This window comes from Mesorhizobium sp. M0800, from assembly GCF_040320095.1.
Lineage (GTDB): Bacteria > Pseudomonadota > Alphaproteobacteria > Rhizobiales > Rhizobiaceae > Mesorhizobium.
Window position 1 is genome coordinate 1 of the sequence record NZ_JAMYOZ010000026.1, and the last position, 56,098, is coordinate 56,098.

54 protein-coding genes, 1 other RNA gene and 1 pseudogene (1 of these 56 cut by a window edge) are annotated in these 56,098 nt (G+C 62.7%); 35 read left to right on the forward strand and 21 right to left on the reverse strand.

Annotation, left to right across the window (positions count from 1 at the left end; genetic code table 11):
- The first annotated feature begins 175 nt into the window (after positions 1 to 175).
- Together NKI18_RS24665 and NKI18_RS24670 are read left to right on the forward strand one after the other, a co-directional pair.
- Entirely contained in the window at positions 176 to 973 is a 798-nt protein-coding gene (locus tag NKI18_RS24665; protein WP_352619529.1) for an ATP-binding cassette domain-containing protein, read from the forward strand.
- On the forward strand, positions 970 to 2,019 hold the full coding sequence (locus NKI18_RS24670) for an ABC transporter permease (RefSeq protein ID WP_352589528.1): 1,050 nt from the start codon (positions 970 to 972) through the stop codon (positions 2,017 to 2,019). The genes NKI18_RS24665 and NKI18_RS24670 overlap by 4 nt, the downstream gene beginning before the upstream one ends.
- Before the next feature lie 41 nt (positions 2,020 to 2,060).
- Here the strand turns inward: NKI18_RS24670 and NKI18_RS24675 are convergent, their stop codons facing one another.
- From NKI18_RS24675 to NKI18_RS24685, 3 genes are all read right to left on the reverse strand, one after another.
- Positions 2,061 to 2,711 (reverse strand): hypothetical protein, encoded by a 651-nt coding sequence (locus NKI18_RS24675; protein WP_352619530.1) that lies wholly within the window; start codon positions 2,709 to 2,711, stop codon positions 2,061 to 2,063.
- Between the two features lie 111 nt (positions 2,712 to 2,822).
- Positions 2,823 to 3,311, reverse strand: coding sequence for a Panacea domain-containing protein (locus tag NKI18_RS24680; RefSeq protein ID WP_352619531.1), 489 nt, complete (start codon positions 3,309 to 3,311; stop codon positions 2,823 to 2,825).
- Between the two features lie 53 nt (positions 3,312 to 3,364).
- Entirely contained in the window at positions 3,365 to 6,076 is a 2,712-nt protein-coding gene (locus NKI18_RS24685) for an ATP-dependent helicase (RefSeq protein WP_352724772.1), read from the reverse strand.
- A gap of 252 nt (positions 6,077 to 6,328) precedes the next feature.
- Here NKI18_RS24685 and NKI18_RS24690 point away from each other — a divergent pair, with 252 nt between their 5' ends.
- Positions 6,329 to 8,641, forward strand: a complete 2,313-nt coding sequence (locus NKI18_RS24690; protein ID WP_352619533.1) for a glucose/quinate/shikimate family membrane-bound PQQ-dependent dehydrogenase — start codon at positions 6,329 to 6,331, stop codon at positions 8,639 to 8,641.
- Between the two features lie 10 nt (positions 8,642 to 8,651).
- Here NKI18_RS24690 and NKI18_RS24695 read toward each other — a convergent pair whose 3' ends face one another.
- Positions 8,652 to 9,083: a hypothetical protein gene (locus NKI18_RS24695; protein WP_352575128.1), complete on the reverse strand. Its 432-nt coding sequence runs from the start codon at positions 9,081 to 9,083 to the stop codon at positions 8,652 to 8,654.
- Positions 9,084 to 9,092: 9 nt separating this feature from the next.
- Positions 9,093 to 9,326 (reverse strand): hypothetical protein, encoded by a 234-nt coding sequence (locus NKI18_RS24700; RefSeq protein WP_353020800.1) that lies wholly within the window; start codon positions 9,324 to 9,326, stop codon positions 9,093 to 9,095.
- Positions 9,327 to 9,511: 185 nt separating this feature from the next.
- Here NKI18_RS24700 and NKI18_RS24705 point away from each other — a divergent pair, with 185 nt between their 5' ends.
- A complete protein-coding gene (locus NKI18_RS24705) occupies positions 9,512 to 10,411 on the forward strand; it encodes a dienelactone hydrolase family protein (protein WP_352456530.1) in 900 nt (299 codons plus the stop codon).
- On the opposite strand, the gene NKI18_RS24710 is transcribed toward NKI18_RS24705, so the two are convergent.
- Complete coding sequence (locus NKI18_RS24710; RefSeq protein WP_352619534.1) at positions 10,412 to 11,320, reverse strand: EamA family transporter; 909 nt, start codon at positions 11,318 to 11,320, stop codon at positions 10,412 to 10,414.
- A gap of 90 nt (positions 11,321 to 11,410) precedes the next feature.
- Here NKI18_RS24710 and NKI18_RS24715 point away from each other — a divergent pair, with 90 nt between their 5' ends.
- Complete coding sequence (locus NKI18_RS24715; RefSeq protein WP_352619543.1) at positions 11,411 to 11,890, forward strand: Lrp/AsnC family transcriptional regulator; 480 nt, start codon at positions 11,411 to 11,413, stop codon at positions 11,888 to 11,890.
- Between the two features lie 109 nt (positions 11,891 to 11,999).
- Here the strand turns inward: NKI18_RS24715 and NKI18_RS24720 are convergent, their stop codons facing one another.
- From NKI18_RS24720 to NKI18_RS24730, 3 genes are all read right to left on the reverse strand, one after another.
- Positions 12,000 to 12,530 carry a hypothetical protein gene (locus NKI18_RS24720; RefSeq protein WP_352619535.1) on the reverse strand — a complete coding sequence of 177 codons (531 nt, stop codon included), beginning with the start codon at positions 12,528 to 12,530 and terminating at the stop codon, positions 12,000 to 12,002.
- A 178-nt stretch (positions 12,531 to 12,708) separates the two neighbouring features.
- Complete coding sequence (locus tag NKI18_RS24725; protein ID WP_023676715.1) at positions 12,709 to 12,906, reverse strand: hypothetical protein; 198 nt, start codon at positions 12,904 to 12,906, stop codon at positions 12,709 to 12,711.
- Positions 12,907 to 13,053: 147 nt separating this feature from the next.
- Entirely contained in the window at positions 13,054 to 13,539 is a 486-nt protein-coding gene (locus NKI18_RS24730; protein WP_352619536.1) for a thioesterase family protein, read from the reverse strand.
- 119 nt (positions 13,540 to 13,658) lie between these two features.
- Here NKI18_RS24730 and NKI18_RS24735 point away from each other — a divergent pair, with 119 nt between their 5' ends.
- The gene (locus NKI18_RS24735) at positions 13,659 to 15,074 is read left to right on the forward strand and encodes an FAD-binding oxidoreductase (protein WP_352619537.1); all 1,416 of its coding nucleotides are present in this window, start codon (positions 13,659 to 13,661) and stop codon (positions 15,072 to 15,074) included.
- Positions 15,075 to 15,168: 94 nt separating this feature from the next.
- Positions 15,169 to 19,254 (forward strand): AsmA family protein, encoded by a 4,086-nt coding sequence (locus NKI18_RS24740; RefSeq protein ID WP_352619538.1) that lies wholly within the window; start codon positions 15,169 to 15,171, stop codon positions 19,252 to 19,254.
- Positions 19,255 to 19,265: 11 nt separating this feature from the next.
- Here NKI18_RS24740 and NKI18_RS24745 read toward each other — a convergent pair whose 3' ends face one another.
- Entirely contained in the window at positions 19,266 to 19,703 is a 438-nt protein-coding gene (locus NKI18_RS24745; RefSeq protein ID WP_023676711.1) for a MarR family winged helix-turn-helix transcriptional regulator, read from the reverse strand.
- A gap of 154 nt (positions 19,704 to 19,857) precedes the next feature.
- Here NKI18_RS24745 and NKI18_RS24750 point away from each other — a divergent pair, with 154 nt between their 5' ends.
- Positions 19,858 to 21,651, forward strand: coding sequence for a chloride channel protein (locus NKI18_RS24750; RefSeq protein WP_352619539.1), 1,794 nt, complete (start codon positions 19,858 to 19,860; stop codon positions 21,649 to 21,651).
- 3 nt (positions 21,652 to 21,654) lie between these two features.
- On the opposite strand, the gene NKI18_RS24755 is transcribed toward NKI18_RS24750, so the two are convergent.
- From NKI18_RS24755 to NKI18_RS24770, 4 genes are all read right to left on the reverse strand, one after another.
- Complete coding sequence (locus NKI18_RS24755; RefSeq protein WP_023676709.1) at positions 21,655 to 21,876, reverse strand: ribbon-helix-helix domain-containing protein; 222 nt, start codon at positions 21,874 to 21,876, stop codon at positions 21,655 to 21,657.
- A gap of 20 nt (positions 21,877 to 21,896) precedes the next feature.
- Positions 21,897 to 22,100, reverse strand: coding sequence for a DUF4169 family protein (locus NKI18_RS24760; protein WP_023676708.1), 204 nt, complete (start codon positions 22,098 to 22,100; stop codon positions 21,897 to 21,899).
- Between the two features lie 18 nt (positions 22,101 to 22,118).
- The gene (locus NKI18_RS24765; RefSeq protein WP_023676707.1) at positions 22,119 to 22,655 is read right to left on the reverse strand and encodes an SspB family protein; all 537 of its coding nucleotides are present in this window, start codon (positions 22,653 to 22,655) and stop codon (positions 22,119 to 22,121) included.
- 134 nt (positions 22,656 to 22,789) lie between these two features.
- Complete coding sequence (locus NKI18_RS24770; protein ID WP_352456524.1) at positions 22,790 to 23,479, reverse strand: TetR/AcrR family transcriptional regulator; 690 nt, start codon at positions 23,477 to 23,479, stop codon at positions 22,790 to 22,792.
- A 167-nt stretch (positions 23,480 to 23,646) separates the two neighbouring features.
- Between NKI18_RS24770 and NKI18_RS24775 the strand changes: the two genes are divergently transcribed.
- The gene (locus NKI18_RS24775) at positions 23,647 to 24,852 is read left to right on the forward strand and encodes a multidrug effflux MFS transporter (RefSeq protein ID WP_352619540.1); all 1,206 of its coding nucleotides are present in this window, start codon (positions 23,647 to 23,649) and stop codon (positions 24,850 to 24,852) included.
- Positions 24,853 to 24,953: 101 nt separating this feature from the next.
- Positions 24,954 to 25,883, forward strand: a complete 930-nt coding sequence (locus tag NKI18_RS24780; RefSeq protein ID WP_352619541.1) for a LysR family transcriptional regulator — start codon at positions 24,954 to 24,956, stop codon at positions 25,881 to 25,883.
- On the opposite strand, the gene NKI18_RS24785 is transcribed toward NKI18_RS24780, so the two are convergent.
- The 3 genes and pseudogenes from NKI18_RS24785 to ssrA all read right to left on the reverse strand — a co-directional run bounded on the left by NKI18_RS24785 (position 25,837) and on the right by ssrA (position 27,747).
- Entirely contained in the window at positions 25,837 to 26,577 is a 741-nt protein-coding gene (locus tag NKI18_RS24785) for an SDR family oxidoreductase (protein ID WP_353020808.1), read from the reverse strand. The two genes, NKI18_RS24780 and NKI18_RS24785, sit on opposite strands and share 47 nt — an antisense overlap.
- Positions 26,578 to 26,742: 165 nt before the next feature.
- A pseudogene (locus tag NKI18_RS24790) lies at positions 26,743 to 27,278 on the reverse strand (AAA family ATPase).
- Between the two features lie 113 nt (positions 27,279 to 27,391).
- Positions 27,392 to 27,747: a transfer-messenger RNA gene (gene ssrA / locus NKI18_RS24795) on the reverse strand.
- Positions 27,748 to 27,932: 185 nt separating this feature from the next.
- Between ssrA and NKI18_RS24800 the strand changes: the two genes are divergently transcribed.
- From NKI18_RS24800 to NKI18_RS24835, 8 genes are all read left to right on the forward strand, one after another.
- A complete protein-coding gene (locus NKI18_RS24800; protein ID WP_352620237.1) occupies positions 27,933 to 28,244 on the forward strand; it encodes a DUF2853 family protein in 312 nt (103 codons plus the stop codon).
- 113 nt (positions 28,245 to 28,357) lie between these two features.
- Complete coding sequence (locus NKI18_RS24805; protein ID WP_352620235.1) at positions 28,358 to 29,152, forward strand: thymidylate synthase; 795 nt, start codon at positions 28,358 to 28,360, stop codon at positions 29,150 to 29,152.
- Positions 29,149 to 29,568, forward strand: a complete 420-nt coding sequence (locus NKI18_RS24810) for a hypothetical protein (RefSeq protein WP_352620233.1) — start codon at positions 29,149 to 29,151, stop codon at positions 29,566 to 29,568. Before NKI18_RS24805 ends, NKI18_RS24810 begins: the two co-directional genes overlap by 4 nt.
- Complete coding sequence (locus NKI18_RS24815; RefSeq protein ID WP_352620231.1) at positions 29,547 to 29,942, forward strand: hypothetical protein; 396 nt, start codon at positions 29,547 to 29,549, stop codon at positions 29,940 to 29,942. Before NKI18_RS24810 ends, NKI18_RS24815 begins: the two co-directional genes overlap by 22 nt.
- A gap of 368 nt (positions 29,943 to 30,310) precedes the next feature.
- Positions 30,311 to 31,102, forward strand: a complete 792-nt coding sequence (gene modA, locus NKI18_RS24820) for a molybdate ABC transporter substrate-binding protein (protein ID WP_352620229.1) — start codon at positions 30,311 to 30,313, stop codon at positions 31,100 to 31,102.
- Between the two features lie 15 nt (positions 31,103 to 31,117).
- Positions 31,118 to 31,822: a molybdate ABC transporter permease subunit gene (gene modB, locus NKI18_RS24825; RefSeq protein ID WP_352620227.1), complete on the forward strand. Its 705-nt coding sequence runs from the start codon at positions 31,118 to 31,120 to the stop codon at positions 31,820 to 31,822.
- On the forward strand, positions 31,819 to 32,931 hold the full coding sequence (modC, locus tag NKI18_RS24830; RefSeq protein ID WP_352620225.1) for a molybdenum ABC transporter ATP-binding protein: 1,113 nt from the start codon (positions 31,819 to 31,821) through the stop codon (positions 32,929 to 32,931). Before modB ends, modC begins: the two co-directional genes overlap by 4 nt.
- Positions 32,932 to 33,012: 81 nt before the next feature.
- Positions 33,013 to 33,354: a winged helix-turn-helix domain-containing protein gene (locus NKI18_RS24835; protein ID WP_023676697.1), complete on the forward strand. Its 342-nt coding sequence runs from the start codon at positions 33,013 to 33,015 to the stop codon at positions 33,352 to 33,354.
- 33 nt (positions 33,355 to 33,387) lie between these two features.
- Here NKI18_RS24835 and cobF read toward each other — a convergent pair whose 3' ends face one another.
- Entirely contained in the window at positions 33,388 to 34,161 is a 774-nt protein-coding gene (gene cobF / locus NKI18_RS24840) for a precorrin-6A synthase (deacetylating) (protein WP_352620223.1), read from the reverse strand.
- Positions 34,162 to 34,302: 141 nt separating this feature from the next.
- Here cobF and NKI18_RS24845 point away from each other — a divergent pair, with 141 nt between their 5' ends.
- The 5 genes from NKI18_RS24845 (at position 34,303) to NKI18_RS24865 (ending at position 39,715) form a co-directional block, all read left to right on the forward strand.
- On the forward strand, positions 34,303 to 35,313 hold the full coding sequence (locus tag NKI18_RS24845) for a DUF4424 domain-containing protein (protein ID WP_352620221.1): 1,011 nt from the start codon (positions 34,303 to 34,305) through the stop codon (positions 35,311 to 35,313).
- On the forward strand, positions 35,313 to 35,831 hold the full coding sequence (locus tag NKI18_RS24850) for a dihydrofolate reductase (protein WP_352620219.1): 519 nt from the start codon (positions 35,313 to 35,315) through the stop codon (positions 35,829 to 35,831). The genes NKI18_RS24845 and NKI18_RS24850 overlap by 1 nt, the downstream gene beginning before the upstream one ends.
- 162 nt (positions 35,832 to 35,993) lie before the next feature.
- On the forward strand, positions 35,994 to 37,088 hold the full coding sequence (gene hflK / locus NKI18_RS24855) for an FtsH protease activity modulator HflK (protein WP_023676693.1): 1,095 nt from the start codon (positions 35,994 to 35,996) through the stop codon (positions 37,086 to 37,088).
- Complete coding sequence (hflC, locus tag NKI18_RS24860; protein ID WP_023676692.1) at positions 37,088 to 38,050, forward strand: protease modulator HflC; 963 nt, start codon at positions 37,088 to 37,090, stop codon at positions 38,048 to 38,050. Before hflK ends, hflC begins: the two co-directional genes overlap by 1 nt.
- Before the next feature lie 147 nt (positions 38,051 to 38,197).
- Entirely contained in the window at positions 38,198 to 39,715 is a 1,518-nt protein-coding gene (locus NKI18_RS24865) for a DegQ family serine endoprotease (protein WP_023676691.1), read from the forward strand.
- A 47-nt stretch (positions 39,716 to 39,762) separates the two neighbouring features.
- On the opposite strand, the gene NKI18_RS24870 is transcribed toward NKI18_RS24865, so the two are convergent.
- Together NKI18_RS24870 and serB are read right to left on the reverse strand one after the other, a co-directional pair.
- The gene (locus NKI18_RS24870; protein WP_352620217.1) at positions 39,763 to 40,335 is read right to left on the reverse strand and encodes a GNAT family N-acetyltransferase; all 573 of its coding nucleotides are present in this window, start codon (positions 40,333 to 40,335) and stop codon (positions 39,763 to 39,765) included.
- Positions 40,332 to 41,219: a phosphoserine phosphatase SerB gene (serB, locus tag NKI18_RS24875; protein ID WP_023676799.1), complete on the reverse strand. Its 888-nt coding sequence runs from the start codon at positions 41,217 to 41,219 to the stop codon at positions 40,332 to 40,334. Before serB ends, NKI18_RS24870 begins: the two co-directional genes overlap by 4 nt.
- Here serB and miaA point away from each other — a divergent pair.
- From miaA to NKI18_RS24890, 3 genes are all read left to right on the forward strand, one after another.
- Positions 41,209 to 42,177 carry a tRNA (adenosine(37)-N6)-dimethylallyltransferase MiaA gene (gene miaA, locus NKI18_RS24880; RefSeq protein ID WP_352471648.1) on the forward strand — a complete coding sequence of 323 codons (969 nt, stop codon included), beginning with the start codon at positions 41,209 to 41,211 and terminating at the stop codon, positions 42,175 to 42,177. The genes serB and miaA overlap by 11 nt on opposite strands.
- A 104-nt stretch (positions 42,178 to 42,281) precedes the next feature.
- The gene (locus tag NKI18_RS24885) at positions 42,282 to 43,076 is read left to right on the forward strand and encodes a GGDEF domain-containing protein (RefSeq protein ID WP_023676688.1); all 795 of its coding nucleotides are present in this window, start codon (positions 42,282 to 42,284) and stop codon (positions 43,074 to 43,076) included.
- A 132-nt stretch (positions 43,077 to 43,208) separates the two neighbouring features.
- Positions 43,209 to 43,595, forward strand: a complete 387-nt coding sequence (locus NKI18_RS24890; RefSeq protein WP_023676687.1) for an ester cyclase — start codon at positions 43,209 to 43,211, stop codon at positions 43,593 to 43,595.
- Positions 43,596 to 43,631: 36 nt separating this feature from the next.
- Here the strand turns inward: NKI18_RS24890 and NKI18_RS24895 are convergent, their stop codons facing one another.
- Entirely contained in the window at positions 43,632 to 45,458 is a 1,827-nt protein-coding gene (locus NKI18_RS24895; RefSeq protein WP_352620215.1) for an ATP-binding protein, read from the reverse strand.
- 150 nt (positions 45,459 to 45,608) lie between these two features.
- Here NKI18_RS24895 and NKI18_RS24900 point away from each other — a divergent pair, with 150 nt between their 5' ends.
- The 9 genes from NKI18_RS24900 to NKI18_RS24940 all read left to right on the forward strand — a co-directional run.
- Positions 45,609 to 46,175 (forward strand): helix-turn-helix domain-containing protein, encoded by a 567-nt coding sequence (locus NKI18_RS24900; RefSeq protein ID WP_023676685.1) that lies wholly within the window; start codon positions 45,609 to 45,611, stop codon positions 46,173 to 46,175.
- Between the two features lies 1 nt (position 46,176).
- A complete protein-coding gene (locus tag NKI18_RS24905; protein ID WP_352620213.1) occupies positions 46,177 to 46,488 on the forward strand; it encodes a hypothetical protein in 312 nt (103 codons plus the stop codon).
- A gap of 21 nt (positions 46,489 to 46,509) precedes the next feature.
- Complete coding sequence (locus tag NKI18_RS24910; RefSeq protein ID WP_352620211.1) at positions 46,510 to 47,037, forward strand: GNAT family N-acetyltransferase; 528 nt, start codon at positions 46,510 to 46,512, stop codon at positions 47,035 to 47,037.
- Positions 47,038 to 47,256: 219 nt separating this feature from the next.
- Complete coding sequence (locus NKI18_RS24915; RefSeq protein ID WP_352620209.1) at positions 47,257 to 48,417, forward strand: PcfJ domain-containing protein; 1,161 nt, start codon at positions 47,257 to 47,259, stop codon at positions 48,415 to 48,417.
- Positions 48,418 to 48,769: 352 nt separating this feature from the next.
- Entirely contained in the window at positions 48,770 to 50,521 is a 1,752-nt protein-coding gene (locus NKI18_RS24920; protein ID WP_353020818.1) for an acetolactate synthase 3 large subunit, read from the forward strand.
- Between the two features lie 66 nt (positions 50,522 to 50,587).
- Positions 50,588 to 51,160, forward strand: a complete 573-nt coding sequence (gene ilvN, locus NKI18_RS24925) for an acetolactate synthase small subunit (protein WP_023676680.1) — start codon at positions 50,588 to 50,590, stop codon at positions 51,158 to 51,160.
- A gap of 60 nt (positions 51,161 to 51,220) precedes the next feature.
- Complete coding sequence (locus tag NKI18_RS24930; protein ID WP_352620205.1) at positions 51,221 to 51,817, forward strand: LysE family translocator; 597 nt, start codon at positions 51,221 to 51,223, stop codon at positions 51,815 to 51,817.
- A gap of 168 nt (positions 51,818 to 51,985) precedes the next feature.
- A complete protein-coding gene (locus tag NKI18_RS24935) occupies positions 51,986 to 53,233 on the forward strand; it encodes an efflux RND transporter periplasmic adaptor subunit (protein ID WP_352620203.1) in 1,248 nt (415 codons plus the stop codon).
- Positions 53,230 to 56,098 carry the 5' portion of an efflux RND transporter permease subunit gene (locus NKI18_RS24940; protein WP_352620201.1) on the forward strand. 290 nt of this gene lie beyond the right edge of the window, so 2,869 of the gene's 3,159 nt are visible here — the first part of the coding sequence; the start codon lies at positions 53,230 to 53,232; its stop codon lies off the right edge, out of view. Before NKI18_RS24935 ends, NKI18_RS24940 begins: the two co-directional genes overlap by 4 nt.

Sequence of the window (56,098 nt, forward strand, 5' to 3'; positions counted from 1 at the left end):
GCCGCCCCCCCCCTACCCCGCCCCCCCCCCCCCCCCCGCCCCCCCCCCCCCCCCCCCCCCCCCCCCCCCCCCCCCCCCCCCCCCCCCCGCCCCCGGGGGGGGGGGCGGCCCCCCCCCCCCCCCCCCGGGACCGCCGGCGAAAAGGCCGGCACCCGACAATCAAGGCAGGATCGCCATGGCCGAACGCATCATCGAACTGCGCGACATCAGCAAGTCCTATGGCCAGGTCTATGCGCTGGGCGGGGTCAATCTCAGCGTCGATCGCGGCGAGGTGGTCGGCCTGATCGGCGACAATGGCGCCGGCAAGTCGACGCTGATCAAGATCCTGTCCGGCGTGGTCAAACCGACCAGCGGCGAGATTCTCGTCCGCGGCAAGCCGGTGACCGGATGGAGCCCTGCGCGCTCGCGCGAAGCCGGCATCGAAACGGTGTTCCAGGACCGGGCGCTCGCCGTTCAGCAGACGATCGTGCGCAACATCTTCATGGGCCGCGAGCTCACCGGCTGGCTTGGCTGGCTGAAGGTCAACAAGGAGATCGCGGAGGCGAGCCGGCTGATGCGCGAGATCGGCTTCACCTCGAAAGTGTTCACGCCACAGTCGATCGTCGGCCAGCTCTCGGGCGGCGAACGCCAGGGCGTGGCGATCGCGCGGGCCATCTACAAGAAGGCGGAGCTGATAGTCCTCGACGAACCGACGACCGCGCTATCGCTGACCGAGACCGCCAAGGTCTTCCACTTCGTGCGCCAGGTGCGGGCGAGCGGGCGCTCGATCCTGTTCATCGGCCACAACATCCACCACGTCTTCGATATCGCCGATCGCTTCGTGGTGCTGGATCGCGGCAAGGTCGCGCTCACCGCCGACCGCAGCGAGGTCAAATCGGCCGAAGACCTGATCAATTTCATGGAAGACGTCGCCCACCCCAGCGGATTGCCGGGGTTGCACGACGCGGGCGATGCGGGGAGGGCGGCACGATGAGCAAGACCATGGAACCCGATCTGCAGAGCCCCCTCGGCGGCACGCATGGCGAAACCGCCGGGAAAGAGTGGAGACACCCGTCCGACAATTGGCTGCGCGGGTTCATCCTCGACAACCGCGCCGCGCTCGGCACGCTTGCCGTGTTCATCGTCATGATGGCGGTGTTCATGATCGCCAACCCGATCGTGTTCACCACCTGGTATCTCTACAGCTCCGTGCTGACCACGCTGCCGGTGGCGCTGTTCGTGGTGGTGCCGCTGGTCTTCGTCGTCACTTGCGGCGAGATCGACCTGTCGTTTCCGGCGACGATGGGCTTTGCCTCCTGGGTGTTTGCGCTGGTCGTGCAGGCCGGCTACGACCCGTTCCTCGGCATTGCCGCCGCAATGGTCACCGGCATGCTGCTCGGCTTCCTGGTCGGCTCACTGGTCGTCTATGGCGGGCTGTCGTCGCTGATCGCCACGCTCGGCATGAATTTCCTGCTGCGCGGCCTGATCCAGATCATCAACGAGGGCAGGTCGACGGCGCTGACCGGCCTTGCCGACAGCTGGGCCTACAAGATCTTCTCCAGCCAGCTCTACGGCATTCCGGTGCAGATCTTCTGGGCCATCGCCTTCGTCGTACTGTCGGCGCTGCTTTACAACCGCCATCGCTTCGGCGCGCAGGTCAAGGTGGTCGGCGACAATCCCGACAGCGCCCAGCAGATGGGTATCGATGTCAAGCGCGTGCGGGTAAAAGTGTTCGTCTTCGTCGGCATCGGCGCGGCAATCGCCGGCACGTTCTCGGTGATGATCAACTTCACCTGGTGGCCGACGGCGGGCGACGGATACCTGCTGCCGGTGCTGGCATCGGTGTTCGTCGGCGGCACTCCGACCTGGGGCGGCATCGGCACTGTTGTCGGCGGCGCGATCGGCGCGGTCACGGTCTCCTTCATCCAGACCGGCGTCGTCGCGGCGGGCCTGAGCGGCTTCTACGTCCAGTTCTTCAACGGCCTGATCATCATCCTGTCGCTGCTCGGCCACAAGTGGAACCAGGCGCGGTATCGGTAGTTCAGCCGAGCACAAGTATGAGACGAACCGTCTTGAGCATTCTACCGCCAGTCGAGTAGCGGCGTTTCACCCATTGGTTTTTCTTCAACAACCGGGGCTTCAGCCTGCTCCTTACGAAGTGCTTCCTCCAGAATAATTTTCGCGTCTTCTAGCGCCAGCAAAAATTCATCGAGACACTCACGCAATTCATTTCTTGAAAGAAGCTCAAAATCACCGCGCTTCCAAACCAAAGGCTGGCGTTTGGCCGAATCACCTTTTCCTACTTTTGGAAAGCAGAGAAATTCGCCAGGCGATTTTCTAAAATCGGTAAGCGAAAACACGGCATCTTCGAAAATCGTGGCAAGTAGACGCATTTGCCAGTTAGTCAATGGGAAGTTCGCCCAACCCACAGTGAAAATTGGAACCTGAAGCCCATTTTCAACGATTGTAATTAGAGGCTTAACAGGAACAACAAGACCTTTTCCAACTCGAAATGGCTCAACTATTTCGTCAAAACAGGGCTTGCCGAAGTAGCCCCTTTTTTCATCGTAGTCATAAAATGCCTCAACATACTCGGCGACGATGCCACGACTATTTGCTCGTCCCTTCGACATTGCCGCAATTAACGCCGTGCGCCGATCGAGCCCGTAGACAATTCGATCTCGAATAATCGGCGACGCGGCAGAATATGTAGTCGTTGGGAATCCGGTCACGAACCTGACGAGTTCTTTCGTGGTTCGAACGCGATCGGGGAAAACATATCGGACCCAGTTGTGAGCGTAGGGAGGCCTGCTAAGTTTGCTTATCTGCACGAGCGTTCCTCATTAGTGCCGGGTTTGACGTAAGAAATATCGCTGGATGAGATCGTCGGATATCTCCATTCCAGGATTGCTCCTCCCCGAAGCATTATACACTAGGTCCCACGGCCCGCCTTTTTCGTGGGACATGTTCACAAGTTTGGTCGCCCCCAAGCGCATGTATTTGTCAATTATCGGATACAGGAAATTTGCATCAGAACCGCTCATCGTTTCGTATACAGGCACTCTTTTTAACGAATTTAAGTCGAGCCTTGTAGCCCTTGTCCTAATATCTGCAGCCCCAAAGGATTTAAATTCCGAATATATTTCTCTAATTACTGGACCGTAGTCCCAGGCTTCTATCTTTGCCTCAATCAACGGTTCTCCAAAATTGGCTAGATATGTGGAATGCAGAAAATATATTATCTTGTTGATCTCAAGATTTGTAATTCCCAGCCCTTCGCCATCCGCGCGATCGAGCACCAAGTTAGCAATATACCGCGAGTCGTAAGCCATGCAAGCGATTGTACCCTATTTGTTCTGGGGTGCCAGACAATTTTCCATATGCCTCACGCCCCCGTCACAAACCCGTCCAGCACGCGTTTCTGGCCGGCTTTGTCGAAGTCGATGGTCAGCTTGTTGCCTTCGATGGCCGAGATGTTGCCGTTGCCGAATTTCTGGTGGAAGACGCGGTCGCCGACGCTGAAGGGGGACGGCGTGTCGGCGACGGATTTGGCGACCAGTTCGCCGTCGATGGTGCGGCCCTTGACCGAGGTGCGGCCAGCGCCGTAGCCGGAGTCGGTCTCGCCATAGCCGATGCGCTCGACCTGGTGGCCGGAACGCGTGCCCCAATTGCGGTCTGTGGCCTCGGTGCGGTTGGCTTGAGCGCGCTGCCAGCCCGGCGTCGCATAGGTGCTGGAGAAGCTTCCCGCCTTTTCCGCGCCGACATTGTCGAAGCGCGAGGCGCCATAGGGATTCTGCCTTCCTGCTCCTTGGCCGCCACGGCCCGAGGCGAACGAGCCGCCGCCATAAGAATTGCCGTAGCCGCCGTAGCTGTTGCCACTCTCGGCGATATCGACATGAGCTTCCGGCAGTTCTTCGAGAAAGCGTGAGGGAATGGTCGATTGCCACAGACCGTGGATGCGTCGGTTGGAGACGAACCACAGATGCAGGTTCTTCTTGGCGCGGGTCAGCCCGACATAGGCAAGGCGGCGCTCTTCCTCCAGCCCGGAGCGGCCGCCTTCGTCCAGTGACCGTTGGTGCGGGAACAGGCCTTCCTCCCAACCGGGCAGGAATACGGTCTCGAATTCGAGGCCCTTGGCCGAATGCAGCGTCATGATGTTGACCGCGTCGAGCTCGGCATTCTGCTCGGCGTCCATGACGAGTGCGACGTGTTCGAGGAAGGAGCGCAGCGATTCGTACTCCTCCATGGAGCGGATCAACTCCTTGAGGTTCTCCAGCCGGCCGGGTGCTTCGACCGAGCGGTCGTTCTTCCACATGTCGGTGTAGCCGCTCTCCTCCAGAATGGTCTCGGCGAGCTCGGTGTGCGGCGTGGTTTCGAGAGCCTTTTGCCAGCGTTCGAAATTGGCCGATACCTCGCGCAGCGCGGCGCGCGGCTTCGGCTTCAGCTCGTCGCTCTCGGCGAGTTTTGCCGCCGCCTCCAGCATCGGGATGCGCAGCGCCCGTGCGGTGTCGTGGATCTGGCGGATGGTGGCCTCGCCCAAGCCGCGCTTCGGCACGTTGGCGATGCGCTCGAAGGCGAGGTCGTCGGCGCCTTGCGCAACGACGCGGAAGAAGGCCAGCGCATCGCGGATTTCGAGCCGCTCATAGAAGCGCGGGCCGCCGATGACGCGGTAGTTGAGGCCGAGCGTGACGAAGCGGTCCTCGAACTCGCGCATCTGGAAGGAGGCGCGGACGAGAATCGCCATATCGTTCAAATTGTGCTTCTGGCGCTGGTAGGCCTCGATCGTCTCGCCGACGGCGCGGGCCTCCTCTTCGGAATCCCAGGCGGCATGGACATGCACCTTCTCGTCGTCCTCGGCGATCTTTTCGGTGAACAGCGTCTTGCCGAAGCGGCCCTCATTGTGGGCGATCAGGTGGGACGCCGTGCCGAGGATGTGCGCAGTGGAGCGATAATTGCGCTCCAGCCTGATGATGGTGGCGCCGGGGAAATCCTTATCGAAGCGCAGGATGTTGTCGACCTCGGCGCCGCGCCAGCCATAGATCGACTGGTCGTCGTCGCCGACGCAGCAGATGTTGACGGTGGATAGGCGCGGGCTTCCCTCCCCCTTGAGGGGAGGGTGGCCGGGCGAAGCCCGGTCGGGTGGGGTCCGTGCGGCAGTGCTCGACCTACCGGCGGCAGTGCTCGACGCTCTAGCGGTGCCTTCTGCGGCAACCCCCTCCGCCCGCTTCGCGGGCACCTCCCCCTCAAGGGGGGAGGATTGCGGCCGCTGCGCCAAGAGCCGCAGCCACATGTACTGGGCGGTGTTGGTGTCCTGATACTCGTCAACGAGGATGTAGCGGAAGCGCTTGTGGTATTCCTTCAGCACGTCCGGATTGGCGCGGAAGATGCGGATCGGGTGGCACAGGAGATCGCCGAAGTCGCAAGCGTTCAGCGTTTTCAGCCGCTCCTGGTAGGCCTTGTAGAGCTCGCGGCCCTTGCCGTTGGCGAAGGCACGGGCATCGCCCTCGGGGATGTCGGCGGGGCCAAGGCCCTTGTTCTTCCAGCCGTCGATCATCTGGGCGAACTGCTTGGCCGGCCAGCGCTTGTCGTCCAGCCCTTCGGCCTGGATAAGCTGCTTGATCAGGCGCACGACATCATCGGTGTCGAGAATGGTGAAGTCGGATTTGAGCCCGGCCAGCTCGGCATGTCTGCGCAGCAGCTTCACTCCAATCGAGTGGAAGGTGCCGAGCCACGGCATGCCCTCGACATTGCCTTCGCCGATCAACAGGCCGATGCGCTGCTTCATCTCGCGCGCCGCCTTGTTGGTGAAGGTGACGGCGAGGATCTGCGAGGGGAAAGCCTTGCCGGTGGCAAGGATGTGGGCGATGCGGGTGGTCAGGACGCGCGTTTTGCCGGTGCCGGCGCCGGCCAGCACCAGCACCGGGCCTTCGGTGGTTTCCACCGCCAGCCTCTGCTCGGGGTTGAGGCCGTTGAGATAATCGGGCGCGTTGTTCTGGTTGCTGCGGGCAGCCATGGCGCGCGCGGCAATGCCCGACGGGGCCACGGGCCGCGCGTTCGGTTCGTCAAAAAAGGGCATGTCTTCCGAAAAGCCGGACATCTCCCCCCGAATGTAGTGATTCGGCAGCGAAAGGCCAGAAGTGTCTCCGTTTTGTTCTCTGTCCAGTCGGTAGACTCACAATCTGAATGGGTCCGCTAACCAAAACGCCGGGCTTGCGATGGGCCGGCGCCGTAAAACGCCGAGCTTGCTTGACAGGGGAGGCGGGCCGGAGAAAGTTGCGTGGGGGCAGGAACGCAATGCGGGGTTGCCCATGGACGCGTCGCGGAGCGCACCAGTCGAAGGAGCACCGTCTTGGCTGTGGTCATCACCTCCCTGATCCTTTTCCTCATCGGCCTGGCGGTTGGCGGCGGCGGCATCTGGCTCGTGACGCTGGGGGGCAGCTGGTATTACGTCATCGTCGGTCTAGCTTTCCTTGTCGCGGCCTGGCTGCTCTACAGGCGCAGATCCACGGCGCTGTGGCTCTACGCGGCGATCGTGCTCGGCACGCTCGCCTGGGCGGTCTGGGAGATCGGCTTCGACTGGTGGGAGCTCGGCCCGCGCGGCGGCATCATCGTGCTTGTCGCGCTATGGCTGTTGACGCCATGGGCGCGGCGCGGGCTTACCGGTCCCGACGGACGCGCGCCGCTGATCCTCGCCGTGCTGGCCTCGCTTGCGGTCGCCGGCTATTCGATGACGACCGATCCAAAGGATATTGCGGGTGAACTCAACACCGACAAGGTGACGCCGACGGCCGATCTCGGCGGCAACGTGCCGGCTGGCGAATGGCACTATTACGGTCGCACGCAATATGGCCAGCGCTATTCGCCGCTCGACCAGATCACCGCCGAAAACGTTGCCAATCTGCAGCCGGCCTGGACCTATCGCACCGGCGACGTGAAAGGGCCCGACGACATTGGCGAGACGACCTATCAGGTGACGCCGCTAAAAATCGCCGACACGCTCTACATCTGCACGCCGCATAATTTCGCCATCGCCATCGATGCCGCGAGCGGTAAGGAGAAATGGCGCTTCGATCCGCAGGTCAAGCTCAACAAGGACCGCCAGCACCAGACCTGCCGCGGCGTGTCCTATTATGCCGATGCCAAGGTCGCCGCCGGCCAGCCCTGCGCCACACGCATCTACCTGCCGACATCCGACGCCCGGCTGATCGCGCTCGATGCGGCGAATGGCCAGGTCTGCCCGACTTTCGCCGAAGGCGGCACGCTGAACCTGCTCGCCAACATGCCATATCCGAAGCCGGGCTATTATTATTCGACCTCGGCGCCGCTGATCGTCGCCAACAAGATCATCGTCGGCGGCGCGGTCAACGACAATTATTCGACGCAGGAGCCGTCCGGGGTCATCCGTGCCTACGATGCCGACACCGGCGCGCTGTTGTGGAATTGGGATTCCGGCAATCCGGATCAGACGACGCCGCTGCCGCCGGACCAGACCTACACCAACAACTCACCCAACATGTGGTCGACGGCGAGCGTCGACGAGAAGCTCGGGCTGCTTTATGTGCCGCTCGGCAACAAGACGCCGGACCAACTCGGTGCCGGACGCAGTGCCAATGACGAGAAATTCTCCTCTTCGATCACCGCGCTCGATCTCAACAGCGGACAATTGCGCTGGGTGCGGCAGACCGTGCACCACGATCTCTGGGACATGGACGTGCCGGCGCAGCCGACGCTGGTCGACATCACCACGGAAAGTGGCGTGGTGCCGGCGCTGGTCGGGCCGACCAAGCAGGGCGACCTCTATGTGCTCGACCGGCGCAGCGGCGAGCCGATCGTTCCGGTCAAGGAAGTGCCGGCGCCGGGCGGCGCGATCGAAGGCGACCATACCTCGCCGACGCAGCCGGTCTCGGACCTGAGCTTCAGTCCGAAACCGCTGACCGGCGCGGACATGTGGGGCATTACCATGTTCGACCAGTTGGCCTGCCGGATCGAGCTTCGGAAGTTGCGCTATGAGGGCCGCTATACGCCGCCGTCGCTGCAGGGCTCGCTGATCTACCCCGGCAATTTCGGCACCTTCAACTGGGGCGGCGTGGCAGTCGATCCGGTCCGGCAGGTGATGTTCGGCATGCCGACATACCTGGCGTTCATCTCCAAGCTGGTGCCGCGCGCCGACGTGCCGCCGCCCGGCGACACCAAGGGCAGCGAACAGGGCCTGAACCGCAATGACGGTGCGCCTTACGCAGTCATATTGAAGCCGTTCCTGTCGCCGCTCGGCATTCCCTGCCAGGCGCCGCCCTGGGGCTATGTGGCGGGTGCCGACCTTCGGACCGGAAAGATCGTCTACAAGCATCGCAACGGCACCGTCTACGACATGACGCCATTGCCGCTGCCATTCAAGGTCGGCGTGCCCGGCATTGGCGGGCCGATGATCACTGCCGGCGGCGTCGCCTTCCTCGGTGCGGCGGTCGATGACTATGTGCGCGCTTATGACCTGACAACCGGCAAACAGCTCTGGCAGGCGCGGCTGCCGGCGGGCGGGCAGTCGACACCGATGACCTACACGGTAGCCGACGGGCGCCAGTTGGTCGTCATCGTTGCCGGCGGCCACGGCTCGGTCGGTACCAAGCCGGGCGACTATGTGATGGCCTATACGCTGCCGAAATAGAGAAGTTCCTTCAGAGCCCGAGATGCCCTTTCAGGTCGGGTACCGATGCAAGTACCTCACTGGTCAGCTGCGGGCCGGCGGCTGTCTCGGCCTGCTGGACCAGCATCGTGCCGGCCTGGCTGATCTGTGCGAGCGTGAGGCCTGATGCCTTGAGTATGGCGACGCCGTTGATCAGCGCGCCGGTCTTTTCGCCGAGAGCGCCACCGAGCGCGCCCTCCAGCGAGGACAGCAGGCCACCACCGGAAGCTGCGCCGGGAGCCATGACATCATATTGCTTGGCCAGGGCGTCGGCTCCCGGGATCTTGCCGAAGAAGCTGGACAGAGTCGTGCCTTCCGCTTCGTGTTCGAGCACCGAGAAAATCGTGCCGGCGATCTTTTCCGTCAAAGCCTGGTTGAGACCGGATTTCTGGGAGACGGTGTTGATGATGTCCTGAACGTCCATGACCTTTCCTCAGGCTTTGGTGTTTGCGGCCGGGTGCCGGTTGGCGCGGATCTTGATCAACGATCGTTTGAATGCGGTGAAGGCAGTGAACCGCAGCGCCAGCAAAGCCATAGCGGCGAGGGCGAACCCACTTGCCAGAAGCGGGGAGGGAAAGGTCATGGGCGTAATTCCTTCGTCGTCAATCAGGCATTCTTTTCCCGCCAAATGGCCATTCTCGTTCGCCAAATGGCCCGAGTAAGGCATAGCCCTTCTTTTTACATCGTGGTGCGTGCATTTAGCATTGCCACAAAGGACCAAAATTTAACGACAGTGCGGCGCGCGGCATCACGGCCTCGTGCAGGGACTTATGGCAGCCTCACTCAGCCGTGACTGGACCAGGCAAGCTTCGGCTCTATGTTGCCGCAGGGGGCGCCGACGAGGAGCGCGCCATGACAACACCTGCCGGACCCACTGCCGCCGAGCCTGTCATTACCCAGGCGATGATCGATGCCTATGACGAATACACGCACCTGACGCTCGACCGGCGGCGCTTCATGGAGCAGTTGACCAGGCTTGCCGGATCGGGTGCGGCAGCTGCCGCGATCGCGCCGCTGCTGGCGGCGAACTCGGCCCAGGCGGCAATCGTGGCGGAAGACGATCCGCGTGTGAAAGGCGAGGACATCAGCTATCCCGGCAGCGCCGGCGAGATGAAGGGCTATCTGGTCAAGCCGGCGGACCAGACCGGCAAGCTTGGCACCGTCATCGTGGTGCACGAGAACAGGGGTCTCAACCCGCATATTCGCGATGTGGCGCGGCGCGTTGCGCTGGAAGGGTTCGTGGCGCTTGCGCCGGACTTCATGACACCGCTCGGCGGCACGCCGGACGATGAAAACAGGGCACGTGACCTGTTTTCCCAGCTCGATCCAGCACAGGTCGCCGCCAATGCCGTGGCAACGGTCGCCTACCTCAAAGGCTACAAGGACGGCAACGGCAAAGTCGGCGCCGTCGGCTTCTGCTGGGGCGGCGGCACGGTGAACATGCTGGCCGTCAACGCGCCGGACCTCGCCGCCGCCGTCGCCTATTACGGCATGCAGCCAAAGGCCGAGGACGTGCCGAAGATCAAGGCCGCGCTCATGCTGCATTATGCCGGGCTCGACACCCGCACCAATGCCGGCATCAATGCCTTCAAGAAGGCACTCGACGCGGCTCATGTCGAATACTCGGTCTATGTCTATGAAGGCGCCAACCATGCCTTCAACAACGACACGTCGGCGGCCCGCTACGACAAGAAGGCGGCTGACCTCGCCTGGGGCCGGACGATCGCTTTCCTCAAGGAGAAGCTGGCCTGATCAGGTGGGCGCCGGCGCCGGTTTGTGAAGGGCGACGCCGGCCACCACCAGCGCGATGCCGATGCAGTCGGTGAGGCTCGGCACCTGCCGCAGCACAATGACGCCGATCAACGTCGCGGTGACCGGCAGCAAAGACAGCATCAGCGCGAAGCTGGAGCGCGGCAGCCGCGACATGGCAAGCTGGTCGCAAATATAGGGAATGACCGACGAGCAGATGCCGACGCCGACCCCCGCAAGCAGCAGCGGCGGCGCCGAGAAAGCCGGCAGAGCATCGGCGAAACCGATCGGCAGAACGACGAGAAGCGCGACCGCCATGGCGGCACCCAGCCCGGCGATGCCATCGCCGGCGCCGCCGCGCGCAACGCGGTGGCCGAGCACGATGTAGCCAACGAACAGCGTGCCGTTGAGGAAGGCCCAGAACAGGCCGACGGGATCGCTCGACCATCTGACGTCGATCAGCAACAGGGTGCCGGCGACAGCGATTGCGAGGGCGGCGAGATTGCGCGGGCTTCTGAGGCCAACAAGCGCAACGCCGATGGTGCCGACGAATTCGATCGCCGCCACCAGCGAGATCGGCAGCCGGTCGAGCGCCAGGTAAAACGAGCAATTCATCACCCCAAGGCAGACGCCGAAAGCCACAAGCAACAACCGCGTCGAGCGATCGGCGCGGGCGAAGACCGCCCATGGCCGGGTCAATGGGGCAAAGACGAGTGCCGCGGTGGCGATGCGCAGCCAAGCCATGCCCAGCACGCCGACATGCGGGAACAGCAGCACCGCCAAGGCCGGTCCGAGATAGTGGAACACGGCGCTGACGCCGAACCAGAGGTGCGGCGGGACCGCGTTTGCCAAGGTAAAGGCGGGGCCGGCGAGTGCCCGACTTGCTGCTGGGGCTTGCGTCCGATCTTGCATGGGATCAGTATCGCAGGCGATTTTTGCCATTGATATGGATGATGGCCGGGCATTGCGGCCATTTCCTTTCTGAAAGCAAGGAGCATTGCGCTGAAACGCCTTCGAAACGAAAATCCGGATCTGGATGCGGCGGACCTGAAGATCCTGCGCCTGCTGGAAGAGGATGCGCGCACCAGCACCGCCGAACTGGCGCGGTCGGTCGGCCTGTCGGCGCCGAGCGTTGCCGAGCGCATCAAGCGGCTGCAGGAGAGCGGCGTGATCGAGGCCTATACGGTGCGTATCAATCCGGCCGCGCTCGGCATGAAGCTGTCGGCATGGCTGCGCATCAGGCCGGTGCCGGGGCAACTGGCTGTCGTGGCCGAAATCATCCGCGACCTACCGGAAATCGCCCAATGCGACCGGGTCACCGGTGAAGACTGTTTCATCGCGCTGGCGCATGTCGCCTCGGTGGCCGAGCTCGAGCGGGTGATCGACCGGATCATTCCGTTCGCGATGACCAATACGGCGATCATCCAGTCGTCGCCGGTCACAGCGCGCTCGCCGCTGGGGGCGGTGAAGCGGCTGCCTTGATGTTCAAGCACGGGGCGACCATTCGTGGGCGGGTCGGCAACAGCCACGTAGCCCTATCGCGCGGCGGCAGCGGTCGCAAGGAGCAGAGCCACGAGCCGCAAGATAACGCTTAAGCTCGGGACGCCACACGAAGGGCGCGCAGAGGAAAGTCCGCGTCTACGGCAGCTAGATCATTCACCAGCATAACGGCGGCTTCGCCTTCCGCATCAGGCACTTCGGCAACCATTGCAGCCAACCAAACCACGCGGCCTGGGACTCGGGCGGCCCAGCGCGATGCACCAGACAAATCTTTCATATTGTCCTCGTGGGCCATCAACGGCCGATCGTCGCAATCGCCGTGAAGGGATGTTCGCGCCATGTCACACAGTGTTAACAAGTCACGGGAGATACTGGCCAGGTCCGTTCGCGAGGCCGCTGCCTCTTCGAGCAGCGCCAGGCAGGCGTGCAGAAAAGCAAGGAGAGCCTGATCCCCGCCACCGGGTGCCGCCACGCGGCGGCGAAGCGCAGCCAGAACGGCCGTCAACTCACTGATGCTGTGTTTGCTGAAATGCCGGCTCCGGAAGAAGTCAAGTCGATCTGCGATCGCCACCGCCCATGTCGGCAACCCTGCTTCGATCTCAGACAGCGAGCCATTCGCCATCCCGCATCCCATTACGATCCGCCAGCAATCCATATCGGCAGGGAGTAGGCAATGCAATTCACCGACGCTGTACCGTCGCGGAACGCGTTGGCGCGATGGGGAGAAGTGCACGGCGTGGCAAGGGCGGCGCAAAATACAAATGCAAACCGGACGGCCGGTCTGTTTCTTCCTCCACCGCTCAAGCGTGGCCGCGTTTCATCCGCGCCTGCTTCAGGATGGCGCGCCAGCGGATCATGGCGAAGGGGATCGGCTCGTTGTTGTTGGCGATGTGGAAGATCTCGTTATTGAGGTTCTTCAGCGAGCGCCAGAAATCATAGTCGGTGATGCGTGGATCAGCCGCCAGCCTGTCCGCCTCGACCTTGATATCGGTTTTCATGCACGTTCCCCGAACCGCTGCTGCTCCGCCGCCCGTATCGCAATTCGATGCGGACGGTTTTCCAACGCCGCGCTGAGTCGTTCAACGTCTCAATTCGGCTTGTTCACGTTAAAACCTCGGTAAGGTTAACGGCGGTTGGACCGTGGTTCAAGCCGGCTTACGACGAATACCGATCGAGCGGCCGGCGCGCTCCGGCATCGGCAGCGCGGCATGGGCGGCGCGCATCGCTTCCACCCTGGCCAGAACGTCGGCGGGGAAGGGCGCGACCTTCGGGCCAGCCATGTCGACATGCAGCGACAGCGTTTCGGATGTGGCGGCAAGCCAGCCGTCGAGATGGCGGATTTCCTGATAGGCCCTCAGCCGCTTCTCGTCATGGTCGAGGAGTTGGAACGAGACGGTGACCTTGTGGTCGAGATGCAACTCCTGGACATAGCAGACATGGACTTCCGCGGTGTAGATGGTCAGCCGTCGTTCTTTCACATAATCCGGCCCCATCCCCATCATCTCGAATGCTTCGTCGGAGCAACGATCGAAAAGCACGTTGTAATAGGCCATGTTGAGATGGCCGTTGTAGTCGATCCAGGCCTCCTCGATATCCATGGCACGAGAGACGAAAGGGGCGGAGATGGGCATCGGAAACTTCCTTCTCGTCATGCCGGGATGAGCGTGGACTGGACAGAGCGTGGTTGGTGAGACTACGCATCCCTAGATACAGAACAAGGGTGGACGCTGGTCCATTCGCGGAGGAATCGATGGCCCTAAGCGACCTCAACCCGGTCGAGCGCAACGAAGAAGGCATCGCCGCCGTGCTCGGCATCCTCAAGCAGCGGCTCGGCGAGCGATTCCAGACCGGCCAGGCGATCCGCGCCCAGCACGCGCACACCACGACCTATATCCCGACGCAGGCGCCGGACGGTGTCGCCTTTGCCGAGACGACGGAGGAAGTGCAGGAGATCGTGCGCGCATGCGCGGCGCATCGCGTGCCGGTGATTGCCTTCGGCGTTGGCTCGTCGCTGGAAGGCCACACCAATGCGCCGGGCGGCGGCATCTCACTCGATACGTCACGCATGAACCGCATCATTGCGGTCAATCCGCAGGACCTCGACTGCACCGTCGAGCCCGGCGTGACGCGCGAGGATCTGAACCGGCACCTGCGCGACACCGGCCTGTTCTTTCCGATCGACCCGGGCGCCAACGCCTCGCTCGGCGGCATGGCTGCGACGCGTGCGTCGGGCACCAACGCGGTGCGCTACGGCACGATGCGCGAGAACGTCCTGTCGTTGACGGCAGTGATGGCCGACGGGGAAGCAGTGACGACCGGCAAGCGCGCCAAGAAAAGCTCGGCCGGCTATGATCTGACGCGGCTGCTGATCGGTTCGGAAGGCACGCTTGGCATCATCACCCAGCTGACCTTGAAGCTGCAGGGCATTCCACAGGCGATTTCAGGCGGCGTTTGTCCGTTCCCCAGCCTCGAGGCGGCGTGCAACGCGGTGATCGCGACCATCCAGATGGGCATTCCGGTGGCGCGCATAGAATTGGTCAACGCACTGCAGATGCGGGCGATGAAGACCTATTCGAAGCTCGACTATCCGGAGAGTCCCTGCCTGTTCGTCGAATTCCACGGCAGCGATGCCAGCGTCGCCGAGCAGGCCGAGACCTTCGGCATGATCGCCGAGGAAAATGGCGGCGGTCCGTTCCTGTGGACCAGCGTCGCCGAAGAGCGAACGAAATTGTGGAAGGCCAGGCACGATGCCTACTGGTCGTCGCTGACGCTGCGGCCGGGCGCCAAGGGCCTCTCGACCGATGTCTGCGTGCCGATCTCGCGCTTTGCCGAATGTGTCACGGAGACCGAGGCGGATATCGCCGAGATGGGGCTGATCGCGCCGATCGTCGGCCATGCCGGCGACGGCAATTTCCATGTGCTGGTGCTGATGGACGTGGACGACCCGAAGGAGATCGCACTGGCGGAAAAATTCGTGGCGCGGCTCAATATGCGCGCCATCGCCATGGACGGCACCTGCACCGGCGAGCATGGCATAGGGCAGGGCAAGATCGGCTTCCTGCGGCATGAGCTCGGCCATGGCGTCGACATCATGCGCACGATCAAGCAGGCGCTCGATCCGCTGAACATCATGAACCCGGGCAAGATATTGCCGGGAAAGGACTGACATCAGGCCGCTGCCGCGCCCCGATTTGCCTCTTTATCGACACGCTGATGCGGGTAGAGTGCCACTGACTTTACTATCAACTGTCTAGGAGTTCATGCTCGCACGCCTGTTCGTGATCTTCGGTGGGCTTCTTGTGCTGGTGCTGTGTGCGGCGCTGGTGGTGCCGTACTTTGTCGACTGGACAGGTTACCGTGCCGATTTCGAGCGCGAGGCGAGTGCCGTCCTGGGCCGCAAGGTGACCGTGCGAGGCGATGCAACGGCAAGGCTGTTGCCGTTCCCCTCGGTGACCTTTTCCAACGTCGCCGTTGCCGGTGGCCCCAACGGCCAGCCGGCGATGACCGTCGAAACCTTTTCGATGGATGCAGAACTCGCGCCATTCCTGCGCGGCGAGGTGCTGATCTTCGACATGCGGCTGGTGCGGCCGAAGGCGAGCATCGACATCGCCGCCGACGGCACGGTCGACTGGACGATACGGCCGTCCTCGCCCTTCGATCCCGGCCAGATCTCCATCGAAAAGCTGACGGTGACGGAAGGACAGATCGCGCTCAGCCACGCCGCCGGCGGACGCAGCCATCTTATTTCCGAGATCAACTCGACGATCTCGGCCAAGTCGCTGGCCGGCCCCTGGCGGCTGGACGGCTCGCTGTTGCTGGACGGGTTGCGGACCACGATCGCCGCATCCACCGGCAAGGCCGAACCGGACGGGCAAATGCGGCTCAGGCTCAAGGCCGATCCGGATGCCTATCCGCTGGTCGTCGAGACCGACGGCAATGTTGGCCTCGTCGAGGGCGCGGCCGTCTATTCGGGCCAGTTCAAGATATCCGGCGCAGACCGAACTGCGGCGCAGCTGCGCGGCACCGGCGGCGAGGCACTGAAAGTCAGCGCCGGCAAACCGGACCCGGGCTTCAGGCTGAACGGCAAGTTTTCGCTCGACCACCAGAAGCTCGGCGTCGACGAATTCCGCTTCGAGACGGGACCGCTCGACAATCCCTACACCGCCGACGGCAAGGCTGCGGTCGACCTTGGGCTGAAGCCGCATTTCTCGATCGAGGCCAATGGCGCGCAGGTGCAGTTCGACGAGGCCGTGGGGGCGGCGGCCGGTGCCGGATTGACGCTATCCGAGCGGGTGGCGGCGCTGGAGCAGGCGCTGCTCGATCTGCCGAAGCCGACCATACCGGGCACGGTCGAGGTGAAACTGCCGGCGGTGGTGGCAGGCGATACCACCGTTCGTGACGTGCACCTGTCCGCCGAGCCAGCCGAGGGCGGCTGGGCGGTAAAATCGCTGGCCGCCACGCTGCCCGGCCGCGCCAAGCTGGAAGCCAACGGCATGGTCAGCGTCGAGGACCATTTCGGTTTCACCGGATCGCTGCTTCTGGCGGTGGCGCAGCCCTCCGGCTTTGCCGCATGGCTGTCGAAGGACGTCGACGAGGCGATCCGCCGCTTGCCGGCCGCCGGCTTCAAGGCCAAGGTGGATTTGAGCGAGAAGCACCAGGCCTTCAGCGATCTCGAACTCATCCTCGGCAAGGCGAAGTTCTCCGGCCGCATCGATTCCAGCCAGCCCGACGACACCCGTCCATCGGTGCTGATGCAACTGGAAGGCGGCGAACTCGATGTCGATGGGCTCGCCGCCTTCGCCTCGATCTTCGTCAGCGACAAGGGCGCCAACCGCTTTTCCGACCGCGACCTCGATTTCCAGATCAAGGCCGGGCCGGTCAGCGCCGGCGGGTTGACCGCCGATAGCGTCGATACTGCGCTTAGATTGCGCGAGGGGTTGCTTGAGATCGACCGACTTTCGGTCGGCGGACTTGCCGGCGCCTCGATCAGCGCCACCGGCCGAATCAAGGATTTCCCGGCGAGCCCGACCGGCAAGCTCGACGCCTCGGTGGTCGCCGTCGACCTCAAGCCGCTGATCGACGTCGCCGTCCAGCATTATCCCGGCAATGCAGTGCTGAAGGGCCTGGCGGAGCGTGCTGCTGCCTATCCCGAGCTGTTCCAGGATGCGCGTATCGATGCGGTCACGAGTGCCGCAGACAATGGCGACGGTACGACCGGACTGGCAATGAGCGCACAGGGCAAGGCCGGTGGCTCGGCCTTTTCGGCGTCGTTGTCCGGCAAAGGGGCGCTCGACCGGCCTCTCGAAGCGCCGGTGACGCTGACCTTCAACGCAAGGAACGCCGACGCCACCGCGCTTCTGGCGCTTTACGGTTTGCCGGCGCTGCCACTCGGCATGCTCGGCGAGGCGACCACCGACGTCTCGGCCAAAGGCACGCTTGGCGGCGGCCTGGCGACACGATTCAGCCTGGCCGGCAATGACTTCAAAGCTGGTTTCGACGGGACAATTGCCGACACGTCTCAGGGCGCGGCCGCCAAGGGCAAGGTCAGCCTTGAAACGGCCGACATCGAGCCATGGCTGATGACGACCGGCGTCGGCCTGCCCGGCATGGGCACCGGCATGTCGACGTCGCTTGCAGCCGATGCCGATTACGGCAATGGTCTCCTGGTGCTGAGCGGCCTCAGCGGCGCCGTCAACGAAGCGGCGGTTTCCGGTGACGTAAATATCGACATCAAAGAGGGGCTGCCGCATCTTGCCGGCGCGCTGTCGCTGGACGAGCTGGACCTCGATCCGATCGCGGTGATGCTGTTCGGTGACCAGGCCTTCCTTGTCAATGACAGGACCTGGCCGACGGCACCGTTCAGCCAGAAATCCAGTCTGCCATTTACCGCCGATCTCGATCTGACGGCGGCGTCGCTTGCCGCCGGCCCGCTTGCCACCGCCTATGACGCTGCGCTGTCGCTGCAGCTCGACCAGGAGGGCATCCGCGTTTCCGACCTCAAGGCAAAGTTCCTCGGCGGCGCGCTGAGTGGCCTGTTCGAGCTCAAGAACAATGACGGCACCGGGCTTTTCTCCGGTCAGATGAAACTCGCCGGCGCCGATCTGGCAGCCGTGCTGCCGGAGGCCGGCATCAGCGGAAGCGGCGAGTTCTCGACGGCGCTTTCGACCAGCGGCAAATCGGTCGACGCGATGGTTGCGGCGCTGTCCGGGTCCGGCACGGCAACGCTCAAAGGCATGACTATTGCCGGCTTCAATCCCGATGCCTTTGGCACATTCATCGCCAGGGCCGACGCGATAGGGCGCGATATCGACGCCTCGAAGACCGCCGGCTTTGTGCCGCAGATCGCCGCGGCGGGCAGTTTTCCGGCACAGGACACCGATATTGCCTTCACCATCGCCGGCGGCACGCTGAGGACGCCACCGGTCAAATTCGAAAGCCCGGGCGCGACGCTGTCCGCCGACATCACCGCCGATCTGAACACCAGCACCGTCGATGCCAAGGGCGAGATCGCTTACCGGCCCGGCGACGAGGCGCTGGTCGGCTCCGAACCGATTTTGAATTTCAGCGTCGACGGGCCGCTTGGCGCCACGAAACGGCAGTTCGACAGCGAGCCGCTGGCACAGTTCCTGACCCAGCGTGCGCTGGAAAAGGAGCAGCAGCGGGTCGAAGCCATGCAAGCCGCACTGCTCGAGAAACAAAGGCTGCGGCGGGAGGTGCGCTACTACGCTGCGCTGCAAACCGAGCGTGAAAGAGCGGCGGAGGAACTGCGCAGACAACAGGAAGCAGCGCGGCTGAAGGCCGAGGCCGACGCCAAGGCAAAGGCCGAAGCCGAGGCGAGGGCGCAGGCTGAAGCCAAGGCGAAAGCTGAAGCGGACGCCAAGGCACAGGCGGATGCGGAGGCGAGGGCCCAGGCTGAGGCCAAAGCGAAGGCTGAAGCGGACGCCAAGGCAAAGGCCGAAGCTGAGGCGCAGGCCCAAGCCGAAGCGGAGGCCAGGGCGCAGGCTGAAGCCAAGGCGAAGGCGGATGCAGCGGCGAAGGCCGAAGCCGAGGCCAGGGCGAAAGCCGAGGCGGCTGCAAAGGCCGAAGCCAAAGCCAAGGCGGCGCAACAGGCTGCCGAGGAAGCAGCGCAGGCCGAAGAACAGCAACGCCAGAGGGCGGAAGAGGCGTTGCGGATCGCCTCGGAAGAGAAGGCAAGGCTCGACGCCGAACGCAAGGCCGCGGCGGAGCGAGCGGAACGGGCGCCACCGGCCGCAAATAACGTGCCACCGCCAGTGCAGCCCCCGCCAAAGCTCAAGTTCGATCCCTCGTCGATCGACGATCTGCTAAAATCGCTGAATGGCGGGTGACGGCGCATCCCTTATGTGTCGCGTCCAGCAAGCAAGCGCTTCAGCATCGGCTCGATCCGCCCGAGTTCGTCGAGATGAGCGGCTGACAGGTTGGCGAGACTGTCGTCGGCGCGCTCGGTCAGCCGCAGCAGCACGCGGCGGTGGTCCTCCTCGTCGTGGTCCCTCGCGACGAGCCCGGCTTCGCAAAGACGGTTGACCAATTCCACTGCGCTGTGATGGCGGATGCGCAGGCGCTCCGCGAGGTCGCCAATGGTCACCGGCCCTCCGCCGGGGAACCCTTTGATTGCAAGCAGGGCCTGATGCTGGCGTGGTGTCAGGCCGGCTTCCTGCGCCTGGATCTGGCTGAATTCGAGAAAGCAGCGGATCAGGTAACGAAATTCTGACAGCCTCTGGTAGTCGGCCGGCCCGATCGTTGCGCCGCGCTTTTGTGGCTTCGAAGTGTCTGCCATCGATTCCTTTCCGACAAAGCCGCAAACGGGCCTTGAACATTTATATCGCGTTACGATACAGAGCGCACCAACATGGCTCGTGCCCGCCATCTTCGGTGGCACGGCCGGCGACCCATCCGCAAGTCGGCACGCCGCCAGAAAGCAAGGTTTGCAAATGAAGTCCGATCACGCCAACCCCGGCCATCTGCGCGATTTTACCACCGATGCCCGGGTGCTGCTCATTGCCGGCATAGCAGTGGTGGTTGCGACGGCGGGGTTGTTTGCCGGCATTGCCCTTTTGAAGCTGATCCGGCTTGCCACGAACATCGCCTATTTTGGCCAGTTCACGCTCGCCGACCTGAAACTGCGGGATACGCCGCTTGGCTATGCCTCGGTATTTGTTCCGGTCATCGGGGCACTGATCATCGGTGTGATGGCTCGCTTCGGAAGCGAAAAGATTCGCGGCCATGGCATTCCCGAAGCCATCGAGGCGATCCTGCTCGGACGCTCGCGGCTCGACGCCAAGGTGGCAATCCTGAAGCCGTTGTCGTCGGCGGTCTCGATCGGTACCGGCGGGCCATTCGGCGCGGAAGGGCCGATCATCATGACCGGCGGCGCCATCGGTTCGCTGATCGCGCAGATGCTGCCGGTCAGCGACAATGAACGCAAGACGCTGCTGGTGGCGGGTGCGGCGGCCGGCATGACCACCGTGTTCGGAACGCCGATCGCCGCCATCATGCTTGCGGTGGAATTGCTGCTCTTCGAATGGACGCCGCGCAGTTTCATTCCCGTGGCGGTCGCCGCCATCATTGCCGAGGTCGAGCGCACCATGCTGCATATGCCGGGGCCGATCTTCCCGTTTCAGGGCGGCATAGAGGTTTCATTTCCCGGCCTTGCCGGCTGGGTGCTGGTCGGCATGGCAGCCGGGCTGCTATCAGGGTTGCTGACACAGATGGTCTATGCGTGCGAGGACGGTTTCCAGAAGCTGCCCATCCACTGGATGTGGTGGCCGATGCTCGGCGGCCTGGTGGTCGGCATTGGCGGGCTGATCGAGCCGCAGGCGCTCGGCGTCGGCTATGACAATATCGCCGACATGCTGGATGGCCGCACGATAGCGACCGCCGCGCTCACCCTGTTGGTGGTGAAGGCGATCATCTGGTCGGTCGCACTCGGCTCGGGAACGTCGGGAGGTGTGCTGGCGCCGCTGCTGATCTTGGGCGGGGCGATGGGCGCGGTCCTCGCCGGCTTCCTGCCGGCCGCGGATCCGGGCTTCTGGGCGCTGCTGGCGATGGCGGCGACGATGGGCGGCACCATGCGTGCGCCGCTGACCGCCACCTTCTTTGCGGTCGAACTGACCGGCAACACCCATGTCCTGGTGCCGCTGATTGCGGCGACTGCCACCGCGCATGCGGTGACCGTGCTATTGATGAAGCGTTCGATCCTCACCGAAAAAATTGCAAGGCGAGGGCATCACATGGTTCGCGAATACCGTGTCGATCCGTTCGCCCTGACCAGGGTGCGCGAAGTGATGACCAGCGAGGTCGAAAGCGTGCCGGCGACGATGACGCTGCATGGCGCTGCAGCGTTCCTGACGGCGCCCGAGACACGGCATCCGAGCTTTCCGGTCGTCGACGAAGAGGGCCACGTGCTCGGCGTCATCGACCCGCCGGCGATCTTGCGCTGGAGACGCGCCGGCAAGCACCGCACGACGACGGTTGGCGAACTGCTGGCCGGCAGCAAGGTCACGCTGGCCTATCCGGATGAGTATCTCGAGGGCCTCTCCGACAAGCTGCTGATGGCGAACGTGTCCCATTTGCCGGTCGTCACGCGAGAAAATGCCCGGCTGGTGGGCTATGTCGGCTGGAAGGACCTGATGCGCGTCAGATCGAAGAAACAGGCCGAAGAACGCGACCGCTCGGCTTTGCTGGGCTTCCGTATCCGGCACAGGAAACAGGATAGCGTTGCCTGAAGGCTACAACTTGCCGCGCTTGGCCCAATCCAGCACATAGAGCCGGAGCGCCGAGGAGAGATTGGCATCCCGCGGGCGGCTCTCGTCGATTTCGGCGACAAGCGCGGCGAGCGTCAGTTTTCGCACGGCCGCGATGGCGCCCAGTTCGTCGTAAAAAGGCTTTTCGAGCGAATAGCTGGTGCGGTGGCCGCGAATGGTGACCGAGCGCTTTTCCACCGGGCTCACGAGACGATCCTACTCACACTTCAAGCATCGGATTTGTCCGAATCGCCCGAATTTTCGCGGCGATGGCCGGCGACGAATTTATCGGCCTTGTCGGCGATCAGGCGGTCGCGATCCCGGCTGGGTTTGGAACGGCCATGCAGCGCCCGGTTCTGCTCGGCCAGGCGCTCCTTCTCGGCTCGCGCCTTCTGCTTGCGTGCCTGACGGAGATTGACGATCTCGGCCATGTCACGCCGCCCGTCGGGTCACTTCTTGCGGAAGGCGTCAAGCGACACCACGTCGGCGCCCTTGGCGCCGGCGTCGGCCGCGGCAGGCTTCTTTTCCGCCTCGGCGGTTTTCTTCTTCGTCTCGGGCTTTTTCTCGGCGACGATGGCCAGCGGTTCGGGAGCAGGCTTGGCCTTTGTCTCCTGTTCCGCCGGGGTATCGGTCTTGACGTCGAATTCGAGCTCGAAGTTGACGGACGGGTCGTAAAAGCCACGTACGGCCGAGAACGGGATTTCCAGTTTCTCCGGCACGTCGGAAAACGACAGCCCAACCTCAAAGCCGGTGTCGCTCACCTTCAGGTCCCAATACTGGAACTGGATGACGATGGTCATCTGTTCGGGATAGCGCTCGCGCAGCCGCGACGACACGCGCACGCCCGGCGCGCCGGTGAGAAAGGTGATGAAGAAATGATGGTTGCCCGGGAGACCGGTGCGCGCGACCTCGGCCAGGACCTTGCGCATGACGCCGCGCAACGCCTCCTGGGCCAGAATGTCGTAGCGGATGTGGTCGTCGGCCATGTGGCTGTCGGGTTCCGTTGAATCGTCCTGATAGCTGTAATCAAGCTTGAGCGCGGCGTAAACCGGATATAGATCGCCGGCGTGAGGAAGCGAAGCCCATTGGCGACGATTTGATCGTCAAACGGCTTTGATCGTCAAGCGCTGGCGAGCGCGCCCTGTTTGCTTGCCCGGGCCATAGGCTGCCGCTTGCCGAAGGCGCGCAGGAAGGTGCGCACGCCATTTGTCGCCGACTGCACCACCTCGTCCTCGGTCGGTGTGCCGCCGAGCATGAACGTCGTCTGCAACTCGGCATTGGCAAGCGCCATGAACTGGCGCGCTGCGACATCGGGATCGTCGATATCAAGGAAGCCGGCATGAGCGAGGCGGGCGAAGCGGGCGGCGATCGCCGGCCATGTCCTGCCCGGTCCCTCTTCGCGCCATTCGGCGAACAACTCGGGATAGCGCCCGCCCTCGGTCTGGATCAGCTTGCGCAGGAATTTGCCGTCGCGGTTGCAGATGCAGTTGTGGTTCATCCGCACAGCAAAGGCGATGAGGTCGGCCTCGAGATCCTTCGGCTGATCGGGAAAAGTGGAAATCGTGGCAAAGATGCCGGCGTTGCAACGTTCGGTGAGGTCGCGGACGATGGCAACGAAGAGTTTTTCCTTGTCGCCGTGATGATTGTAGATGGTCTGGCGGGAGACGCCGGCCTCGGCGGCAATCATGTCGATATTAGCACCGGCGAAGCTTTCGCGGCAGAAGACCGAGGCGGCGGCATCGACAATCGACATCCGCTTGGCCTCATGGCCCCGCGGCGGGAAAATGTCAGGAGAAACGTTGGCCTTCATGCAAAACTATATAGAGGTGGTTGACGAATTAGACAAGCCTGTCTAAATTTGTGGACTGCACGAAGGGGGTTTCGTTCCGCAGAAGAGTCGGAACTCCACGGGATGGAACGTCCTAGGGTTACGCGCCGGTCCTCGGCGGCAACCAGAATTCGAAAGAGCCTGCTATCATGAACGCCAAATTCCTCCGCATTGCGGTCGTGCTCGGCCTATTGTCCGCGATCGGCCCGTTTGCCATCGACATGTATCTTCCGGCCCTGCCTTCAATCGGTGAGGATCTGCATGCCGGCACTGCCGCGGTGCAGATGAGCCTGCTGATCTTCTTTCTTTCCATGGGCTTCGGCCAGATCGTCGTCGGACCGATCTCCGACATGATCGGCCGCAAGCTGCCACTCTACGGCGGCCTGGCGCTGTTCATGGTCGGCGGCGTCGGCTCGGCGCTGGCTCCCTCGATCGAATGGCTGATCGCCTTCCGCTTCCTGCAAGGGCTCGGCGCCAGCGCCGGCATGGCCGTGCCGCGCGCGATCGTGCGCGATCTGCATACCGGCACCGAGGCCGCCAAGCTGATGTCGCTGCTGATGCTTGTGTTTTCGGTGTCGCCGATCCTGGCACCGCTGACCGGTAGCCAGATCATCGAGAATTTCGGCTGGCGCGCCGTGTTCTGGACGGTGACGGGCGCGGCCGTGCTCGCCACCATCCTGCTGGCGACCTCGCTCAAGGAGACACGGCCGGTCGAGGAGCGCGCCGGGTCGTCCTTCGGGACGGCACTTTCCGGCTACCGCTTCCTGATGGGCGACCGCAACTTCCTTGGCCTGACGGCCATCGCCGGCTTCGGCATTGCGAGCTTCTTCGTCTATCTGTCGAGCTCGTCCTTCATCCTGATCGACCATTATGGCCTGTCGCCTTCGGTCTACAGCGTGTTCTTCTCGATCAATGCGGTTGCCTTTATCGGCATGTCGCAGCTGACCGGGTTGCTGTCGGAGCGGTTCGGGCTGCAGCGCGTGGTGCGTGTCGCGGTGACCGGCTATGCGACGACGATGGTGGTGCTGTTCGCGGTGATGGCATCGGGTGTCGACCGGCTCAACGTGATGGCGGCGCTGCTGTTCATCGGCTACGGCTTTCTCGGCCTGGTCATCCCGACGACGTCGGTGCTGGCCATGGAAGAGCATGGCGAGATCGCCGGTACCGCGTCGGCGCTGATGGGCACGCTGCACTTCGCCATCGGCGCGGTCGCCATGGGCGTCGCCGGCGTGTTTTTCGACGGCACGCCGCTGCCGATGGTGGCGGGCATCACGCTCTGCGCGGCGATCTCCTTCACACTGGCCAAAATAACGCTCGGCCGCAGCCGGGACGTCGCGGAGGCGCCGGCGGAGTAAACTTCGCCTATCGAGACAAAAAGGCCGGGCGATGTTCCCGGCCTTTTCACGTTTGCGGTCCCGGTTCAAAGCAGCCTATGCCTATATGACGGGTTCAGGACATGCAGCTTCGACATCTCAAAACCTTCGTGGCGGTCGCCACCACCTTGAATATCACGCGCGCTTCCGAGCGGGTTCATCTTGCCCAATCGAGCGTGACCGAACAGATCCAGGCGCTGGAAAGCGATCTAGGCACGTCGCTGTTCGACAGATCACGGCGTGGCTTGAAGCTGACGGCGGCGGGACAACGCCTGCTGGACTACGCAAACGATCTCCTCGACCTCGCGGACGAAGCCCGTTCCGCAGTCGCCGACGCGAGCGGCACCGTTGCCGGTCGCCTGACTGTCGGCGGCCTGGAAACGCTTTGCTCGACACGCTTGCCAGCTCTGCTGGCGGAATTCCGTCGGCGCCATCCCGATGTGGAACTGAACCTCAGGGCGGACGATAGCAGTGGGTTGCGTGCCGGCGTGACAAGCGGGGCGCTGGACGTATCTTTCCATTTCGGAGCCGTCCCGGCGCCGGAGCTGCGAAGCGAGCAAGTGGCAGTGGAAGAGCTCGTCACCATAATGCCGGCAAATCACCGGTTGGCCGGATATTCTGCCATAACGCCCGACGATCTGGCTGACGAGGCCTTCCTCGTGACCCAGCCTGGTTGCGTCTATAGGCGGATGTTCGACGAAGCGTTTGCCGCAACATTGCCTGACCGTCCAAAACTCGTCGGCGAGTTCGCCAGCATGGGCGCGATACGGACCCTTGTTGAAGGCGGTCTTGGATGCGCGCTGGTCCCGCGTCTCGTGGCTTCCGCGGCTGAGGCCAATATCGTCGTGCTGCCCTGGGTCGGAAGCAGCCCGGTGACGCCGGTCACCATGGTATGGCGCCACCGGCGCATTCAAGCGCCGGTGCTGCGGCTGTTCCTTGCAATGGTCCGCGAAATTTTGGCCATCGCTAGACCAGCCGCTGGCCACCATCGACATGAAGCACGGTTCCGGTGATGAAGCCGTTGTGCATGAGGGACGTGATGGCTTGGGCAATGTCGGCTGCCTGGCCGATCTGGCCGACGAGCAGACGCTTTGCCATGGCGTCCAGCGCGGCCGCCTTTCCGCTGCCGACGACGGCATCCCAAATCGGCGTGTCGACCCAGCCGGGCGAAACGACATTGACGCGGATCGGCGCCAGTTCGACGGCAAGCGCATAGGCGAGTGAGCCAAGTGCCCCATTAACGGCTGCCACCACCGAGCCTTTCGCCGCCGGACGATAGGCGGCGATGCCCGAGGTCAGCGTGATCGATCCCCTAGGCGTCAGACGAGGCGCGCCATGCTTGGCAAGAAGAAGCGGCCCGACGACTTTGGAATCCATCACTTTCCGCGCCACCGAGATATCCATCTCGGGAAGCAACACATAGACGCCGGTAACGTCGGCGGCGGTCGAGACGATGTGGTCGAGCGTGCCGACCTCCTGGAACAGGCGCTGGACCTCGTCCTCGCTTGTGACGTCGGCTGCGATCGTCCTCAGCCTTTCCGGGTGAGGCAAGCGCTGCCGTGCGGCCGACAACCGGTCCTCGGAGCGGCCGACGATCGTAACCTCGGCGCCGGCGGCAAGCTGCTGTTCGGCAAGCGACAGCCCCATACCGGAACTGCCGCCAACGATCAGGATGCGTTCGTGTTTTGGTGTGGTTTCCTGGTTCATCTTATCTCTCCATGAGGCAGCTCGCCGGGCATGACCACACGCGGCGAGGCCTTGTCCCACAAAGGCGTGGAAGAAGGGAAACGGGAAGAAACGAATGCTGCCATCGGAGGTTCCGATGATGGGAGGCCCTTGGGCTTTCGCAAAACCGTCGCTTGCGGCGCTTCGCTACGACGCTGTCTCGGAGAGGACGAACCGCAGCCGCGTTTCGACGGGCGCCAAGGGCAACGGCACCAGCTCGTAGCCTAGTTCCGTGTAAACGGCGACGAGTGCGTGAAAGGTGCGTTCAGCCTCGTCCATCGTTTGCTTGCGCTCGTTGTCCTGCCGAAAGATTTCCGGCCATGGCGGCGCGACGAAGACGCGCCTGGCATAGCGGAAGCGTCGGGCGGCATTCGTGGCGTGATCGGGAACCGGCACCCCGGTCAGGCGCAGATAGCCAAGAGTGTCCGGCACGCCGCGATCGAAGAAGACCAGGCCGGATTGCTCGCCCGCGATCCGGTAGGAGCGCAACTCCCAAGACAGCATCAACTCGGCAGAGCCGCCAGGGCAGGGCCTTGCCGCCTATCGCCAATTGGTCGTGAATGGTGCTGCGCCCGGCTTCGCCCGAGGTTGCGAGGCCTGCCACCTTAAGAGTCGATCAACGTTGTCTTGCCTGAGCCCGGACCGCCGGTCAGCACGAAAAACCGATTGGAATCGTTTCGCATTTCTGATCCATGGATCGGATGAGGGAAGTATGAAGACAGGGGTTTTTTGGACCCGTCAGGGCACATGAAAGCCCGGCCGGCGGGGCCTGCTTCTGCATATGTCGAGAGGGAGAAATGGAGGTTTCTGTTGCCAGGTACCTCCGAACCCCGCCTAGAAGTGCGAACCACTAGGGCTTGAATTGAAGCTATCGCACCGCTTACGCGGCGAGACGTGCTTCCGCATAGTTGTCGTTGGCAACTATAAGTTTAGCCCGATAACGGTGGTACAATGCCGGGCAAAAGTACGATCTTTACACCTTCGTCGATCCTATTTCGCCCCCAGCAAAAGCCGCTCTTGAGCAGCGGTTTTTGGTGGAGGCGCCGGGTACCGCCCCCGGGTCCGAACGGCTTATTTCATCGCCTGTTTATCGCCATAGCCGGTCGAGCCGACGAAGCGAATATAGGGACTGGCGGTGGAAAATGAAAGGCCGGAATGCCACTTTCGTCCATGCCAAAGTGGATCATTTCGTCCGTGCCAAAGTGGATCATCAAGGGTTGACTTGTAGCCGGTCTCAACCGAAGCTTTGTGGCGGTGAGGAGACCTAGCGCATACTTGCGGCAACGCGCCACAATCCTCATCGACCGGATCCCGTGGCGCCGACGAGGGGAAATTCGATGGCCGATTATCTCGCAGACGTAAAGAAATATGATGCGGCGGCCAATGCCGACGCGGTCGCCAAGATCGTCAAGCATCTGGGCATCGCGCTCAGGAACCGCGATTCCTCGCTGGTGTCCTGCACCGACCCGGAGGAACTGAAGCGCGTCAGAAACAGCTGGGTCGCCGGCAAGCTCGGCGTCACCGACGGTGCCAAGGCGGATGCGGCTATCGAAAAGACCTGCAAGGCTATGGCGGCCGACAACAGCAAGAGCCGGGTGACATTCTATTACCTCGTCGCCAAGGATCTGGGCATGCTCGGCTCGCTCTGAGCAACCTCGCCGCCGGTGCTGGTGAGGCTTCTGCTGGAATCGTCTCGCTTTGCTGTGTTCGGCCGACGGTCATTCGGCTATGATGGCTGACAACCCGAATCGGACCGGAGCCGATGCGCCAGTATCTCGACCTTCTGCAGCATGTGCTGGAAAACGGCGCCGATCGCGGCGACCGCACCGGCACCGGAACGCGCTCGGTATTCGGCTACCAGATGCGCTTCGACCTGGCCCGCGGCTTTCCGGTCACCACCACCAAGAAGCTGCACCTGAAGTCGATTATCCACGAGCTTTTGTGGTTCCTGGCCGGCGACACCAACATCAAATATCTCAACGATCACGGCGTCTCGATCTGGGATGAGTGGGCCGACGAGAACGGCGATCTCGGCCCGGTCTATGGCAAACAATGGCGGTCGTGGCCGGACGGCCATGGCGGCGCCATCGACCAGATTGCGAATCTTCTGAAGGAAATACGCAAAAATCCTAATTCGCGGCGGCTGATTGTTTCGGCGTGGAACCCGGCCGAGGTGGAGGCCATGGCGTTGCCGCCCTGCCACTGCCTGTTCCAGTTTTATGTTTCTGAAGGCAAGCTTTCCTGCCAGCTCTATCAGCGGTCGGGCGATATCTTTCTCGGTGTGCCGTTCAACATCGCGTCCTATGCGTTGCTGACGCTGATGGTGGCGCACGTAACCGGATTGAAACCCGGCGATTTCATCCACACGCTCGGCGACGCGCATCTTTACTCGAACCACTTCGAGCAGGCGCGCGAACAATTGCGGCGCACGCCCAAGGCGTTGCCGACGCTGTGGATCAATCCCGAGGTGAAGGATCTCTTTGCCTTCCGCTTCGAGGATTTCCGGCTCGAGAACTATTTCGCCGACGCGACGATCAAGGCGCCGATCGCGGTATGACCCTGGAAAGGGCAACACTCCAAGCTATTGCGAATGCCAAACTGCAAGATGCCGAATTCTTGTTTCAGAACGAGCGTTTTTCGAACGCTTACTATCTTTTTGGCTATGCCGCAGAGATTGCCATCAAGTCGCGAATTTCGAGACTTTTTCGGCCGGATACGATTCCTGACAAGAAATTCGTCCAAGACATTTACAGCCACGATCTCAACAAGCTCATAGCGTTGGCTGGTTTGTCTGTTGAGCTTGCCGAAAGCCGTGCCGCGTCGCCGGTGTTCGATGGTCACTGGTCGGCAGTCTCAGATTGGAATGAGGCCTCGCGTTACGATATAATAGATGTGTTTGAGGCAACGGCTATGCGAAATGCTATGGTCGATGAAGAACAAGGAATAATCAGATGGCTTCGGGAGCGTTGGTAAGAAGCGACATTAATGCTGGCATCAATTTGATTCGTGCTCTTGATGAAAAGAAATTTGGGGTTGCGGCTGCACTCTGGTTGTACAACGGCGATGTCGACAATTGGCGGATGGTCATCGCCTATCGCGGGGCTCGAAAGGATCTCGAGAAAAAATACCTCGATGCGGCGACGATCGCTGCGGACTGGCGTAAGGCGCGCCCAGACCAGCCGATTTTGGATCTTAGCAAGGTGAAGATCACGTCAGCGGACGACCGGCTGATATCCGGTTTAGGTACCGCCATGCGGGTCGATGGTCTAGCGGAAGTGCGGTTTTCCCACAATACGGTCAACGGTATCTATGTTGAAGATGCCTTGATCCACAGGCTTGCTGCGTAATCCCCGTGAAACCAACGGAAGCCTCCACACCCGCCATCACGCCCGATGGCTGGAATGACGGCATAGGCCCGCTTCCCTTTTCCAGCTTGAGGTTGGCGACGAGTTCCTTGGTGATCGAGACAGCGACTACAGCGCTGCCGATGTCAATCCAACATGCGAAATGGTGACTCACTCGACGATTGCCTCCTAGCGGGCGTTGCGGAGAACTAGTTTTCTCCTGACATCAATATCGCTGTATCCAACGAACGTGATCGGAGGCCGAGAAACCTGAGCTCAGAATGCCTTCGGCGGTAAAGAGCCTTTCCTTGTTATGTTCACATGGATATATCGATGGACGGCTTCGGGCGTTCCGAGACGAGGAGAGTTTCATGCTGGCGCGCAAAGGTTCGACGACGATTGTCATCGCGGGTCTCGCCGCCATGCTGATGGCCGCGGTGCCGGCGGCCCATGCCGATGACAAGGTGGTCGTGTTTGCTGCGGCGAGCCTGAAGGACGGGCTCGATGCCGTCAACAAGGCCTGCGAGGCCGATGTCGGCGAGGCGGCAACCATTTCCTATGCGGCGAGCTCGGCGCTGGCCAGGCAGATTGAAAGCGGCGCGCCGGCAGACGTGTTCATCTCGGCCGATCTCGACTGGATAAAATATCTTTCCGACAGGAAGCTGAGCAAGCCCGAAACCGAAGTGAAACTGCTCGGTAACCAGATCGTGCTGATTGCGCCGCAGGATTCCAAGGTCGAGACCAGGATCGAAAAGGGGTTCGACCTTGCCGGGCTGGTCGGTGACGGCAAACTTGCCATGGGCGATGTCAAGGCGGTGCCAGCAGGCAAATACGGCAAGGCAGCCCTCGAATCGCTCGGCGTCTGGTCTTCCGTCGAAGGCAAGGTGGCGCAGGCCGAGAATGTGCGCGCCGCCCTGAAACTGGTGTCGACTGGCGAGGCAGCACTCGGCATCGTCTATGCCACGGATGCGCATGCGGAGCCCGGCGTGAAGGTGATCGGCACTTTCCCCGACAATACTCATCCGCCGATCATCTATCCGGTTGCCCAGCTGGCGGATTCGAAGGGCAAGGATACCCCGGCATTCCTGAAATGCCTGCAATCCGCCAAGGCTGGCGAACTCTTCAAGGCGCAAGGTTTTACCGTGCTTGCGCCGAGCAACTGACGAACGGCACCGCACATGAACTGGCTGCTTGATCTCGCTCCCGACGAATGGAATGCGGTCCGGCTGTCGATTAAGGTGGCGACCGTGGCGATGATTGCCAGTCTGCCGCCGGGCGTAGCAATCGCACTTGTGCTCGCCCGCGGCCAGTTCTGGGGCAAGACGCTGCTCAACGGGCTGGTGCATCTGCCGCTGATCCTGCCGCCGGTGGTGACCGGCTATTTGCTGCTTTTGACGTTCGGCAAGCGCGGTCCGGCCGGCGCTTTCCTGGCCGAGCATTTCGGCATCGTTTTTTCCTTCCGCTGGACGGGCGCCGCGCTCGCCTGCGGCGTGATGGGCTTTCCGCTGATGGTGCGGGCGATCCGGCTGTCGATCGAGGCCGTCGACCGCAAAATCGAGGCGGCCGCCGGCACGCTCGGCGCTAATCCGCTATGGGTATTCAGCACGATCACGCTGCCGCTGATCCTGCCCGGCCTGATCGCCGGTGCGATCCTCTCCTTCGCCAAGGCGATGGGCGAATTCGGCGCGACGATCACCTTTGTCTCCAACATTCCGAACGAGACGCAGACGCTACCGTCGGCGATCTACACTTTCACGCAGGTTCCCGGCGGCGACGCCGGCGCGCTCAGGCTGACGCTGATCTCGATCGTCATCTCGATGGCGGCACTTGTTGCCTCGGAAGTGCTGGCGCGGCGCGTCGGCCGGCGGATGGACATCGAATGACGGTTCAGGTCGACATCAGCCACCGGCTTGGCGGTTTCACCGTCAATGCCCGCTTCGAAAGCGCCGGGCGGCTGACTGCGCTGTTCGGGCCTTCCGGCTCCGGAAAGACGACGCTGATCAATTTGATTGCCGGGCTGATCCGCCCCGACAAAGGTCGCATCGCGGCCGAGGGCCGCGTGCTGGTCGATAGCGATGCCGGTCTGTTCGTGCCGAAGCACAAACGGCGGATCGGCATGGTGTTCCAGGATGCGCGGCTGTTTCCGCATATGAGCGTGGCGAGCAATCTGCGCTATGGCCGCTGGTTCACGCCGGCTGCTGAGCGTTACGCCGATATCAATGGCGTGGTCGAACTGCTCGGGATCGGCCATTTGCTCGACCGGCGGCCGGCAAAACTCTCCGGTGGCGAGAAGCAGCGTGTGGCAATCGGCAGGGCGCTGCTTGCCAGTCCGAAATTGCTGCTGATGGACGAGCCGCTGGCTTCGCTCGACGAGGGGCGCAAGGCCGAGATCTTGCCTTATATCGAGCGGCTGCGCGACGAGACGAAAATCCCGATCGTCTATGTCAGCCACTCGATCGCCGAAGTGGCGCGGCTGGCGAGCGACGTCGTGGTGCTGATGCAAGGAAAGGTCGCCGCTTCCGGTCCGACCGGAGCGATCATGCAGCGTCTGGATCTATTGCCGGCCGAAGAGCGCGGCGAGGGCGGTGCCGTGCTGGATACCGCGGTTCTGCGCCACGACGAAGCCTTTGGCATGACGGTGCTCGGCTCATTGGCGGGCGAGATCCGCGTGCCGCTTCTGGCAACGCCAGTCGGTGCGCCGGTGCGCGTCCGCATCCGTGCCCGCGACGTGATGATCGCCACCGAGCAGCCGGTTGGCCTCAGCGCGCTCAACATATTGCCGGGCACGATCGTGGCGATAGAGCCGGGCGAAGGGCCTACGGTCGAGATTGGCCTCGACTGCAATGGCGCAACCGTGCTTGCCCGCATCACCGAACAGTCGCGGCAGACACTGGGGCTTCGGCTTGGTCGACAGGTCTTCGCCGTGGTCAAGACGGTGAGCTTCGACCGGGCGAATACCGGCGCCGGCCTGCCCGCCGAGGCGGATGAGTGAACGGCCGATGATTCGCTATATCGTTTTGGAATAGCGGTATCGCTGCAGAACCTGTAGAATAGCGTGACCGCGGAGGAGCAAATGCCGTCGCTGAGTTTGCGGATAAATCTCGATCCAGATGGCCGCATCGGACCGGGCAAGATCGAGCTTCTGGAACAGATCGCCGCCTTCGGCTCGATTTCGGCCGCGGCACGCGGCATGGAGATGTCCTACAAGCACGCCTGGGATCTGGTCGAAGACATGAACCGCGTGTTCGGCAAGCCGCTGGTTGCGGCACAGACGGGCGGCAAAAAAGGCGGTGGCGCCCAGTTGACGTCGGTCGGGCTTGCTGTGGTCAGCCGCTTCCGCGCGATCGAGCGGGCTGCGTCTTCAGCAGCGGCGGCGCATATGGAGGCGCTGCAGGCCGAAATCGACGCAGCGTGACGCCGGCGGAATTCATGCCGCGTGTGATCCCTGTTACTTCTTAGGCTCGCCCTGCCTGCGCAGCAGATAGGTGTCCATGATCCAGCCTTTTTTCCGGCGGGCCTGCTCACGGGTGCTCACGATCTTGTCGCCGACGTCGCCAATCCGGCCCGAGATGACGATCTCGTCGGGCGTCCCGAGATAGGCGCCCCAGTGGACGGTGACGTCGTTGTCGTCCAGCGTGTTGAAGGCGCATTTGCCGTCCAGCATGACGATGGTGCTGCCGGCGTTTTCGGGCAGACCTTCCTCGGCGAGCCGGCGGCCGGTGGTGATCAAAATGGCGTCGCCGATCCGGTTCAATGCCATTTTGTGGCTGGCTGCGAGTGCCTGGATGGCGGTGATGCCGGGCATGACCTCCAGCTCGAACGCGACATTGCCCCTGAGGCGCACGCGCTCGAGGATGCGCAGCGCACTGTCGTAGAGCGAAGGATCGCCCCAGATCAGGAAGGCGCCGCAGCCATTTTCGGGGAGCTCGCCGCGGATCAGGTCTTCGTAGATCGCGGCGATCGCCTCGTGCCAGTCGTCGACGGTCGAGCGGTAGGAAGGCGCCGGCTCGGCGCGCACCGGCACCTCGAATTCGACACGGCGCGAGTTCGGATTAATGACGAAGCGGTCGCAGATCTGGCGGCGCAATTCGGCGAGATCGTTCTTCTTGGCGCCCTTGTCGGGAATGAACAGCACGTCGGCCCGATTGAGACCGTTAATGGCCTGGACCGTCATGTGTTCCGGATTGCCGGCGCCGATGCCGATGACGAGAAGCTTGCGCATGGGCGAACTCCTGCCCGATCGGGACCGGCGTGTCCAGACCGACACGACATGCCGGCAGGCGCCGGCGCATTTGCCGAAAGGCTTTGAAACGCCACATTGAACAGCTAGAGTCATGTTGGCATTCTCGCCGGGGGAGTTTCCATGTTCCGTTACGTCCTGACCGCAGCCTTGGCGCTCTCGGCTACGCCTGCGCTCGCCAATGATTCGGTCGCCGAACTCGGCACCGGTGGGCTGATCCTTTCGCGCAGCGATGCGGTGGCGATGGAAAGCGAGGATCTCTACATCTCGCCGGAAAAAGTGATGGTCGATTACGTCTTCCGCAACAACACCGACAAGGATGTCGATGCGATCGTCGCCTTTCCGATGCCCGACATCGAAGGCGACCCCGAAGAAATACCGGCGATTCCGGAGGCGCAGAGTGACAATTTCCTCGGCTTCGAAGTGACGATCGACGGGGTGCCGGCAAAGCCGCAGCTCGAGCAGAAGGTGTTCGCGCTCGGCATCGACATTGGCGCTGACCTGAAGGCGCAGGGCGTGCCGTTCTATCCGTTCGGCGATGCGGCCAAGGCAGCGCTGGCAAAGCTGCCGCAAGCGGTCGCCGACGACTGGGTCAACCGCGGCATCATCATCGAGGACACTGCCGACGACGGTTCGGGCATGAAGACCGTCTATACGCCGTTCTGGCAATTGCGCTCGACCTATTGGTGGCGCTCGAGGTTTCCGGCCAACAAGGCGGTCCATGTCTCGCATCGCTACAAGCCGAGCGTCGGCGGCACCTCCTCGGTCAGCTTCTTCTATGACGGCCAGTTCCAGGGTCAGTATGCCGCCTACAAGACACGCTACTGCATGGACGATGCCTTCGAGAACGCCGTGCGCAAGGCAGCCAAGGACGATCCCGACGGCTACCCCAAATATTTCGAGAACCGCATCGCCTATATCCTGACCACCGGCGGCAACTGGGCGTCGGGAAACATCGGTACGTTCAAGCTGACCGTCGACAAGGGCGATCCGAAGAACCTGGTCTCGTTTTGCGGCGAAAACGTCAGGAAGATCGGACCGACGACGTTCGAGATGAAGGCGCAGAACTTCTACCCCGAGCACGACATCGACATATTGCTGCTGGAGCCATCGGATGGCGGAAACGGCGGCTGATGGACCTCGCGATTTATGTCGCCATCGCCGAGAACGGCGTGATCGGGCGCGAGGGTGGGTTGCCGTGGCGGCTGTCCACCGATCTCAAGCGGTTCAAAGCCGATACGATGGGCAAGCCCATCATCATGGGCCGCAAGACCTATGAAGGCATCGGCCGCCCATTGCCGGGCAGGCTCAACATCGTGGTGACACGAGACAAGGCATGGCGCGCCGAGGGCGTCGAAGTCGCGCACTCGATCGAGGACGCAATCGCGCTGGCGACGGTGCGCGGGCGCTGCATGGCCGGCGCCGACGAGATCTGCGTCATCGGCGGCGGCGAGATCTACGCTCAGGCGCTGCCGTTGGCCGATCGGCTGCACGTGACCCATGTTCTGGCCGCGGTCGACGGCGATGCCCATTTCCCGCCGATCGATCCGGCGCTGTGGCGGATCGTCCGCTCGCAGGAGGCGGAGGCTGGCGAAAAGGACAGCCATGCGACACGCTATTCGGTTTACGAGCGGCGCCGCGACGTGCATTGAAGGCGACAAAGGGGTCGCGACAGGTCTAGATCGACCCAAAAGGCGGACAGTGGCGGCAGCCGATCGCGTTGAAAGCGTGCCGCTGCATCCCTATAGAATAATAATATTGGATTTTGCGCCGGTGAGCCGGCGCTTGAGGGAATTCCAAGCGAAAGGACATTCATGCCCTGGAACGACAAGAGCGGCGGCGGCGGCCCGTGGGGCGGCGGCAACAATCAGGGGCCTTGGGGTCAGGGACCAAAAGGACCCAGCGGCCCGCAGGGCTCGCCTCCCGATCTCGAGGATATCATCCGGCGCGGGCAGGACAGGTTGCGGCGCGCGCTGCCGGGCGGCGGTGGCGCGAGCCCTGCCGTGTTCGGGCTGATTGCCGCGGCGCTGGTGGTGCTATGGGCGTTCAAGGCGGTCTACACCGTGCAGCCCGACGAAGTTGCGGTGGAACTCAGGTTCGGCAAGCCGAAGGCGGAGCTGTCGCAGCCTGGCCTGCATTTCCATTGGTGGCCCATCGAAACGGTCGAGACCGCCAACATCGCCGAGCAGCTTGTCAGTATCGGCGGCGGCAGTTCCAGCGGCAATGGCCTGATGCTTTCCGGCGACCAGAACATCGTCAATGTGCAGTTCTCTGTGGCCTATCAGGTCTCCGACCCTAAGGCCTATCTGTTCGACGTGTCCGACCCGGACGGCATGCTGCAGCAGGTCGCCGAAAGCGCGATGCGCGAAGCGGTCGGCCGGCGCCCGGCGCAAGACATTTTCCGCGACGACCGGCAAGGCATCGCGGCGTCGGTGCGTGAGATCATCCAGACGACGCTGGATGGTTACAAGGCCGGCCTCAACGTCAACGCCATTTCGATCGAGGACGCCGCGCCACCGCGCGAGGTGGCAGACGCGTTCGACGAGGTGCAGCGCGCCGAGCAGGACGAGGACAAGTTCGTCGAGCAGGCCAATCAGTATTCCAATCAGAAGCTCGGCCAGGCGCGCGGTGCGGCCGCACAGATCCGCGAAGACGCGGCCGCCTACAAAAACCGGGTCGTGCAGGAGGCCGAAGGCGAGGCGCAGCGCTTCATCTCGGTTTATGACGAATATGCCAAGGCGCCGGAGGTGACGCGCAAGCGACTCTACCTGGAAACGATGGAGAGGGTGCTGAAGGATTCGAGCAAGGTCATCGTCGAGCAAGGCAACGGGCAAGGGGTCGTTCCCTACCTGCCGCTGCCGGCATTGCAGCAGAAGGCGCCGGCACCGGCCACCGGAGGAAACCAGTGATGGCCAACCGTCTTCCCGTCATTGCGGTCATCGCCGCGGTCATCCTGTTCCTGCTCTATTCGTCGGTCTTCGTCGTCAATGCGCGCCAGCAGGCGCTGGTGCTCAGGTTCGGCGAAATCGTCGACGTCAAGAACCAGCCGGGTATCTATTTCAAGGCGCCATTCTCCTTCTTCGATGCCGACACCGTCCAGCTGATCGAAAACAGGGTCCTGCGCTTCGACCTCGACAACATCCGTGTCCAGGTTTCGGGCGGCAAATTCTATGAGGTCGATGCCTTTATCGCCTATCGTATCTCGGATCCGCGTGTGTTCCGCGCCGCGGTCTCCGGCCAGATCGAACTGGCCGAGGCCCGGCTGAGGACGCGTCTCGACGCCGCCTTGCGCCGCGTCTACGGCCTGCGCGACTTCGAGGCGGCACTCTCGGAAGAGCGCGCCGTGATGATGCGCGAGGTGCGCGATCAGCTGAGGCCTGATGCCACCTCGCTTGGCCTGCAGATCGAGGATGTCCGCATCCGCCGCACCGATCTCACGGCCGAAGTCTCGCAGCAGACCTTCGATCGCATGAAGGCCGAACGTCTCGCCGAAGCCGAGCGGCTGAGGGCGCGAGGCAATGAGGCAGCGCAGCGGATCAGGGCTCGCGCCGACCGCGAAGTGGTCGAAATCGTCGCCGAAGCGCAAAAAGAGTCTGAAATCCTGCGCGGTGAAGGTGAAGCCCAGCGCAGTGCCACGTTTGCCGGGGCCTATCAGCGCGATCCGGCCTTCTTCGATTTCTATCGGTCGATGAATGCCTATGGCACGGCGCTGAACAGCGCCGGAACGACGATGGTGCTGTCGCCGAATTCCGAGTTCTTCCGCTTCTTCCGCGACCCGGACAGCAAGGAAACGCCTGTGGCACCGGCGGCACCAGCGCCAGCACCTGCCGCTCCCGCCCCACCGGCAGCGCAGCCAAGCACCGGCCAGTAGGGCCGGTGCAGGGATAGCCGGCGTAACAGAGGATTTATTCTCTGGCGGTAGCCATAGCCGCAAACGTGCCTTATTTCTTGCCAACATGACGCGGACCGGCATTTTTGCCGAAGCGGTTTTTTTTTCAGAACACCCGGAGGCCTTTCGATGACATCCACCACCCTTCTGCGTGCAGCGAGGCGGACGTTCATCGCCGGGGCCGCTGCGCTTCTGGTCGGCGCCGTTGCCGTTCCGTCGTTCGTGGCGCCGACGATGGCAGCCGACGGGCCGCCCTCGGTTGCCGATCTCGCCGCCGGCCTGCTTGGCGCCGTGGTCAACATCTCGACGTCGCAGACTGTTAAAGGCACTGAGGGGCCGGGCGCAGTGCCGATGCCGCAGCTGCCGGAGGGCTCGCCCTTCCAGGACTTCTTCGACGATTTCTTCAAGAACCGTGGCGGCGACAAGGGCGGCGGCGGGCAAAAGGTGCAGTCGCTGGGCTCCGGCTTCGTGGTCGACGCCGAGCAGGGCATCGTGGTGACCAACAACCACGTCATTGCCGATGCCGACGACATCGAGGTGAATTTCTCCGATGGGGTGACGCTCAAGGCGACGCTGGTCGGCACCGACACCAAGACCGATGTCGCGGTGCTGAAGGTCGATCCGAAAGGGCACAAGCTGACGGCGGTGAAGTTCGGCGATTCCAACACGATGCGTGTCGGCGACTGGGTGATGGCGATCGGCAACCCGTTCGGTCTCGGCGGCACGGTGACGGTCGGCATCGTCTCGGCACGCAATCGCGACATCAATTCCGGCCCGTATGACGACTTCATCCAGACCGATGCCGCGATCAACCGCGGCAATTCCGGCGGACCGCTGTTCAACAGCAGCGGCGAGGTCATCGGCATCAACACGGCAATCATCTCGCCATCGGGCGGCTCGATCGGCATCGGCTTCTCGATCCCGTCGCAGCTTGCCTCGGGCGTCGTCGACCAGCTTCGCCAGTTCGGCGAGACGCGGCGCGGCTGGCTCGGCGTGCGCATCCAGCCGGTGACCGACGACATTGCCGAAAGCTTGGGCATGGCGACCGCCAAGGGCGCGCTGGTCGCCGGCGTCATCAAGGGCGGGCCGGTCGACAACGGCACAATCCAGGCCGGCGACGTCATCATCAAATTCGACGGCAAGGACATCCATGAAATGCGCGACCTGCCGCGCGTCGTGGCGGAGAGCCCGGTCGGCAAGGCGGTCGACGTGATCATCGTGCGCAAAGGGGTCGAGCAGACCGTCAAGGTGACGCTCGGCCGGCTCGAGGACGGCGAAAAGCTTGCCAGCGGCGGTGAAAACGGCAACACCGACCAGGATGATGCCGACAAGGCGCCTGCGGTTTCGACGGCTGCCGTGCTCGGCATGACGATCGGCGAGCTCAATGAGGAGACGCGCACGAAATTCGGCATCGCCACCGATGTCTCCGGCGTCGTCGTGACGGACGTCGCCAAGGATTCGGCGGCAGCCGAACGCGGCATCCAGCCGGGCGAGGTCATCACCGAGATCGCGCAGGAATCGGTCGCAACGCCCAAGGACGTCATGGACCGGATCGGCGCGCTGAAGGAGCAGGGGCGCAAGAACGCGCTTTTGATGCTGGCGTCGAAGACCGGCGAGCTGAGGTTTGTGACAATCCGGATGGATTGAGTCCGGAAGAGCCTGCAACACTCTGATCTTGAAACGAAAAAGGGCGGCTAGCGGGCCGCTCTTTTTCTTGCCTGCCAGTCTGTGGGTGACAGCCTGTAGAAGACATGTCGCCTGAGTGCGGTGTGGCTGTCCGGAACACCGGGATGGTCGAAGTCGGAGGCCGGGTCGGCGATCATGCCCAGGCGCTCCATGACGGCAGTGGACCGGCTGTTATCCTTGACTGCGAAGGACACGATTTCGTCGAGGCCAAGTCTTTCAAAGCCATAGGTGAGCCAGGCTTCGGCTGCTTCGGTGACATAGCCGCGGCCCCACAATTCGGGTGCCAGCCGCCAGCCGATCTCGATCGTGCCGCGCGGCAGGAATGGCAAATGATCGGTTCGGGTTATACCGACGAAGCCGATGCATTCACCTGTGGCTGCGATCTCAGCGGCCGCGAAGCCGAAGCCGTCGCGATCGATAGCTGCGCGCAACTCCTCCATCTTGGCGTCCGACTGGGCACGGTCGCGCCGAAACGGAAAGAATTCCATGACGCGCTCGTCGGAATTGATGCGATGGAAGAGCTCGCGGTCACGATCTCCCCAATTGCGCAGGATCAGGCGCTCGGTGCGGATCGGCGTCATTCGACAAATTCCTCCCGGCGATAACCCTGCAGATAAAGCAAGGCGGTGAGGTCGCCGTGGTCGATGCGGATCTTTGCCTCGGCTGCCACGGCCGGCTTGGCATGCAAGGCGACGCCGATGCCGGCAAGACGGATCATGTCGAGATCGTTGGCGCCGTCGCCGACGGCAATGGCATCGGCAGGCGTCAGGCCGAGGCGGGCGGAAATCTCGATAAGGGCTTCGGCCTTGGCGGCGCGGCCGAGGATCGGTTCGGCGACCAAGCCGGTGAAGCGGCGATCCTGCTCGATCAGGCGGTTGGCGCGATTTTCGTGAAAGCCGAGCAATGCTGCGATGCGGGTGGTGAAGATGTCGAAACCACCGGAGATCAGCGCCGTCCAGGCGCCATTGGCCGCCATTGTCTGGACGAGCGTGCGGCCGCCGGAGGCTAGCGTCAGGCGATTGTCGATGATGCGGTCGATGATTGCGGCATCGAGATCCTTGAGCAGCGCCACACGCTCGCGCAAGGCCGGCTCGAATGCGATCTCGCCGTTCATCGATCGCGCCGTGATGGCGGCGACGCGATCCTTGACGCCGATCTCGTCGGCAAGCTCGTCGATGCATTCCTGGTCGATCATTGTCGAATCCATGTCGGCGATCAGGATCTTCTTGCGCCTGTTCTCAGCCGGCTGGACGGCCACGTCGATCGGTTCGGAAGCAAGCGCGGCCTGCAGGCGCGCCGTTATTTCGGAAGCGTCGGCGGTCTCCGGCAAGTCGAGTTCGCAGGCGATGCCTTCGGCCAGCCAGCGAACAGCGCTTGCGCCGACCGACCGCGAGGCCATATTCGCTAGCGTCGGCGTCAATGCGCGGCCGGCGGGATGGGATAGAAGCGTGGCGATCAGCGGCATCGAAAATTCCAGCGGACAGGCGGGCGAAGGCCGCGTGAAGAACGCGATCCTGATAGCCGGGCCGACCGCCAGCGGCAAGTCGGCGCTCGCACTCGACCTCGCCGAGCGCAATGGCGGTGTCATCGTCAACACCGATTCTATGCAAGGCTATTCGGTGCTCGACGTGCTGACGGCGCGGCCTGGTCCTGCCGAACTCGCCCGCGTCCCCCACTTTCTTTATGGACACGTTGATCCGTCCACCGCCTATTCCACCGGCGCCTGGTTGCGTGATGTCACGAAGCTGATCGACGACGGCACGCTCTCGGAGCGGCCAGTGATTTTCGTCGGCGGTACCGGGCTTTATTTCCGGGCGCTCACGGAAGGTATCTCGGAGATGCCCGACATTCCGAAGTCGATCCGCGATCGCTGGCGCTACGAGCTCCAGGAACAAGGCGCAGTGAGATTGCACCGCATCCTGCTGCGCGAGGATTCTGCGGCCGGCATGATGCTGAAGCCGACGGATGGCCAGCGCATCGTGCGGGCGCTGGAGGTGCTCGACGCGTCGGGGCGTTCCATCCTGGACTGGCAGGCCGCGCGAGGCCGGCCGTTGATCGACAGGAGCAGCGCGCGCTTTTTCGTCATCGAGCCGGAGCGAGCGGCGCTGGTGGAGCGGATCGATGCTCGCTTCGACCGCATGCTGGACAAGGGGGCACTGGACGAGGTGAAACAGCTTTCAGCGCTCGGCCTCGATCCCGACCTGCCGGCGATGAAAGCAATCGGTGTTCGCGAGCTTCAGGCCGCGCTGGCCGGCGCCTTCAGTTTTCCCGAGGCCATCGAGCGCGCGAAAATCGCGACGCGGCAATATGCCAAACGGCAGGCGACCTGGTTCAGGCACCAATTGGGCCCGGAATGGCAGAGATTGCGTCCTGGTGAGGGGATCGACTCGATGCTCTCACTCCCTCCTTCGAGCGCAACCTGAAAAGTCGACACCGAGGGGACATTTCGCGTTGAAGTTGTCCAGGTTAACTGTCCGTAAGTTCCCGCATGCCATAAGATCGTTACGAACTTTCCAACGGGGAGCAGATGCGTTTCCACAAGGCGGAATCAGCCTTTTTCGTCTTTATTTTTGTGATCCTGGCCGCCGGCCTGGTGACGCTTTACGCCTATGGGCTCCTGCAAACCCTGGCCGCCGACATTAGCAATACGCCTTCGGAACTCGATGAAATCGTCTATCTCAACAAGCTGCTGTTTGCGACGGGCGTGCTGCTGGCGACTGCGCTGTTCTTCGGCATTTTCTTCATCTACCCGCTGATCCGAAAGCAGGCGACGGAAGAAGGCAAGCTGCGCGCCATGACCGTTTCGCTCAGCGCGCGTTCGGAGACGCTAGAGCATGCGGCGCTCACCGACAGCCTCACCGGCATGCAGAACCGGCGTTATTTCGACGATGCGCTGAAGGAATATCTCGAAGAGTTCCGTCGCATCGAGAAACCAGTAGGGCTGATGATCCTCGACCTCGACCATTTCAAGCAGGTCAACGACAGCCACGGCCACGATGTCGGCGACGAGGTGTTGCGGGCGGTCGCCAACTGTCTCAAGGACATGACACGCTATCACGACGTGGTGGCGCGCCTGGGCGGCGAGGAGTTCGCGGTGGTCACGCCCAATATGGACGCCGAGCTGCTATCCAAATTCGCGGAGCGCATCCGCAAGGCGATCGCCAACATGTCGGTGCTGACGGGCAATGTCCGACTGAAAATCACCACCAGCGTCGGGCTTGCCGTCTGGGATCGCAAGGAAACCGCCGAGGAGTTCTATCGCCGCGCCGATCGCCAGCTCTATGAGGCGAAGAGGCAAGGGCGCAACCGCGTCTGTGCCTGAAATTCCGTCATTGAATTCGTGATGCCGGCCGTCTGGTATCGTTTTCTGCGTTTCCGGTGCACGCAGACCGACATCACCCAGTCAAGCTGAGATGCTGCCTTTGCGGGGCTTGCCGGAAATAGAGGTGTTGCCGTGACTAAATCCGATCTCTCCGGTCTTTACCGAGGCTATATTGCATGCTTGAACAAGCAGGATTGGCCAAATCTGGGGCGGTTTGTTCATGATGAAGTGACCCACAACGGTCGCAAGCTCGGATTGTCCGGCTATCTCGAAATGTTGGTGAGAGACTTCGACGAAATTCCGGACCTTTACTTCGACATTCAGCTATTGGTTGCCGATCCGCCTTATGTAGCGAGCCGGCTAAGCTTCGACTGCGCGCCAAGGGGAACGTTCCTTGGGCTCGATGTAAGCGGGAAGAGAATTTCGTTTGCCGAGAACGTATTCTATGAGTTTCAGAGAGGGAAAATTCGCCAGGTGTGGTCAGTCATAGACAAGACAGCCATCGAAACTCAGCTTTGATATCTGCGAGCGCTGCCTAAAAGTCGCTCGGCTCAATCATTCTGGGGGACGCAGGCCGAAGGTCGCCGGCTTGAGGCCGTAGCGCAAGTCGAAATCGTCGTTCCGCTGGGTGCGTGCGGCCGACGGCTTGCGATAGTCCGAATCGCCGGCCTGCCGGCCCGGATCGACGACTTCCGCGAAAGGCATTGCCTGCTGTGATTTCGGCACGTTGCGGAGCCGTTCGACGATCGCCACGAGGTCGACCTCGTCGCCGGTTTCGGACCGCAAGGCGTCCGCGCGCTTGGCCGTGCCGGGGATCAAATCCTCGGAGAGCTTTTCGAACTTCATCCGCATCGTCGTCGCCACGCCTTCCCCAAAGGCAATGGCCTCGCGCTGGCCCATGGAAGACAGGAACGCCAGCGTCGAAGCCGAGGAGTCGGCAATCGCCGAGCGGATGATCGCCTGGTCCTGCTCGTTGGCGAGCCGCATGGCAAAGAACGTCGAGCACTGCGACAGGATGGTCGGGTCGAGCTCGCCCGGGCGCTGGGTGACGACGCCGAGATAGCAGCCATATTTGCGGCCTTCCTTGGCGATGCGCGACAGCGCGTGCCGCGTCGGCGCGAAACCGAGGCGCGGATCGGCCGGCATATAGCGATGCGCTTCCTCGCACAGGAAGAGCAGCCGCAGGCGGCCTTCGCTCCACAACGCCAGGTCGAAGGCCAGCCGCGCCAGCACCGAGCATACGGAATTGACCACCTCGGACGGCATGCCGGCCATTTCGAAGCAGGTCACAGGGCGGCCGTGATGCGGCACGCGGAAGATGTTGCCGATCGTCTCGTGGATGGTGTCCTCGATCAGGCGCGAGTTGAACATGAAACGGTAGCGCGGATCGGATGCCGCCGATTCGATACGTGTCTTCAGTGACCTGAGCGTCGGGCGATCGTTCTTGCTTTCCAGCAATCCCATGCGTTCGTCGACCAGCTTGATGAGGTCGGCAATGCGATAGGGCACCGGCGCGTCGGCGGTCAGCGCATCGGTGCTGCGCCGTAGATAGTTGCCGGAGTTCGGATTGCGGTAGAGGTTCTTGGCCGCGGGAATGAGATCGCGCAAGGCGTCGACCTCTTCCGGAACCGTCTCGCGGCCGCGAAACAGCACCTCGGCAAATTCCTCGAGCTTGAACATCCAGAAGGGCAGGTCGAGCGTCGTCGAATCGACCCTGACGCAATATTCGGGCAACGACGCGGCGAACTCGTTGTGTGGATCGAGGATGAGCACGCGCAGGTCGGGCCGGGCGGCGATCGACTTGCGCAAGAGCAGCGAGACGGCGGTCGATTTGCCGACCCCGGTGGTGCCGACAATGGCGAAATGCCGCGCCAGCGTATCCTCGATGGCGATATTGGCGTCGATGGCCTCGTCCTGCGACAGCGTGCCGATGGTGATCGAATGACGACCGGCGAGATCGTAGACGGCCTGCAGGTCGCGGCTGCGGATACGATGGGCAATGGCGCCGATATGCGGGTAGGTTGTGATGCCACGGTCGAAGATCGGCTTCGCGCCGGGTTCGGCACCGTCGCGCACCTCGCCGATCAATTCGATGCTGACCTCGATCGGATTCTGGCCCTCGCTGCTCCAGGCACGATCCGACTTGCCGATTTCATAGACCAGGCCGACGGTTCGTGATGTACCGAGATTGATCGAGATCATCTTGCCGACGCTCCACAGGCCGGTGACCGTGCCTTCGATATCGTCGGCATAGGCGCTGATGGTGGCGCGCGCGCCGTCGCATTGCACGACATTGCCCAGAATGCGCTTGTCGTTCTGCTCCGCCCTGCGGCGCTCCAGCAAAGTCGGTTCCCCAATGGAGGCTTCGCGTTCAACGAGCATGGACACGCCGATCCCTTTTTCCAAGCGATGAGCCTAGGCGAACGGGGTTAAGGTGGGATGAGGCCGGATGGTTTAGCGGACATTAAGGAGTTTGCGAAAAATGGATGAAACGGCCGTTGCTCCGTAGAAAAATTTCGATATATTGGATTAATGGATGATATAGCGAACGACATCTCCTCGACCATCGGCAGACGAATACATGCCGAAAGAGTGGCTCGAGGCTGGTCCCTGGCAGAGCTGGCGGAGCGGTCCGATGTTTCGAAAGCCATGCTGAGCACGGTAGAACGCGGCATGACCAGCCCGACGGCGGCACTCCTTGTGCGCATTGCGGCCGCCTTCGGCATGACGCTGTCCACATTGATCGCAAGGGCGGAATTGCAGGGCGGTGGCCTGCTTCGCGAACGTGACCAGCCGCTCTGGCGCGATCCGGCTACGGGTTATGTGCGGCGGCATCTTTCGCCGGTCTCCGACATACCCCTCGAACTGATCCGGATCCAGTTGCCGGCCGGCGCCAAGGTAAGTTTCCCGGCGGCGTCCTATGCCTTCATCAGGCAACAGATATGGCTGATCTCCGGGCGGCTGGAATTCACCGAGGGGGACATCGTTCACCGGCTCGAACCCGGCGACTGCCTGGCGCTCGGCGCGCCATCCGATTGCGTCTTTCACGCTCCGGGGCCGGACGCTGCCGACTATCTGGTTGCGTTGGCCAGGGGCTGAGGTGAAGGCGCGCCGTCCGAAACGCTCCGACAATGGCGGTCCGCCGCTCGACGACTATGACGGTCCGCCCTGGGGCAAGGGTGAGCCCTATGTGTTTCTTGCCTGGCGGACCGCCCATGCCCAGGCATGGAAAGTGCCGAGCCGCGAGATCATGCTGATGCGGCTGGACAAGGCCGAGCGGCTGGGCCTGACCTATGAGGAATACACGCTCGAACTGCTGGAACGCGGGCGACATCTGCAAGAGGAAGACGCCGATCGCATCGCGGAAATCCGGCGGGCCAGGAAGCGGAAGCGGATCAGTCATTTCGATTGACGGACGGCGCAGGGGAACCACATGAGTTCGATCGAAATCAGGCCACTCACCAGTACTGACGGAACGCAAAAAATGCTGGCGGATCTGCTGATCGGGACAGTCGCTGCCGGCGGCTCGGTCAGCTTCATGCATCCGCTGGCGCCGGAGATAGCCGCGGCCTTCTGGAACAGGTCGCTTCATGCGGCCGCCAGAGGCGAAAGGGCCGTGCTTGGGGCCTGGAACGGCGAGGCTCTGGTCGGCACCGTCACCTTGCTGCTCGACTGCCCTCCCAACCAGCCGCACCGGGCCGAGATCGCCAAGCTGATGACCCGCCTCGATTATCGCGGCAAGGGCATCGCAACCCGCCTGATGGAGGCGGCGGAAGCCGTTGCCGTGGAGAAAGGCCGCACGCTGTTGGTCCTCGACACGGCAAAAGAGGAGGGGGCTTCCGGCCTCTATGAAAAGCTCGGCTTCACACTGGCCGGCGAAATACCGGATTATGCGCTGAAGCCGCATGGCGGGCTCACAGCCACCCTCATCTACTGGAAACGCGTCGGCCGGACACGCTGATGGCGACAACGATGCACCTTTGCAACACCCGTCAGACCATCGCGGGCGTGGAAAGAATAGCTCTTGCGTCAAATTGGCGGCGAGCTTAGAGAAGCCGCCCATTCTGATCCGTCGTCCTGAAAGGAGACCTGTCAATGACCCGGCGATCCAGATCGACACATTCCGTGCCGACGCTGGAATTGCGTGCGGCTGACAGGGGTCCAATCAGGAAGAACGGCCATGGCAAAGTCCATGATCCAGCGCAGGCAGGATGCCGAGCGCGAACGCATTGAAGCATATGCCGTAACGCTGCGGCGGGTTTTTCCCGTCCCGCGTCCCGCTCCGGATTTCGAGCGGGCGCTCGACGAGGCACGTCGGGGCTTTGCCGGCATGGCGATCCGCGACGGCGCGCTGTGGCGTCCAAAGCTGAAGACGCGCGACCCCGCGCGGCTGCGGCTGGCCGCGGCGCGTCATCTCTATGCGCGCTACCCGGTTACAGCCGCGCTCGAGGGGATCTGGCTGGACAGCTCGGGGTTGAATGCCGGCGAGATTGCGCTTCGCAAGGCTTGGTATATCGCAGTGGTGCGTGGTGACTCGCTCTACAAGGCGGGCGCCTGTGCGTGGCTGTCTCGCAAGGAGGTGCATTGCTTCTTGAACTTGCCCGGCGATTTCACGTTCGACGAGGCGTTTTGGGTGGCGATCGCCCGGTCCTACACGGATGATTCCGGGTTGGCGGCCCGACTTGCCAAGTCGAAAATCGCGCGCACGCCACGTAACGATCTGGCCTTCTGGCGCGAGGTGACACGGTTCTTCTGCGGGCAACCCGCGTCGAAGGAGGAGATCGACGATCTATGCGACTATATCGGCGCCGTGCACCAGCGCGATGCGGCGTACAGCCTGAAGGGTCGCACGCTCGCCTCGCTGTGTCGGCAGATGCTGGAATGGCATCGAGACATTGCCGCGATCGAACGCATCGAGGCAATGCGCCGCCGCGCTGCCGGGCGGGCCACGCGTACTGCCGGGACGCAGTCGCAGGGTCGCGCCTGGGACGGCTCGCGCCTCGACGATTGGGACTGGCAGCCGTCGACCAAAGAGGCAAAGGCGCATGGCGAGCGTTTCTTCATCCGTCAGTTGAAGACAGCTGAGGATCTGGTCGCCGAGAGCCGGGCGATGCATCATTGCGTCTCGATATACGCGGCCAAATGCATCGCCGGCAATGCCTCGATCTGGGTGCTGCGGCGCTCGGCGCTCGGCAAGATCGAGCGGTTGCTGACGATCGAACTCGACCCGCAAAACCGTGCGGTGCAGGTGCGCGGTTTCGGCAACCGTCTCGCCTCGCTCGAGGAGCGCAAGATCATCGAGCGCTGGGCCAAGGCGAGGGGTGTGGTGCTCTGCGCCTGAAACGGAAGACCCGCGCGGCGGAAAGGCCGCGCGGGTGCACAATGGGCGGATGTGCCGACGTCAGGCCAAGTGCACATTCGCCGTTGACAGCGGCGTCAAACCAATTCTATTGTCCGCCACCATGAAAAAGGCACTCATTCTCGTAGGAAAGCGCGTGGGCAAGGCGGTGTAACCGCCGGGCGATGACCTCCCATGCGCAAGACACAGGCTCCCTCGGGGGCCTTTTTTATTGCCCGAAATACGACTAAACGACCAGCAATCGCCAGATGGCGAACAGTACGGGACCAGACCGATGAGCAGTGGACAGAATGAGCGGCGCGAAATGCCAAGAACTGAAATGCCAAGGAGCGAAATGACGGGCGCCGAAATGGTGGTGCAGGCGCTGAAGGACAACGGCGTCAAGCATGTTTTCGGCTATCCGGGCGGCGCGGTTCTGCCAATCTACGATGAAATCTTCCAGCAGGACGAGGTCGAGCACATCCTCGTCCGCCACGAGCAGGGCGCGGGCCACGCGGCGGAAGGCTATGCGCGCTCGACCGGCAAGGCCGGCGTCATGCTGGTGACCTCAGGGCCGGGCGCCACCAATGCGGTGACGCCATTGCAGGACGCGCTGATGGACTCGATCCCGCTGGTCTGCCTGACCGGCCAGGTGCCGACTTCGCTGATCGGCTCCGATGCGTTCCAGGAGTGCGACACGGTCGGCATCACGCGGCCCTGCACCAAGCACAACTGGCTGGTGAAGGACGTCAACGAGCTCGCGGCAACGATCCACGAGGCCTTCCATGTGGCAACGACAGGGCGCCCCGGTCCGGTCGTCGTCGACATTCCGAAGGACGTGCAGTTCGCCAAGGGTATCTATGTCCCGCCGCAGACGGCGCCGCGCACCAGCTACCAACCGAAGGTCCAGGGCGATCTGGAAAAGATCAAGGCGGCGGTCGAGCTGATGGCGGCTGCCCGAAAGCCGATCATCTATTCGGGCGGCGGCGTCATCAATTCCGGCCCGGAGGCGAGCCATCTGCTGCGCGAGCTGGTCGACCTCACCGGCTTTCCCATCACCTCGACGCTGATGGGCCTCGGCGCCTATCCGGCGTCGGGCAAGAACTGGATGGGCATGCTCGGTATGCACGGCACGTATGAAGCGAACATGGCGATGCACGATTGCGACGTCATGCTCTGCATCGGCGCGCGCTTCGACGACCGCATCACCGGGCGGCTGACGGCGTTTTCGCCGAATTCGAAGAAGATCCACATCGACATCGACCCGTCGTCGATCAACAAGAACGTCCACACCGACGTGCCGATCATCGGCGATGTCGGGCGTGTGCTGGAGGATCTGGTGCGGCTGTGGCGGGCAACCGCCAAGGCCGACAAGAAAGCGCTTCACCCGTGGTGGGAGCAGATTGCCAAATGGCGCGCGCGCGATTCGCTCGCCTACAAGATGAACCACGAGGTGATCATGCCGCAATATGCCGTCCAGCGGCTCTATGCGCTGACCAAGGACCTCGACACCTACATCACCACCGAGGTCGGCCAGCATCAGATGTGGGCGGCGCAGCACTATCACTTCGAGAAGCCGAACCGCTGGATGACCTCCGGGGGACTGGGCACGATGGGCTACGGCCTGCCGGCCGCGCTCGGCGTGCAGATCGCGCACCCGGATGCGCTGGTCATCGATATCGCCGGCGACGCCTCGGTGCAGATGACGATGCAGGAAATTAGCGCGGCGGTGCAGCACGAGGCGCCGATCAAGATCTTCATCCTCAACAACCAATATATGGGCATGGTGCGGCAGTGGCAGCAGCTGCTGCACGGCAACCGGCTGTCGCACTCCTACACCGAAGCGATGCCGGATTTCGTCAAGCTCGCCGAAGCCTATGGCGGCCATGGCATTCGCTGCGACAAGCCGGACGAGCTCGACGACGCCATCAAGGAAATGATAGCGGTCAAGAAGCCCGTCCTGTTCGACTGCCGCGTGGCGACGCTCGCCAACTGCTTCCCGATGATCCCGTCCGGCAAGGCGCATAACGAGATGCTGTTGCCGGACGAGGCGACGGACGAAGCTGTGGCCAACGCTATCGACGCCAAGGGCAGGGAACTGGTGTAGCCTGGTTCGAGGTAGCTGTGCGAAAACAGCAGATTAGCGCAAAAGTTTGAAATCGAGATTCATGTCATGAACGCACAGTTGCAACCGACCGGCTCCGCCTATTTCATCGCCAAGGAGACGGAAAAACCAGAGAACCACACGCTTTCGGTCCTGGTCGACAACGAGCCGGGCGTGCTTGCGCGGGTCATCGGCCTGTTTTCCGGACGTGGCTACAACATCGAGAGCCTGACGGTCTCGGAAACCGAGCACGAAAAGCACCTGTCGCGCATCACCATCGTGACGCGCGGCACGCCGCACGTGCTGGAGCAGATCAAGCACCAACTCGAGCGCATCGTGCCGGTGCACCGCGTCGTCGATCTCACCGTGCGGTCGCAGGAATTCGGACAGGAGCGGCCATTGGAGCGGGAACTCGCGCTGGTCAAGGTCGCCGGCACCGGCGAAGCCCGCGTCGAGGCGCTCCGGCTCGCCGATGCATTCCGCGCCAGCGTCATCGATGCCAACACCGAGCATTTCATCTTCGAGATCACCGGCAAGGGCTCCAAGCTCGATCAGTTCATCGCCATCATGAAACCGCTCGGGCTAGTTGAAATCTGCCGTACCGGAGTGGCGGCGATGAACCGCGGCCCGCAAGGGATGTAGTCATCCAGCTCGGCTCTATCTCGTCGCTTTGCCACCGATCGCATTGATTAGGGGAACGGCATGACATTCGACGCATTCTTCGCCCTGCTGGTTTATGCCTTCGTGACCTCGATCACGCCGGGTCCGAACAATTTCATGCTTCTGGCCTCAGGCGTGAATTTCGGCTTGGTCAAGACCGTGCCACACATGCTCGGCATCGGCTTCGGCTTCCTCGTGCTGTTGCTTGCCGTAGGCTTCGGGCTTGGCGCCGTGTTGACGGCCTTTCCGGTGCTGCACACCGGGTTGAAGATCGCCGGCGGCCTCTACCTGCTTTATCTCGCCTGGAAGATCGCCATGTCGCGCTCGCTCGGCGGCGAAGGCGAGGCGAAGGGCCAGCCGATGCGCTTCATCGAGGCTGCGGCTTTCCAGTGGGTCAATCCCAAGGCGTGGGTGATGGCGATTACAGCCATGGCCGTCTATACCAATCCGGAACGCCCGTTTGTGTCGGTGGTGCTGATCGGAGCCGCTTTCGCCGTCGTCATGCTGCCGAGCATTTCGACCTGGGCCGGTTTCGGCATGGCGCTGCGCGGCTTTCTGGCGGATGCGGTGCGGCTCAAATGGTTCAACATCGCCATGGGTGTGATGCTGGCGGCGACATTGTGGCCGATGCTGCGTTAGCTGCCGTTTTATTGTGCACTGCACATTAAATCTTCGTAATGACGGGTTTTGGCCCTTTTTCGCCTTCGGCATCCTCTATTATCTGGCAAAAGCGCGGCAAGAGGCTGCGAGTTGAGCTAGACTACGGCCACCGGATAGCGGCGTGTCGGATCGAGAGGCCTTTTGTCGATGCGCGGAAAGATCGTATTAGCCGTGATCGCTGCAGCCTGCGTTGCCGCGGCGTGGCTCTATCTTTCGCCCAGCGCAATGAGCGGTCTTCAGCAGATGCTGTCGGCGAATCAGACGGCGACGGCGAACAAGCCCGCTGCAGCGGCAAATGCCGCGCGTACGACTTCGGTGGTTGCCGCCACCGCTACGACGGCCGATTTCCCGGTCCGGCGCTATGCCATCGGCTTTGTGTCCTCTCCTGCCGTGGTCAGCATCAACGCGCGGATATCGAGTCAGATCGTCGCAATCGCGGTCAAGGACGGACAGATGGTGAAGGCCGGCGACCTTCTGTTCTCGCTGGACGATCGCTCGTTGAAGGCACAACTGGCACGCGATCAGGCGACGCTCGCGAAAGACCAGGCGCTGCTTGCCAGCGCCACGGCCGATCTTCAGCGCGCCAAAAATCTCGTCGCCAGGCAGGCCGGAACACAGCAGACCTACGATCAGGCCGTCGCGGCGCAGAAATCCGCCGCGGCCACCGTCGACGCCGACAAGGCAACGATCGATGCGGACCAAATCCAGCTTGGCTTCGCCACGATCAGGGCGCCGATCTCCGGCAGGCTTGGCGCAGTCAGCGTCGCCGTCGGCGATCTCGTCACCACCAGCAACGGCAGCAGCACGTCGACTCCACTGGTGACGATCACGCAGGTCGACCCGCTGCAGGTGAACTTCAATCTCCCCGAAAGCGATCTTGCCTTGCTGCACAAGGCGCTGGCAGCGCCGCAGCAAGGTGCGGTGACGCTGACCAAGGACGGCGACCCGAAGCCGATCGGCAAGGGAACGCTGGATTTCGTCGATTCGAGCGTAGACACGGCGTCCGGCACGATCGCAACGCGGGCCAGTGTGCCCAACGCCGATCTTTCGCTATGGCCGGGCCAATACGTCAACGTCGTGCTCGATGCCGGCATCATGCCACAAATGACGTCCGTTCCGACGGTCGCCGTCCAGCCCAGCCAGAAAGGCCCGTTCGTCTATGTAATCAAGCCGGACAACACCGTTGAAATGCGGCCCGTGCAGGTCGCGCTGACAGAAGGCACCAACACCGCAATCAGCCAAGGATTGAAAAGCGGCGAGCGTGTCGTCGTCGAGGGTCAGACCAAACTGAAGAACGGCGCGGCGGTGCGCGAAGGCAAGGCTTCGACCGGCACCGGCGATCAGGCGGCTCCGAAGGTTGCCGAGGCTGACCGGACGGGCGGAACACAGCCATGATTTCCGAATTCTGCATCCGCAGGCCCGTCGCCACGCTACTCATGTCGTTCGCCCTGGTTCTGGGCGGGCTATTTGCTTACAAATTCCTGCCGGTCGCGGCGCTGCCAAGCGCCGAATTTCCGGTTGTCAACGTCTCGGCCTCGCTGCCCGGGGCTTCGCCGGAAACCATGGCGACGTCGGTGGCAACGCCTCTGATCAAGCAGTTTGCCACCATCGCCGGCATCGATTCGATCTCGACGACCAACTCGCTCGGCTCGACCTCGATCGCCATTCAGTTCGTACTCAACCGCGACATCGATGCAGCCGCCGCCGACGTGCAGGCAGCGATCGCACGTACGCAACGACAATTGCCGCCGGAGATGACCAGCCCGCCGAGCTACCGCAAGGTCAATCCAGCCGACGCGCCGATCCTGCTGATGTCGCTGGTCAGCGACACAATTCCGCTGACTGATCTCGACGCGTTTGCCGAGAATGTGATTTCGCCGTCGCTGTCGACGATCGACGGCGTTGCGCAGGTTTCGATTTACGGCCAGCAAAAATACGCTGTCCGCGTCCAGATCGATCCGACGGCGCTCGCCGCTCGCGGCATCTCGATCGATCAGCTGCAGACGGCCATCGCCTCGGCCAACAGCAACACGCCGCTCGGCGTGCTCAAGAACAACAAACAGCAGCTGACAATCACCGCGAACACGCAGCTGACCGATGCGGCGGGATTCTCCAACATCATCATCGCCACCAAGAACGGCCATCCGGTGCGGCTCGGCGAGGTGACCCGCGTCATCGATTCGGTCGAGACCACGACGACGGCAAGCTGGTATGACGGCACCCGCGCCATCATCATGGCCGTGCAGCGCCAGCCGGATGCCAATACCGTCGACGTCGTCGACCGCGTCAAGGCGATGCTACCTTCCTTCGACGATCAGATGCCGGCAGCGGCGAGCATCCAGTTGCTAAACGACCGCTCGACATCGATCCGCGAGGCGGTCGATGACGTGCAGTTCACGCTCCTGCTCACCATCGCGCTGGTGGTGATGGTGATCTTCCTGTTCCTGCGCCGGGTGACGGCGACGATCATCCCGGCGGTGGCGGTACCGATTTCGCTCATCGCCACGCTGGGCGTGATGTACCTGTTCGGCTTTTCCATCGACAACGTCTCATTGATGGGGCTGACATTGGCGGTCGGCCTTGTCGTCGACGATGCCATCGTCATGCTGGAAAATATTTTCCGCCATATGGAGGAGGACGGGCTCTCGGCCCTCGAGGCGTCGCTCAAGGGCGCGCGCGAGATCGGCTTCACCATCATCTCGATCTCGATCTCGCTGGTCGCCGTGTTCATTCCGGTGCTTTTGATGGGCGGCGTGATCGGGCGCATCTTCAACGAATTCGCGGTGGTGGTGACGGTCGCCATCCTGGCGTCGATGTTCGTCTCGCTGACGCTGACGCCGATGCTGTGCTCGCGGCTGTTGTCATTATCGAAAGCCGAGCAGAAAGCAGCGCACGGTGAAGGCCATAGACAAAACGTCTTCATGCGGGGCTATGACAGGCTGCTGACATTCTGCCTGCGCCACAATTTCCTTGTCTTCCTTGTCTTCCTGGTGACCGCCGGGCTGTCGGTGTGGCTGATCCAGATTTCGCCGAAAGGCTTCTTCCCGCAGGAGGATATCGGCCAGGTCTCGGTGACGACCATCGCGCGCCAGGACATTTCGTTTGACGCGATGGTGAAGCTGCAGGGGCAAGTGGCGGATGTCTTCACCCATTCGCCCTACGTCGCGCATGTCGGCTGGTCGGCGGGCAGTGGAAACAATGCGCTCAACCAGGGCCAACTGTTTGTGCAGCTGAAAGACAAGGACCACCGACCGAACATCGACAAAGTGCTTACGGACCTGCGGCGCCAGCTGGCCAATGTGCCCGGCATCGAAACCTACATGCAACCGGTGCAGAACCTGCGGCTCGGCGCGCGTTCTTCGGCGAGTGCCTACCAGCTTGCCGTGCAGGGCCTCGATACCGGCCTGACGAACGTCTGGGCGCAAAGGCTGACGGATGCGATGGCCGCCGATCATGCCGCCTTCACCGACGTCACCAATGACCTGCAGAACAACGCGCTACAGGCGACGCTGGTGATCGACCGCGACAAGGCGGCGAACCTCGGTGTCGATACCGACACGTTGCGCTCCAGCCTCTATGGCGGTTTCGGCACCCAGCAGGTGTCGACCATCTTCGGTTCGGCCGACAGCTACGACGTGATCATGGAGCTCGATCCGAAGATCGAGTGGTCGCCCGAGCGGATGCTGGCCATCAAGGTGAGAACGGCGAGCGGCAGCCTGGTGCCGCTCGGCGCGTTCGCCCGCGTCGATCGGACCGCCGGCGCTTTGACCGTCAACCAGCTCGGCCAGCTTCCGGCAGTGACGATCTCCTACAATCTGCCGCAAGGCGTGGCCCTCGGCGACAGCGTGAGCCACATCAACGCGCTGAAGGACAAGATCGGCATGCCGCCGACGATCTCGACCGCCTTCTCGGGCACGGCCAAGACGTTCCAGGATTCGCTTTCCAACCAGGGGCTGCTGATCGGCGGCGCGATCCTGACCATCTATATCGTGCTCGGCATGCTTTATGAGAGCTTCATCCATCCGCTCACCATCCTGACCGGGCTTCCATCGGCGGTGCTGGGCGCACTGGTGGCACTGCGGCTGGCGGGGATGGATCTGTCGGTGATCGCGGTGATCGGCATCCTGATGCTGATCGGCATCGTCAAGAAGAACGGCATCATGATGATCGACGTGGCGCTCGAGCTTAGGCGCGAGGGGATGTCGCCTGTCGAATCCATCCACAAGGCCTGCCTGATGCGCTTCCGGCCGATCATGATGA

Coding starts and splice junctions, on each gene's coding strand:
- NKI18_RS24665 (WP_352619529.1), top strand. CDS start 176: ATGGCCGAACGCATCATCGAACTGCGCGACATCAGCAAGTCCTATGGC.
- NKI18_RS24670 (WP_352589528.1), top strand. CDS start 970: ATGAGCAAGACCATGGAACCCGATCTGCAGAGCCCCCTCGGCGGCACG.
- NKI18_RS24680 (WP_352619531.1), bottom strand. CDS start 3,311: ATGGCTTACGACTCGCGGTATATTGCTAACTTGGTGCTCGATCGCGCG.
- NKI18_RS24685 (WP_352724772.1), bottom strand. CDS start 6,076: ATGTCCGGCTTTTCGGAAGACATGCCCTTTTTTGACGAACCGAACGCG.
- NKI18_RS24695 (WP_352575128.1), bottom strand. CDS start 9,083: ATGGACGTTCAGGACATCATCAACACCGTCTCCCAGAAATCCGGTCTC.
- NKI18_RS24700 (WP_353020800.1), bottom strand. CDS start 9,326: ATGCCTTACTCGGGCCATTTGGCGAACGAGAATGGCCATTTGGCGGGA.
- NKI18_RS24705 (WP_352456530.1), top strand. CDS start 9,512: ATGACAACACCTGCCGGACCCACTGCCGCCGAGCCTGTCATTACCCAG.
- NKI18_RS24710 (WP_352619534.1), bottom strand. CDS start 11,320: ATGCAAGATCGGACGCAAGCCCCAGCAGCAAGTCGGGCACTCGCCGGC.
- NKI18_RS24720 (WP_352619535.1), bottom strand. CDS start 12,530: ATGGCGAATGGCTCGCTGTCTGAGATCGAAGCAGGGTTGCCGACATGG.
- NKI18_RS24725 (WP_023676715.1), bottom strand. CDS start 12,906: ATGAAAACCGATATCAAGGTCGAGGCGGACAGGCTGGCGGCTGATCCA.
- NKI18_RS24730 (WP_352619536.1), bottom strand. CDS start 13,539: ATGCCCATCTCCGCCCCTTTCGTCTCTCGTGCCATGGATATCGAGGAG.
- NKI18_RS24735 (WP_352619537.1), top strand. CDS start 13,659: ATGGCCCTAAGCGACCTCAACCCGGTCGAGCGCAACGAAGAAGGCATC.
- NKI18_RS24740 (WP_352619538.1), top strand. CDS start 15,169: ATGCTCGCACGCCTGTTCGTGATCTTCGGTGGGCTTCTTGTGCTGGTG.
- NKI18_RS24745 (WP_023676711.1), bottom strand. CDS start 19,703: ATGGCAGACACTTCGAAGCCACAAAAGCGCGGCGCAACGATCGGGCCG.
- NKI18_RS24750 (WP_352619539.1), top strand. CDS start 19,858: ATGAAGTCCGATCACGCCAACCCCGGCCATCTGCGCGATTTTACCACC.
- NKI18_RS24760 (WP_023676708.1), bottom strand. CDS start 22,100: ATGGCCGAGATCGTCAATCTCCGTCAGGCACGCAAGCAGAAGGCGCGA.
- NKI18_RS24765 (WP_023676707.1), bottom strand. CDS start 22,655: ATGGCCGACGACCACATCCGCTACGACATTCTGGCCCAGGAGGCGTTG.
- NKI18_RS24770 (WP_352456524.1), bottom strand. CDS start 23,479: ATGAAGGCCAACGTTTCTCCTGACATTTTCCCGCCGCGGGGCCATGAG.
- NKI18_RS24775 (WP_352619540.1), top strand. CDS start 23,647: ATGAACGCCAAATTCCTCCGCATTGCGGTCGTGCTCGGCCTATTGTCC.
- NKI18_RS24780 (WP_352619541.1), top strand. CDS start 24,954: ATGCAGCTTCGACATCTCAAAACCTTCGTGGCGGTCGCCACCACCTTG.
- NKI18_RS24785 (WP_353020808.1), bottom strand. CDS start 26,577: ATGAACCAGGAAACCACACCAAAACACGAACGCATCCTGATCGTTGGC.
- NKI18_RS24800 (WP_352620237.1), top strand. CDS start 27,933: ATGGCCGATTATCTCGCAGACGTAAAGAAATATGATGCGGCGGCCAAT.
- NKI18_RS24805 (WP_352620235.1), top strand. CDS start 28,358: ATGCGCCAGTATCTCGACCTTCTGCAGCATGTGCTGGAAAACGGCGCC.
- NKI18_RS24810 (WP_352620233.1), top strand. CDS start 29,149: ATGACCCTGGAAAGGGCAACACTCCAAGCTATTGCGAATGCCAAACTG.
- NKI18_RS24815 (WP_352620231.1), top strand. CDS start 29,547: ATGGCTTCGGGAGCGTTGGTAAGAAGCGACATTAATGCTGGCATCAAT.
- modA (WP_352620229.1), top strand. CDS start 30,311: ATGCTGGCGCGCAAAGGTTCGACGACGATTGTCATCGCGGGTCTCGCC.
- modB (WP_352620227.1), top strand. CDS start 31,118: ATGAACTGGCTGCTTGATCTCGCTCCCGACGAATGGAATGCGGTCCGG.
- modC (WP_352620225.1), top strand. CDS start 31,819: ATGACGGTTCAGGTCGACATCAGCCACCGGCTTGGCGGTTTCACCGTC.
- NKI18_RS24835 (WP_023676697.1), top strand. CDS start 33,013: ATGCCGTCGCTGAGTTTGCGGATAAATCTCGATCCAGATGGCCGCATC.
- cobF (WP_352620223.1), bottom strand. CDS start 34,161: ATGCGCAAGCTTCTCGTCATCGGCATCGGCGCCGGCAATCCGGAACAC.
- NKI18_RS24845 (WP_352620221.1), top strand. CDS start 34,303: ATGTTCCGTTACGTCCTGACCGCAGCCTTGGCGCTCTCGGCTACGCCT.
- NKI18_RS24850 (WP_352620219.1), top strand. CDS start 35,313: ATGGACCTCGCGATTTATGTCGCCATCGCCGAGAACGGCGTGATCGGG.
- hflK (WP_023676693.1), top strand. CDS start 35,994: ATGCCCTGGAACGACAAGAGCGGCGGCGGCGGCCCGTGGGGCGGCGGC.
- hflC (WP_023676692.1), top strand. CDS start 37,088: ATGGCCAACCGTCTTCCCGTCATTGCGGTCATCGCCGCGGTCATCCTG.
- NKI18_RS24865 (WP_023676691.1), top strand. CDS start 38,198: ATGACATCCACCACCCTTCTGCGTGCAGCGAGGCGGACGTTCATCGCC.
- NKI18_RS24870 (WP_352620217.1), bottom strand. CDS start 40,335: ATGACGCCGATCCGCACCGAGCGCCTGATCCTGCGCAATTGGGGAGAT.
- serB (WP_023676799.1), bottom strand. CDS start 41,219: ATGCCGCTGATCGCCACGCTTCTATCCCATCCCGCCGGCCGCGCATTG.
- NKI18_RS24885 (WP_023676688.1), top strand. CDS start 42,282: ATGCGTTTCCACAAGGCGGAATCAGCCTTTTTCGTCTTTATTTTTGTG.
- NKI18_RS24895 (WP_352620215.1), bottom strand. CDS start 45,458: ATGCTCGTTGAACGCGAAGCCTCCATTGGGGAACCGACTTTGCTGGAG.
- NKI18_RS24900 (WP_023676685.1), top strand. CDS start 45,609: ATGGATGATATAGCGAACGACATCTCCTCGACCATCGGCAGACGAATA.
- NKI18_RS24910 (WP_352620211.1), top strand. CDS start 46,510: ATGAGTTCGATCGAAATCAGGCCACTCACCAGTACTGACGGAACGCAA.
- NKI18_RS24915 (WP_352620209.1), top strand. CDS start 47,257: ATGGCAAAGTCCATGATCCAGCGCAGGCAGGATGCCGAGCGCGAACGC.
- NKI18_RS24920 (WP_353020818.1), top strand. CDS start 48,770: ATGACGGGCGCCGAAATGGTGGTGCAGGCGCTGAAGGACAACGGCGTC.
- ilvN (WP_023676680.1), top strand. CDS start 50,588: ATGAACGCACAGTTGCAACCGACCGGCTCCGCCTATTTCATCGCCAAG.
- NKI18_RS24930 (WP_352620205.1), top strand. CDS start 51,221: ATGACATTCGACGCATTCTTCGCCCTGCTGGTTTATGCCTTCGTGACC.
- NKI18_RS24935 (WP_352620203.1), top strand. CDS start 51,986: ATGCGCGGAAAGATCGTATTAGCCGTGATCGCTGCAGCCTGCGTTGCC.